Source organism: Micromonospora sp. C31, from assembly GCF_018070575.1.
Taxonomy (GTDB): Bacteria; Actinomycetota; Actinomycetes; order Mycobacteriales; family Micromonosporaceae; genus Micromonospora.
Window position 1 is genome coordinate 226161 of the sequence record NZ_JAGPXN010000006.1, and the last position, 50063, is coordinate 276223.

The 50063-nt window shown below is 74.8% G+C and carries 41 protein-coding genes, 1 pseudogene and 1 riboswitch (1 of these 43 only partly in view); of the genes and pseudogenes, 12 read left to right on the forward strand and 30 right to left on the reverse strand.

All coding sequences use genetic code 11. The features are described 5' to 3' along the window. From KBX06_RS11145 to KBX06_RS11170, 6 genes are all read right to left on the reverse strand, one after another. Positions 1 to 241, reverse strand: the 5' portion of a protein-coding gene (locus tag KBX06_RS11145; protein WP_210834389.1) for a monovalent cation/H+ antiporter complex subunit F. 29 nt of this gene lie to the left of the window's left edge; only the first 241 of its 270 coding nucleotides appear in the window; the start codon lies at positions 239 to 241; its stop codon lies beyond the left edge, outside the window. Beyond that, entirely contained in the window at positions 238 to 813 is a 576-nt protein-coding gene (locus KBX06_RS11150) for a Na+/H+ antiporter subunit E (RefSeq protein WP_210834390.1), read from the reverse strand. Before KBX06_RS11150 ends, KBX06_RS11145 begins: the two co-directional genes overlap by 4 nt. Beyond that, a complete protein-coding gene (locus tag KBX06_RS11155; protein WP_210834391.1) occupies positions 810 to 2315 on the reverse strand; it encodes a Na+/H+ antiporter subunit D in 1506 nt (501 codons plus the stop codon). Before KBX06_RS11155 ends, KBX06_RS11150 begins: the two co-directional genes overlap by 4 nt. Before the next feature lie 25 nt (positions 2316 to 2340). Next, on the reverse strand, positions 2341 to 2820 hold the full coding sequence (locus tag KBX06_RS11160) for a Na(+)/H(+) antiporter subunit C (protein ID WP_210834392.1): 480 nt from the start codon (positions 2818 to 2820) through the stop codon (positions 2341 to 2343). Next, positions 2817 to 5651 carry a Na+/H+ antiporter subunit A gene (locus tag KBX06_RS11165; protein ID WP_210834393.1) on the reverse strand — a complete coding sequence of 945 codons (2835 nt, stop codon included), beginning with the start codon at positions 5649 to 5651 and terminating at the stop codon, positions 2817 to 2819. The genes KBX06_RS11160 and KBX06_RS11165 overlap by 4 nt, the downstream gene beginning before the upstream one ends. A gap of 124 nt (positions 5652 to 5775) precedes the next feature. Then, complete coding sequence (locus tag KBX06_RS11170; protein WP_210834394.1) at positions 5776 to 6162, reverse strand: hypothetical protein; 387 nt, start codon at positions 6160 to 6162, stop codon at positions 5776 to 5778. Positions 6163 to 6334: 172 nt separating this feature from the next. Between KBX06_RS11170 and KBX06_RS11175 the strand changes: the two genes are divergently transcribed. After that, on the forward strand, positions 6335 to 11017 hold the full coding sequence (locus KBX06_RS11175; protein ID WP_210834395.1) for a DEAD/DEAH box helicase: 4683 nt from the start codon (positions 6335 to 6337) through the stop codon (positions 11015 to 11017). A 139-nt stretch (positions 11018 to 11156) separates the two neighbouring features. Here KBX06_RS11175 and KBX06_RS11180 read toward each other — a convergent pair whose 3' ends face one another. Together KBX06_RS11180 and KBX06_RS11185 are read right to left on the reverse strand one after the other, a co-directional pair. Further along, complete coding sequence (locus tag KBX06_RS11180; RefSeq protein ID WP_210834396.1) at positions 11157 to 11756, reverse strand: hypothetical protein; 600 nt, start codon at positions 11754 to 11756, stop codon at positions 11157 to 11159. A 121-nt stretch (positions 11757 to 11877) separates the two neighbouring features. After that, positions 11878 to 12147 (reverse strand): hypothetical protein, encoded by a 270-nt coding sequence (locus tag KBX06_RS11185; RefSeq protein ID WP_247685629.1) that lies wholly within the window; start codon positions 12145 to 12147, stop codon positions 11878 to 11880. Between the two features lie 192 nt (positions 12148 to 12339). On the opposite strand from KBX06_RS11185, the gene KBX06_RS11190 reads away from it, so the two are divergent. Together KBX06_RS11190 and KBX06_RS11195 are read left to right on the forward strand one after the other, a co-directional pair. Next, complete coding sequence (locus KBX06_RS11190; protein ID WP_210834397.1) at positions 12340 to 13164, forward strand: Fpg/Nei family DNA glycosylase; 825 nt, start codon at positions 12340 to 12342, stop codon at positions 13162 to 13164. A gap of 219 nt (positions 13165 to 13383) precedes the next feature. Then, a complete protein-coding gene (locus tag KBX06_RS11195) occupies positions 13384 to 17031 on the forward strand; it encodes a hypothetical protein (RefSeq protein WP_210834398.1) in 3648 nt (1215 codons plus the stop codon). 57 nt (positions 17032 to 17088) lie between these two features. Here the strand turns inward: KBX06_RS11195 and KBX06_RS11200 are convergent, their stop codons facing one another. The 7 genes from KBX06_RS11200 to KBX06_RS11230 all read right to left on the reverse strand — a co-directional run bounded on the left by KBX06_RS11200 (position 17089) and on the right by KBX06_RS11230 (position 23564). After that, positions 17089 to 17868, reverse strand: coding sequence for a hypothetical protein (locus KBX06_RS11200; protein ID WP_210834399.1), 780 nt, complete (start codon positions 17866 to 17868; stop codon positions 17089 to 17091). A gap of 23 nt (positions 17869 to 17891) precedes the next feature. After that, on the reverse strand, positions 17892 to 18764 hold the full coding sequence (locus KBX06_RS11205) for a PspA/IM30 family protein (protein WP_210834400.1): 873 nt from the start codon (positions 18762 to 18764) through the stop codon (positions 17892 to 17894). Positions 18765 to 18973: 209 nt separating this feature from the next. Then, complete coding sequence (locus tag KBX06_RS11210; protein ID WP_210834401.1) at positions 18974 to 19417, reverse strand: helix-turn-helix domain-containing protein; 444 nt, start codon at positions 19415 to 19417, stop codon at positions 18974 to 18976. Positions 19418 to 19562: 145 nt separating this feature from the next. Continuing rightward, entirely contained in the window at positions 19563 to 20150 is a 588-nt protein-coding gene (locus tag KBX06_RS11215) for a CinA family protein (protein WP_210834402.1), read from the reverse strand. 131 nt (positions 20151 to 20281) lie between these two features. Further along, entirely contained in the window at positions 20282 to 20875 is a 594-nt protein-coding gene (gene pgsA / locus KBX06_RS11220) for a CDP-diacylglycerol--glycerol-3-phosphate 3-phosphatidyltransferase (protein ID WP_210834403.1), read from the reverse strand. A 77-nt stretch (positions 20876 to 20952) separates the two neighbouring features. Next, positions 20953 to 22554: a 30S ribosomal protein S12 methylthiotransferase RimO gene (gene rimO, locus KBX06_RS11225; protein WP_247685630.1), complete on the reverse strand. Its 1602-nt coding sequence runs from the start codon at positions 22552 to 22554 to the stop codon at positions 20953 to 20955. Between the two features lie 86 nt (positions 22555 to 22640). After that, complete coding sequence (locus tag KBX06_RS11230; RefSeq protein WP_210834404.1) at positions 22641 to 23564, reverse strand: ornithine cyclodeaminase family protein; 924 nt, start codon at positions 23562 to 23564, stop codon at positions 22641 to 22643. Between the two features lie 89 nt (positions 23565 to 23653). Then, a riboswitch (guanidine-III (ykkC-III) riboswitch) is annotated at positions 23654 to 23718 on the forward strand. 61 nt (positions 23719 to 23779) lie between these two features. On the opposite strand from KBX06_RS11230, the gene KBX06_RS11235 reads away from it, so the two are divergent. Then, positions 23780 to 24094 (forward strand): multidrug efflux SMR transporter, encoded by a 315-nt coding sequence (locus tag KBX06_RS11235; protein ID WP_210834405.1) that lies wholly within the window; start codon positions 23780 to 23782, stop codon positions 24092 to 24094. Positions 24095 to 24181: 87 nt separating this feature from the next. Next, complete coding sequence (locus tag KBX06_RS11240) at positions 24182 to 24427, forward strand: hypothetical protein (protein ID WP_210834406.1); 246 nt, start codon at positions 24182 to 24184, stop codon at positions 24425 to 24427. A gap of 179 nt (positions 24428 to 24606) precedes the next feature. On the opposite strand, the gene KBX06_RS11245 is transcribed toward KBX06_RS11240, so the two are convergent. After that, the gene (locus KBX06_RS11245; protein ID WP_210834407.1) at positions 24607 to 27057 is read right to left on the reverse strand and encodes a DNA translocase FtsK; all 2451 of its coding nucleotides are present in this window, start codon (positions 27055 to 27057) and stop codon (positions 24607 to 24609) included. A 114-nt stretch (positions 27058 to 27171) separates the two neighbouring features. On the opposite strand from KBX06_RS11245, the gene KBX06_RS11250 reads away from it, so the two are divergent. The 3 genes from KBX06_RS11250 to KBX06_RS11260 all read left to right on the forward strand — a co-directional run bounded on the left by KBX06_RS11250 (position 27172) and on the right by KBX06_RS11260 (position 30206). Then, complete coding sequence (locus tag KBX06_RS11250) at positions 27172 to 27651, forward strand: YbjN domain-containing protein (RefSeq protein WP_210834408.1); 480 nt, start codon at positions 27172 to 27174, stop codon at positions 27649 to 27651. Then, entirely contained in the window at positions 27648 to 29300 is a 1653-nt protein-coding gene (locus KBX06_RS11255) for a YbjN domain-containing protein (protein ID WP_307854581.1), read from the forward strand. Before KBX06_RS11250 ends, KBX06_RS11255 begins: the two co-directional genes overlap by 4 nt. Before the next feature lie 72 nt (positions 29301 to 29372). After that, positions 29373 to 30206, forward strand: a complete 834-nt coding sequence (locus tag KBX06_RS11260; protein ID WP_210834409.1) for an isocitrate lyase/phosphoenolpyruvate mutase family protein — start codon at positions 29373 to 29375, stop codon at positions 30204 to 30206. Positions 30207 to 30281: 75 nt separating this feature from the next. Here the strand turns inward: KBX06_RS11260 and KBX06_RS11265 are convergent, their stop codons facing one another. The 5 genes from KBX06_RS11265 to KBX06_RS11285 form a co-directional block, all read right to left on the reverse strand. Continuing rightward, a complete protein-coding gene (locus KBX06_RS11265) occupies positions 30282 to 31970 on the reverse strand; it encodes a ribonuclease J (protein WP_210834410.1) in 1689 nt (562 codons plus the stop codon). Positions 31971 to 32022: 52 nt separating this feature from the next. Further along, positions 32023 to 32949, reverse strand: a complete 927-nt coding sequence (gene dapA, locus KBX06_RS11270; RefSeq protein WP_210834411.1) for a 4-hydroxy-tetrahydrodipicolinate synthase — start codon at positions 32947 to 32949, stop codon at positions 32023 to 32025. A gap of 53 nt (positions 32950 to 33002) precedes the next feature. Beyond that, the gene (gene thyX, locus KBX06_RS11275; protein ID WP_210834439.1) at positions 33003 to 33740 is read right to left on the reverse strand and encodes an FAD-dependent thymidylate synthase; all 738 of its coding nucleotides are present in this window, start codon (positions 33738 to 33740) and stop codon (positions 33003 to 33005) included. A 603-nt stretch (positions 33741 to 34343) separates the two neighbouring features. After that, a complete protein-coding gene (locus KBX06_RS11280) occupies positions 34344 to 35006 on the reverse strand; it encodes a DUF2752 domain-containing protein (protein ID WP_374225614.1) in 663 nt (220 codons plus the stop codon). Beyond that, positions 35003 to 36232, reverse strand: a complete 1230-nt coding sequence (locus KBX06_RS11285) for a winged helix-turn-helix domain-containing protein (protein ID WP_210834412.1) — start codon at positions 36230 to 36232, stop codon at positions 35003 to 35005. The genes KBX06_RS11280 and KBX06_RS11285 overlap by 4 nt, the downstream gene beginning before the upstream one ends. Before the next feature lie 78 nt (positions 36233 to 36310). Between KBX06_RS11285 and KBX06_RS11290 the strand changes: the two genes are divergently transcribed. Continuing rightward, positions 36311 to 36862: a GNAT family N-acetyltransferase gene (locus tag KBX06_RS11290; RefSeq protein WP_210834413.1), complete on the forward strand. Its 552-nt coding sequence runs from the start codon at positions 36311 to 36313 to the stop codon at positions 36860 to 36862. Here the strand turns inward: KBX06_RS11290 and KBX06_RS11295 are convergent. Then, the gene (locus tag KBX06_RS11295) at positions 36761 to 38098 is read right to left on the reverse strand and encodes a glycosyltransferase 87 family protein (protein WP_210834414.1); all 1338 of its coding nucleotides are present in this window, start codon (positions 38096 to 38098) and stop codon (positions 36761 to 36763) included. The genes KBX06_RS11290 and KBX06_RS11295 overlap by 102 nt on opposite strands. A 35-nt stretch (positions 38099 to 38133) precedes the next feature. Between KBX06_RS11295 and KBX06_RS11300 the strand changes: the two are divergent. Then, positions 38134 to 38721: pseudogene (locus KBX06_RS11300) on the forward strand (N-acetyltransferase family protein); the annotation flags it as partial. A gap of 242 nt (positions 38722 to 38963) precedes the next feature. Then, a complete protein-coding gene (locus tag KBX06_RS11305) occupies positions 38964 to 39344 on the forward strand; it encodes a VOC family protein (RefSeq protein ID WP_210834415.1) in 381 nt (126 codons plus the stop codon). Positions 39345 to 39348: 4 nt separating this feature from the next. Here KBX06_RS11305 and KBX06_RS11310 read toward each other — a convergent pair whose 3' ends face one another. From KBX06_RS11310 to truB, 7 genes are all read right to left on the reverse strand, one after another. After that, positions 39349 to 39843, reverse strand: a complete 495-nt coding sequence (locus KBX06_RS11310; protein ID WP_210834416.1) for a GNAT family N-acetyltransferase — start codon at positions 39841 to 39843, stop codon at positions 39349 to 39351. A gap of 47 nt (positions 39844 to 39890) precedes the next feature. Further along, positions 39891 to 40664, reverse strand: coding sequence for a 4-hydroxy-tetrahydrodipicolinate reductase (gene dapB / locus KBX06_RS11315; RefSeq protein WP_210834417.1), 774 nt, complete (start codon positions 40662 to 40664; stop codon positions 39891 to 39893). Between the two features lie 171 nt (positions 40665 to 40835). Then, on the reverse strand, positions 40836 to 42260 hold the full coding sequence (locus KBX06_RS11320; protein WP_210834418.1) for a pitrilysin family protein: 1425 nt from the start codon (positions 42258 to 42260) through the stop codon (positions 40836 to 40838). Between the two features lie 49 nt (positions 42261 to 42309). Then, complete coding sequence (locus KBX06_RS11325; RefSeq protein ID WP_210834419.1) at positions 42310 to 44694, reverse strand: polyribonucleotide nucleotidyltransferase; 2385 nt, start codon at positions 44692 to 44694, stop codon at positions 42310 to 42312. A gap of 226 nt (positions 44695 to 44920) precedes the next feature. Continuing rightward, positions 44921 to 45190, reverse strand: coding sequence for a 30S ribosomal protein S15 (gene rpsO, locus KBX06_RS11330; protein ID WP_043962418.1), 270 nt, complete (start codon positions 45188 to 45190; stop codon positions 44921 to 44923). Positions 45191 to 45415: 225 nt separating this feature from the next. After that, a complete protein-coding gene (locus KBX06_RS11335; RefSeq protein WP_210834420.1) occupies positions 45416 to 46345 on the reverse strand; it encodes a bifunctional riboflavin kinase/FAD synthetase in 930 nt (309 codons plus the stop codon). Between the two features lie 57 nt (positions 46346 to 46402). Next, positions 46403 to 47287 carry a tRNA pseudouridine(55) synthase TruB gene (truB, locus tag KBX06_RS11340; protein ID WP_307854587.1) on the reverse strand — a complete coding sequence of 295 codons (885 nt, stop codon included), beginning with the start codon at positions 47285 to 47287 and terminating at the stop codon, positions 46403 to 46405. Positions 47288 to 47521: 234 nt separating this feature from the next. On the opposite strand from truB, the gene KBX06_RS11345 reads away from it, so the two are divergent. Continuing rightward, positions 47522 to 48517, forward strand: coding sequence for a hypothetical protein (locus KBX06_RS11345; RefSeq protein WP_210834422.1), 996 nt, complete (start codon positions 47522 to 47524; stop codon positions 48515 to 48517). A 31-nt stretch (positions 48518 to 48548) separates the two neighbouring features. Here the strand turns inward: KBX06_RS11345 and KBX06_RS11350 are convergent, their stop codons facing one another. After that, positions 48549 to 49874: an MATE family efflux transporter gene (locus KBX06_RS11350; RefSeq protein ID WP_210834423.1), complete on the reverse strand. Its 1326-nt coding sequence runs from the start codon at positions 49872 to 49874 to the stop codon at positions 48549 to 48551. Positions 49875 to 50063 lie beyond the last annotated feature (189 nt).

Sequence of the window (50063 nt, forward strand, 5' to 3'; positions counted from 1 at the left end):
AGCGGACCAGCGACACCGATCCGACGAAGCCGAGCATGGACAGCGCCACCAGCACCGGCAGGGTGGTGGCGTGGCGGTTCACCGCGGCCTCCGCGCCGACCGCGCCCACCATCGTGGCGAGCAGCATGTCGGCCGCGATCACCCGGTCGATCAGCGACGGCCCCCGAAAGAGCCGGATCAGGGCCAGCAGCGCGGTCACCGAGAACAGGACGGTGAGGGTGACGGCGAGGAACGTGCTCACGGGTCGGTTCCCCTCTCGACGGGATCGGCGTTCACGCGGCGGACCTCGGCGGCGGAGCCGACCGCGCGCACGAGCCGCCGCTCGACGGCGAGGATCCGCCTCCGGCTGCCGCGCAGGTCCTGCGGACCGTGCGTGTCGAACACGTGCACGTAGAGGACTCCGACGTTCCGGTCCACCTCGACGATCAGCGTGCCCGGCACCAGCGAGAGCGCCTCGGCGGTGAGCGCCAGGTTCAGGTCGGTGCGCACCCGCAGGTGGACCGCGATGATCGCCGCCCGGGGCCGGTAGCCGGGCCGCACCGCGACCCGGGCGACGTTCGCGCTGGCGCTGACCAGTTCGCCGACGAAGCGCACCGCGAAGACCAGCAGCGGCCCGGGGCGCAGCCGACCGCCGAAGCTCACCGGCGGCAGCGGGAAGAACAGCAGCACGGCGCCGGCCACCAGCGCCCCGCCCACGAGGTTGCCCCAGGAGAGGTCCCCCCACAGCAGGCTCCAGACCAGCACCAGCCAGCCGAAGGCGATCAGGCGGTCGCGCCGCCGCCCGCGCGGGGGCGCCCCGGCGGCCGGGGTCACGGGGCACCGCCCGGCAGCACGGAACGGATGTACGGGGTGCGCTCGTGCAGGTCCACGGCCGCGCGGGCGGTGACGTCGAACAGCGGACCGGCGACGACGGTCAGCGCCAGCCCCAGCCCGACCAGCGCGATCGTCGCGCCGACCATCAACGCGGGCAGGCGGACGACCGGCTCGGCGGTGGCCAGCCGGGGGGCCCGCCAGAAGGCGATGTTCCACACCCGCGAGGCCACGTAGAGGGTGAGCAGGCTGGTCACCGTCCCCGCCGCCACCAGCACGCCGGGCAGCGGCCCGCCGGCCGCGACGCCGGCCTGGAGCAGGCCGAGCTTGCCGAGGAACCCGGAGAAGGGCGGCACGCCGGCGAGGTTCATGGCCGGGACGAAGAACAGGACGCCGAGCAGCGGCGCCACCCGGGCCAGGCCGCCGAGGCGGCGCAGGTCGGTGCTGCCGGCCCGCTCCTCGACCAGCCCGGCGACCAGGAACAGCGTGGTCTGGATGGTGATGTGGTGCACCACGTAGAAGATCGCGCCGGAGAGTCCGGCCACGGTGCTCAGCCCCACGCCGAAGATCATGTAGCCGATGTGGCTGACCAGGGTGAAGGAGAAGAGCCGCTTCAGGTCGGACTGGGCCACCGCGCCGAGGATGCCGACCAGCATGGTCAGCCCGGCCACCACCATCAGCGGCCCGGCGAGCTGACCGCCGGGGAAGAGCAGCGTCTCGGTGCGGATGATCGCGTAGACGCCGACCTTGGTGAGCAGGCCGGCGAAGACCGCCGTGACGGGGGCCGGGGCGGTCGGGTAGCTGTCCGGCAACCAGGCCGAGAGCGGGAAGACCGCCGCCTTCACCCCGAAGGCGAGCAGCAGCATGAGCTGCAGGGTCAGCCGTACGCCGTCGGGCAGCGCGTCCAGCCGGTACGCCAGCTGGGCCATGTTCAGGGTGCCGGTGGCCGCGTACACCAGGCCCACCGAGGCGAGGAAGATCATCGAGGAGAGGATGCTGACCACCACGTACGTCGAGCCGGTGCGGATCCGTGCCTCGGTGCCGCCGAGGGTGATCAGCACGAAGCTCGCGGCCAGCAGGATCTCGAAGCCGACGAAGAGGTTGAACAGGTCCCCGGCGAGGAACGCGTTGGTCACGCCGGCGGTCAGCACCAGGTAGGTGGGGTGGTAGATGGTCACCGGCACGGTCTCGCCGAAGTCCCCCTGCCCCTGGCCGACGGAGTAGAGCAGCACGCACAGGGTCACCGCCGAGGAGACCACCAGCATCAGCGCGGCGAGCTGGTCCGCGACCAGCACGATGCCCACCGGCGCCGCCCACCCGCCGACGTGGGCCACCACCGGCCCGTGCCGGTACGCCTGCACCAGCAGCACCGCCGCCACCGCCAGCGTGGCCGTCAGGCAGGTCACGCTGACGACCCGTTGCAGCCCGGGCCACCGGGCCAGCAGCAGGGTCAGCGCCGCGCCCAGCAGCGGCACCACCACGGGCAGCGGCACGAGCCGGCTCATCGGGCGCCCCGTGGCGCGTACGCGGTCATCCGGGGCCGTCCCCGCGCCGGAGCCGACGCGGCGGCTCCGGGTCGGCCTGCTCCGGGTCGGCGTCCGGGCCCTCGCCCCCGAGGTCGACGGCGGCCAGCTCGTTGCGCTCGGCCGCCTGGCGGACCTGCCGGTCCTCGATGTCGTCGGGGACCTCGTCGTCGCCGGTGAGATACCAGCTGCGGTAGCTCACCGCCAGCAGGAACGCGGTCAGCCCGAAGGTGATCACGATGGCGGTGAGGACCATGGCCTGCGGCAGCGGGTCGCTCAGCGGGCCGGCGGGCGCCGTGCCGACCACCGGGGCGACGCCCGGGTGCCCGCCCAGCAGGATGAGCACGTTGATCCCGTTGCCGAGCAGGATGACGCCGAGCAGGATCCGGCTCAGGCTGCGTTCCAGCAGCAGGGTGACCCCGCAGCCGGTCAGCACCCCGGCGGCGACGACCAGCACCAGGCTCGGTCCCGCGCCGTCCGACCTCACGTCCGGTCCCCCCGCCGGTCGACCCGCAGCCCGCCCCCGGACTCGCCGGCCGCCTCGATGTGCCGGTCCACCTCGGCGCCGAGGCTGCGCAGGATGTCCAGCACCAACCCGACCACGACCAGGTAGACGCCGACGTCGAAGAAGAGGGACGTCACCAGGTAGAACTCCCCGATCAGCGGCAGCCACAGGTCGATCCGGGCGCTCTCGAGCACCGACGCGCCCGCGAACAGGGCGACGGCTCCGGTGCCGACGGAGACGAGGAGGCCGGCGCCGAGCACCGTGCCGGCGCCCACCGGGGCGGCCTCGGCCAACTCGTAGCGGCCGCCGGCCAGGTAGCGCACGGCCAGCGCCAGGCTCGCCACCAGGCCGCCGGCGAAGCCGCCGCCCGGCGCGTTGTGGCCGGAGAAGAGCAGGAACAGGGAGAAGACCACCACCGTGTGGAAGACCAGTCGGGTCACCACCTCCAGCACGATCGAACGCTGCCGTTCGTGCAGGGTCGCCCCGCCGCGCAGCCAGACCGGGTGCCCCGGCCGCTGCGCCCGCCTCGGCGGGTCCGGGCGGCGGGGGCGGGGCCCGGTCCGGGACCGCTGGAAGACCAGGCTGGCCACGCCGGTCGCGGCCACCACCAGCACCGACAGCTCGCCCATCGTGTCCCAGGCCCGGATGTCGACCAGGGTCACGTTGACCACGTTGCGGCCGTACCCCTGGGTGACCGCCAGGTCTCCGAACGCGTCGGAGATGGTGGTCGCCTGGCGGGCCGAGGCGGCGGTCAGGGCCAGCCCGCCGACCACCACGCCGACGACCAGCCCGATCGACCGGCGCACCCAGCGCCTGCGTCGCGGGCGGGCCGAGAACCGCTCCGGCAGCCGGCGCAGCACCAGCACGAAGACCGCGACGGTGGCGGTCTCGACGAGGAACTGGGTCAGCGCCAGGTCCGGGGCGCCGTAGGCCACGAAGAGCATCGCGGTCCCGTAGCCCGTCATGCCCACCAGCAGCATCGCCGTCAGCCGCCGGCGGGCGCCCACCGCGAGCACCGCCGCGACGGTCACCACCGCCACCACCAGGACCTGCACCGGGCTGTCCCAGAGGGCGATCCGGTCCCGCCACGGGCGGGTGGCCAGCATCGCCCCGCCGGGCACCACGGCGAGCACCAGCAGGATGACGCCGAGGTACTGCGGCAGCGAGCCGCGCTGGGTGGCGCCGGTGACCTCGATGGCCAGCCGGTCGAAGCGGCGGGTGACCCACTCGTACCCCTGGTCGCCGGTGACCGGGACGTGCAGCCGGGCCAGCACCGGGGCGAGCGGGCCGCGCAGCGCGAACAGGGCCGCGCCGCCGGCCACGGCGAGCGCGGAGAAGCCGAGCGCGGGGCTGAGGCCGTGCCACGGTGCCAGGTCCTTGCCGACGACGCCGAACAGCTCGGCGTACGGGCGGAGCAGGCCGTCGAGGATGCCGGCGGCCGGGCCGGCGGCCAGCCCGACGGCGGCCAGCAGGGCCGGCGGGCCGAGCATCGACGCCGGGATCCGCCCGAGGACCGTCCGCCGCACGCCCGCCCGGGTGGCGAACGCGCCCCAGACGAACCGGGCGCTGTAGGCGACGGTGAGCGCGGTGCCGGCCACCAGCACGGCGAGGACGGCGGGCCGGTCGGTGAAGGCGGCCAGCACGGCCTCCTTGGCGACGAAGCCGACCAGTGGCGGCAGCCCGGCCATCGACGCGGCGGCGAGCACCGTCACGGTGGCGAGCAGCGGCGCGCCGCGCCCCAGCCCGGACAGCTCGCGCAGGTCGCGGGTGCCCGCCAGGCGGTCGACGATGCCGACGACGAGGAAGAGCGGCGCCTTGAACAGGGCGTGGGCCAGCAGCATCACCGCCCCCGCCAGCGCGGTGTCCGGGGTGCCCGCCCCGAGCGTCACCGCGATCAGGCCGAGCTGGCTGACCGTGCCGTACGCCAGCAGCAGCTTCAGGTCGGTCTGCCGCAGCGCCGCCCAGCCCCCGGCCAGCATGGTGGCCAGGCCCGCGACCACGACCACCGGCCGCCACGGGCCGACGCTCGCCAGCACCGGTGCGAGCAGCCCGATCAGGTATACGCCCGCCTTCACCATCGCGGCGGCGTGCAGGTACGCGCTCACCGGCGTGGGGGCGGCCATCGCCGTCGGCAGCCACGAGCTGAACGGCAGCAGCGCCGACTTGGACAGCGCCCCGGCGAGGATCAGCAGGACCGCCGTGACGAGGTACGCCCCGGCCGGCAACGTGGCGGCGGTGATCTCCGACCAGCGGTAGGTGCCGGCGTGCCCGCCGAGCATGATGAACCCCACCAGCATCGCCAGCCCGCCGAGCGTGGTCACGGTCAGCGCCTGCGCCGCCGCCCACCGGCTGGAGCGCCGCTCGGGGCTGTGCCCGATCAGCAGGTACGAGAAGATCGTGGTGAGTTCCCAGCACACGTAGAGCAGCAGCAGGTCGTCGGCGAGGACCAGGCCGAGCATCGCCCCCGCGAAGGCCACCATGACGGCCGCGAACCGGGCCACGCCGGGCGACTCCCGGCCGAAGTAGTGGGCGCTGTAGACGAGGACCAGCGCGCCGACGCCGCCCACGAGCAGGACCATCAACCAGGACAGGGTGGTCAGCCGCAGCGTCAGGTCGACGTCGAGTTGGCCGACCCACGGGTACGTCTCGACCACCGCGCCGCCGTCGCGCACGGCGGGGGTGCGGGCCAGCGCCCACCCGAACGCGGCCGCTGGCGCCAGCGCCAGCGGGTAGCAGGCGCGGGGACCCCACCACCGGACGAGCAGGGGTGCGACGAGGGCCGCCACGAGGTGGAGGATCAGCAGTACGAGCACCCGCGCTCCCGGTCGAGGTGGCTGCGGCGCGCCGAGGTGGGACGGCACCTAGGTGCGATCACACGCCAGTTCGTCGCCCGGCGGGGGGTTTTGCGCGAATTCGTCCCGTTCTGCGGCGGGATGCTCAGCCGACGGTGACCTCGGCGACCGGGGCGACGGGATCCAGGGCGGGGCGCTCGCGGCGGGGCTCCACCAGCAGGTCGGGCCGGCCGAGCTGGACCACGATCTTGTTGACCACCCGCTGGGCGGCGGCGAGGGAGCGCACGGACAACAACCGGCCCCGACTCTCCCGCCGCAGCACGAAGTAGTGCACGGCGGCGCGGACCTGGCCCCGGTCGGCCGCACTGGCCTGCGCGGTGGAGACGACCAGCTCCCGCAGGGCGGCGGCGAGCCGCTCGGCCAGCTCCAGCTCCGGGCCGGACAGGCCGGCGCGGACGGCGGCCAGATGACTGTCGACCTTGCGGATGAGCACGTCGGTGCCGGGCTCGAAGCTCCGCTGCTCGACGGTCAAACCGATCCCCTCCACCCCAGGCCGACGCTCCGGGTGAAGTTACTTTATGTTGTGGGGCACAAGCAAGCAGTTAAGTAAGACTTAATGGATTAAACGCACAAACATCGCGCCCGGTCCGGAGCAGGGCTTCGTGCCCCCGCCAAGGGCCGGAATGTCGGTCCACCGGGGCAGGATGGATGGCGTGACGGATGCGATGGCGGGTTTCGGCGCGGCCACCCGGGAATGGTTCGGCGCCGCCTTCGCCGCGCCCACCGCCGCCCAGACCGGCGCGTGGAGCTCCGTCTCCGCGGGGCGCAACGCGCTGGTGGTGGCTCCCACCGGCTCGGGCAAGACGCTGGCCGCGTTCCTCTGGTCGCTCGACCGGCTGGCCCGCGAGCCCGCCCCGGCCGACCCCCGACACCGGTGCCGGGTGCTCTACGTCAGCCCGCTCAAGGCGCTCGCGGTCGACGTCGAGCGCAACCTGCGCACCCCCCTGACGGGCATCCGGCAGGCCGCCACCCGGCTCGGCGTCGCGCCGCCGGAGATCACCGTGGGGATGCGCACCGGCGACACCCCCGCCGACGAGCGACGGGCCTTCGCACGCACCCCGCCCGACATCCTCATCACCACACCCGAGTCCCTGTTCCTGCTGCTCACCTCCGCCGCCCGCGACTCCCTGCGCGGGGTCGAGACGGTGATCGTCGACGAGGTGCACGCGGTCGCCGGCACCAAGCGCGGGGCCCACCTCGCGCTCTCCCTGGAACGCCTCGACGAGCGGCTGCCCGCCCCGGCGCAGCGGATCGGCCTCTCCGCCACCGTCCGGCCGCTCGACGCCTGCGCGCGCTTCCTCGGCGGCGCCCGCGCCGTCGACGTGGTCGCGCCACCCAGCACCAAGACGATCGAGGTCAGCGTCCAGGTCCCGGTGGAGGACATGACCCGCCTCGACGAGCAGGAGCCGCCGGAGGACGAGCTCGGCGGTCCCGGCCCGCGTCGAGCGTCCATCTGGCCGGCGGTGGAGGAACGCGTCTTCTCCCTGGTCCGGGCGCATCGCTCGACCATCGTCTTCACCAACTCCCGGCGTTCCGCCGAGCGCCTCTGCGCCCGGCTGAACGAGCTGGCCGGCGAGGAGCTGGCCGGCGGGCCCGCGCGGCCCGGCGCACCGGGTGCCGGCTCACCCGCCCCGCACGACGGGCCGGGAGCCGTGTCGTCCGCACCGCGCGGCCAGCCGGAGGGCGCGCGGGATCCACGGGCCGACGGGTGGGGCGGTCCCGTGGGGCCGCTGCGCGCCGGTCGTACGCCTGGGGAGCTGATGGCGCAGGCCGGCGCGGCGGCCGGCGCGCCGCCGGTGATCGCCCGCGCCCACCACGGCAGCGTCTCCCGAGAGGAGCGCAAGCACATCGAGGAGGCGCTCAAGTCCGGCCGGCTGCCCGCCGTGGTGGCCACCTCCAGTCTGGAGCTGGGCATCGACATGGGCGCCGTCGACCTGGTGGTGCAGATCGAGGCGCCGCCCAGCGTGGCCGCCGGGCTGCAACGGGTGGGCCGGGCCGGGCACCAGGTCGGCGCGGTCTCCCGCGGCGTGGTCTTCCCCAAGCACCGGGGTGACCTGCTCTCCTGCGCCGTGGTGGCCGAGCGGATGGCCGACGGCGCCATCGAGGAGCTGCACCACCCGCGCAACCCGCTCGACGTGCTGGCCCAGCAGATCGTCGCCATGGTGGCGTTGGAGCCGTGGCGCGTCGGCGACCTGGCCGTGCTGGTGCGCCGGGCGGCGCCCTTCGCCGAGCTGCCCGACTCGGCGCTGCACGCCGTGCTCGACATGCTCTCCGGCCGCTACCCGTCCACCGCGTTCGCCGAGCTGCGGCCCCGGCTGGTCTGGGACCGCGCCACCGACACACTGACCGGCCGCCCCGGCGCGCAGCGGCTCGCGGTGACCAGCGGCGGCACCATCCCCGACCGTGGCCTCTTCGGCGTCTTCCTGGCCGGGGCCGAACGGGCCGCCCGGGTCGGCGAGCTGGACGAGGAGATGGTCTACGAGTCCCGGGTCGGCGACGTCTTCCTGCTCGGCTCGTCGTCCTGGCGCATCGAGGAGATCACCCCCGACCGGGTGCTGGTCTCCCCGGCCCCCGGCCAGGCGGCGAAGATGCCGTTCTGGAAGGGCGACCAGCTCGGCCGGCCCGTCGAGCTGGGCCGGGCCATCGGCGCCCGGGTGCGGGCCCTGCTGCGGCAGGACGACGAGACGGCGGTCGCCGCGCTGCGGGCCGGCGGGCTGGACGACTGGGCCGCGGGCAACCTGATGGCCTACCTGCGCGAGCAGCGCGCCGCCACCCGGTCCCTGCCCGACGACCGCACGGTGGTGGTCGAGCGGTTCCGCGACGAGCTCGGCGACTGGCGGCTGGCCGTGCACAGCGTGCTGGGCGCCCGGGTCAACGGGCCGTGGGCGCTGGCCATCGGCCGCCGGCTCGCCGAGCGTCACGGCGTGGACGCCCAGGTGATGCCGTCCGACGACGGCATCGTGGTCCGCCTGCCGGACACGGCCGACGAGCCGCCCGGCGCCGACGTGGTGGTCTTCGAGCCGGAGGAGATCGCCCAGCTCGTGGAGGAGTCGGTCGGCACGTCCGCGCTCTTCGCGTCCCGGTTCCGCGAGTGCGCCGCCCGTTCGCTGCTGCTGCCCCGGCGCGACCCGCGCCGCCGCCAGCCCCTGTGGCAGCAGCGGCAACGCGCCGCCCAACTGCTCGACGTCGCCCGCGAGTACGCCGACTTCCCGGTCACCCTGGAGGCCGCCCGGGAGTGCCTCCAGGACGCCTTCGACCAGCCCGCCCTGGCCGGGCTGATGCGCGACCTGGCCGCCCGAAAGGTGCGCCTGGTCGAGGTGGAGACCGTCCAGCCGTCGCCGTTCGCCCGCTCACTGCTCTTCGGCTACGTCGGGGCGTTCCTCTACGAGGGCGACGCGCCGCTGGCCGAGCGCCGGGCCGCCGCGCTGGCGCTGGACTCGACCCTGCTCGGCGAGCTGCTCGGCCGGGTCGACCTGCGGGAGCTGCTCGACCCGGCGGTGCTGGCCGAGACCGAGCGGCAGCTGCGCTGGCTGACCGAGCAGCGCCGTCCGCGCGACGCGGAGGACGTGGTCGAGCTGCTCCGCGTGCTCGGCGACCTCTCCGCGGCGGAGCTGGCCGAGCGGGGCGCCTCCCCCGCCTGGCTGACCGACCTGGCGGCGGCCCGCCGGGTGCTGCGCGTACGCATCGCGGGCGAGGAGCGCTGGGTGGGCGTCGAGGACGCCGCCCGGCTGCGCGACGCCCTCGGCGTGGCCCTGCCGGTCGGCGTGGCCGAGGCGTACCTCGCCCCGGTGGCCGATCCGCTCGGCGACCTCGTCGCCCGCTACGCGCGTACGCACGGGCCCTTCGCCGCCGCCACCTGCGCGGCCCGCCTCGGGCTCGGCGTCTTCGTGGTCGAGCAGACACTGCGCCGGCTCGCCGCCATCGGGCGGGTGGTCGCCGGCGAGTTCACCCCCGACACGGCCGGCAGCCAGTGGTGCGACGCGGAGGTGCTGCGGCTGCTGCGCCGCCGTTCGTTGGCCGCGCTGCGCCGGGAGATCGAGCCGGTGCCGCCCCGCGCACTGGCCGCGTTCCTGCCCCGCTGGCAGCAGGTCGGCTCGTCCGCGCGGGGGGTGGAGGCGCTGGCCGCCGCCGTGGAGCAGTTGCAGGGGGTGGCGGTGCCGGCGTCGGCGCTGGAGCGGCTGGTGCTGCCCGGCCGGGTCGCCGACTACTCCCCCGCCCAGCTCGACGAGCTCTGCGCCAGCGGAGAGGTCCTCTGGGCCGGCTCCGGGGCCATCTCCGGCGGGGACGGCTGGGTCACCCTCGCGTACGCGGACGTCGCGCCGCTGCTGCTTCCCCCGCCCGACGAGGCGCTCACCCGCACCCCGCTGCACGACGCGGTCCTGGACGCGCTCGGCGACGGGCAGGCGCTGTTCTTCCGTTCGCTCTCCGACCGCGTCGCCTCGACCGACGATGCCGCGCTGGCCGCCGTGGTCTGGGACCTGGTGTGGGCCGGTCACCTCACGAACGACACCCTGGCGCCGATGCGCGCGGCACTCGGCGGCGGCGGGGCGCACCGGTCCCGGGCCGCCGCGCCGCGCACCCGTTACCGGCGACCCGGCCGGGTGGCCCTGCCGACGCGTGGTGGCCCGCCGACCGTCGCCGGCCGCTGGTCCCGCCTGCCGGAACGCGACAGCGACCCGACCCGCCGCGCCGCGGCCCTGGCCGACGTGCTGCTCGAACGGCACGGCGTGGTGACCCGGGGCGCGGTGCTCGCCGAGCAGGTGCCCGGCGGCTTCGCCGCCGTCTATCCGGTGCTCTCCGCGATGGAGGAGCGCGGCGCTGCCCGGCGGGGTTACTTCGTCGAGGGCCTGGGCGCGGCGCAGTTCGCGGTGCCGGGCGCGGTGGACCGGATCCGGGCGGTGGCCGAGCCGACCGACGGCGGTCGGGGGCGCGGTGGACCGACCCTGGTGCTCGCCGCCACCGATCCGGCCAACCCTTACGGTGCGGCGCTGTCCTGGCCGGAGCGGGTCGTCGACTCGGGCGACGGGGCCGCCCCGGCGACCGGGCACCGGGCGGGCCGCAAGGCGGGTGCCGTGGTGGTGCTGGTCGCCGGTGACCTGGTGCTCTACGTCGAGCGCGGCGGGCGCACCATCCTCTCCTTCACCGACGACACGGGCCTGCTGACGGCGGCCGGGAAGGCGCTCGCCGAAGCGGTGCACTCCGGTGCGCTGGGCGCGATGTCGGTGGAACGTGCCGACGGCGAGGCGGTGCGGTCCTCGCCGCTGCGCGACGCCCTCACCGCGGCCGGCTTCCGCGCGACCCCGCGTGGCCTGCGTCTGCGCGGCTGACCCACACCGACAGGCACGAGAAGCCAGGCCGGCCGGAAAGCCGCGTCGGTGTCGGTCGGTCGGTGGTCTCGTGCACGGGGCAGCTCGACAGCGTCTCCGGAGCACGTCCTGCCACCAGCACCGCATGGTCGCCAGTCGGTCAGCGCAGGCTCGTGAGGACCTTCTCGTACCGGGCGCGGTCGGCGGCGGGGGTCTTCGCCTCCAGGTAGTTGAGCACCACCGTGCCCCGCCGGAACGACTGGCCGCCCCACGTCTCGGCGATGTCGCTGGCGCTGGTCTCGTCGGGGAAGACGTAGACGGTGACGGCGTCGGTGGCGACCAGCTCGGAGCAGCCCAGCCCGAGCCCGTCCGGGCCGCAGTCGACCGACCGGTCCCGGGGGTTCGGCACCTTGAGCCCGGCGGCCTTGAACGCGTCCACGACCTGCCGCGCCCCGGGCGTCCCGGTCGGCCGGACCGGCAGCTTCACGGTCGGCGGGCTGGCGGGACGGCGCTCGGTCGGCCCGCCGGCGCTCGGGCCCGCCGGGCCCGGGCCCTTCGGCGACGTGGTCGGCGGGGCGGCCGGCGTCGCGGTCGGGCCGGTCGGGCCCGACGACAGCGGGTCGGCCGGGGTCGACGCCGGGGCGGCCGGGGTCGACGCCGGGGGCGCGGCGCGCCGGTCCTCCGCGTCGTCGCCGCAGGCGGCGGTGAGTGCGGCGGCGATCACGAGCACCGCGACGGCGGGCAGGCTCCGGTTGGTCACCCCTGGCAGTCTGCCCAACCCGGCCCCGTCCCGGCAGTGGCCGGTCGGCCAGTGCCGCTGTCCCATTTCTGCCACCCCGCCCCGGTCGGCCGCCCGGTCCGGCGGGCGTACGCGCTTGGGGTCAGCAGAGCGGCACGGCGCCGCCGTGGATCGCCGAGACGTACGCGTGGCTGACGTACTGGCCGCTGGCGAGGCGGTTCCACCGGTTGGTGGTCCGGTACGGGCCGGCGACGGTCTGCCCGGTCACCTGGCACTGGATCGGCACGTTGGCGTACCGGGCGGCCAGGCCGCGCACCGCGTAGCCCGTGCTGGCGCCGGCGCGGATGTTGAGCGGGCCGTCGCCCACCACGCCCCGCGGGCCGCTGCCGGTCCACAGGTACGCCACGTCCACCCAGGCGTTGGTGGTCAGCTGCGACCCGTCCCGGAAGGTGCCGTCGGCGAGGTCGACGCCGGCCGGGTTCAGGGCAGAATCATGGCATTCTCCTCAGAACTCCCTGATCGTGCCCTTGTTGACAGATCGACAGGAACCTCCATACAAATAGCGACACATGCGAATTCGACTCGGACGAGGAAGGATGGACGGGTGCCCGAAGGCGACACCGTCTGGAACACCGCCCGCGTACTGCACCGCGCCCTGGCCGGCGCTTGCCTGAGCGGCAGCGACTTCCGGGTGCCGCAGCTCGCCGCCGCGGACCTCACCGGCTGGACCGTGCAGGAGTCGGCCAGCCGGGGCAAGCACCTGCTGCTCCGCCTCACCGCCCCACCACGGGCCGCAGCCCCGGGAGACCACGGCGGGGCGCGTTGGACGCTGCACTCGCACCTGCGCATGGACGGCGCGTGGCGGGCGTACGCGCCGGGGGAACGGTGGACGGCCCGGCCGGCCCACCTGATCCGGGTCGTGCTGCGCAGCGCGCGGGGGGTCGCCGTCGGCTACCACCTGCACGACCTGGCACTGGTGCCGACCGCCGAGGAGGAGGCGCTCGTCGGGCACCTCGGCCCCGACCTGCTCGGTGCGGACTGGGACCCGGCGGAGGCGGTACGCCGGCTGGCCGCCCACCCGGACGCCACCATCTCCGAGGCGCTGCTCGACCAGCGCAACCTGGCCGGCGTCGGCAACCTCTACAAGTGCGAGGTGCTCTTCCTGCGCGGCGTCTCACCGTGGACCCCGGTACGCGCGGTGCCGGACCTCGCCGGCACCGTCGCCCTGGCGCAGAAGCTGCTCGCGGCGAACCGGGGCCGCTGGACGCAGAGCACCACCGGGTCGCTGCACCGGGGGCAGACCAGCTACGTCTACGGCCGGCGCGCCCAACCCTGCCGCCGGTGCGGCACGGCGATCCGCAAGGAGGAACTGGGCGAGCGGGTCACCTACTGGTGCCCGCTCTGCCAGCCGGAACATCCCGCCGGCTGACCGGCACCGCGGGTCACCCGTCGGCCGGCGTGTCGGGCGGGACACTCCGTATCTGCGGCGACGATTCGCCTCGCCGCCGCAGATACGGACGATTGGGTACTTCCTAACCCCACCGTCGAGGTCGCATGCTGCGGTTGACTCCTCACGCATCGTCAACGAAGCGCGACCAGTCCGCCACGCCGCCGTGGCGGTCGCCGCGCCCGGACACCGGGGAGAGCCATGGAGCTGTTCCGCAGACTCCGCATCCCGTGGGCGCAGCGGGCGGCGCCCCGCACCGGCGACGACGTCGGCGACGGGACCGGGGCGGCCGGCGTCCCGGCGGCCCGGCGCGCGGCGGAGCCGGTCGTCGCGCCGGCCAGCCTCGATCCGGCCGCCGCCCCGCGCCACTTCGGCCCGGTGCCCAATTACGCGCACAGCCCGCGGCCGGTCGTCGACGCCGACGGCTCCGTGGTACCCGGCACCGGCATCCGCAAGTTCGTCGACGCGCTGCCACGCCCCGGCACACCCGGCCGCACCGAGCTGGGCGCCCGTCTGCCGGTGGCGGTGCCCGACACCGTCAGCTACCCGGGCTGCGACTACTACGAGATCGGCCTGGAGCAGTACGCGCAGCGGCTGCACCGGGACCTGCCGGCGACCCGGCTGCGCGGCTACCGGCAGCTCAACCTCGGCACGGACGCCCACGGGCACAACACGGTCGTGCCGGCGGGGCGGCCCTGGCACCTCGGCCCGCTCATCCTGGCCCGGCGGGGCCGGCCGGTCCGGGTCAAGTTCATCAACCAGCTCCCCACCGGCCGATCCGGCGACCTCTTCCTGCCGGTCGACCCCACCGTCGACGGCGCCGGAACCGGCCCGCTCGACGGCCCGGCACCCTACCCGCAGAACCGGGCGGTGCCGCGGCTGGCGGGCGCGCACACCGGCTGGACCAGCGCCGGCAACCCCTGGCAGTGGATCACCCCGGCCGGCGAGATCACCCCGTACCCGACGGGGCCCGGCCTGAGCCACGTGCCCGACATGCCGCCGCCCGGCGCGGGCGCCAGCACGCTCTACTACCCGAACGAGCAGAGCGGCCGGCTGTGCTGGTTCCACGACAACACAGTCGGCCTGGCAAGGCTCACCGTCTACTCCGGGCAGCTCGCGCTCTACCTGCTCACCGACCCGGCGGAGGAGCGGCTCGTCGCCGACGGGGTGCTCCCCGCCGACCAGCTGCCTCTGGTGTTCGAGGACAAGACCTTCGTGCCGGGGGACAGCCAGCTCGCCGGGGAGGACCCGACGTGGGACCGGGACCGCTGGGGCTCCCGGGGCAGCCTCTGGCACCCGCACGTCTACCAGCCCCGGCAGAACCCGCACCGGGCCGACGGGGCGAACCCGACCGGCCGGTGGGACTACGGCCCGTGGTCGCGTACGGGCGACGACACCGGGCAGCGGGGGCACGGGGGGACGCCGCAGCGGGCGGGCCCGGTGCCGAACCCGCACCACGACCCGGTCGCCGCACCCGACGAGCCGCCGTTGGCGCCCGGCGTACCGCACCCCTCGGCGGTGCCGGACGCGTTCGGCGACACCGTGCTGGTCAACGGGACCGCGTACCCGTACCTGGCGGTCGAGCCGAGGACGTACCGGTTCCGGATCCTCAACGCCTGCCTGGACCGTGCCCTGAACCTCCAGCTATACCGGGCCCGCTCGGACGGGCCGATGTGGGACGCGGACGGCGGGCTGGCCGACGCCGACGCCGGTGAGGTGCCGATGGTGGAGGCGGTGCGCGCGCCGGACCGACCGGCCGGCTGGCCGACGGACGGGCGCGACGGCGGGGTCCCGGACCCGCGCGCCGCCGGCCCGGAACTCGTCCAGATCGGCAACGAGTGCGGCCTGCTCCCCGCGCCGGTGGTGGTGCCGAACCAGCCGGTCGGCTACCGGTACGACCGGCGCGACCCGACCGTGCTCAACGTCGACGGGCACGCGCTGCTGCTCGCCCCGGGGGAGGCGGCCGACGTGCTGGTGGACTTCTCCGCCGTCCCGCCCGGCGGCACCCTGATCCTCTACAACGACTGCCCGGCCCCGCTGCCCGGCTTCGACCCGCGCGCCGACCACCGCACCGGTGGCCCGGACCGCACCGCCGAGGGCGGGGCGCCACCGACTTACCCCGGGTACGGGCCGAACACCCGCACCCTGCTCCAGTTCCGGGTCGCGGGCACCCCGGCGCCGCCGTACGACCTGGCTGGGCTGCGCGAGCGCCTGCCCGGCGCGTACGCGGCCAGCCAGCGCCCGCCGATCGTGCCGCAGCCGGCGTACGACGCCGCGTTCGGCACCCGGACGGCGCGCGACACGGTGGTCCCGGTGCACGCCGGCACGGTCAGCTTCGTCCCGGCCGGCGCCGCCGCCCCGGTGCTCCTGCCGATCGAGGTCAAGTCGGTGCAGCAGGTCTTCGAACCGGACCACGGCCGGCTCGTCGGCCGGCTCGGCGTCGGGCACCCGCACGCCGGGCCGCTCTCCCCCACCGTCCTGCCCCTCGGGCCGACCGACCCGGCCACCGAGGTGCTGCACGTCAGCGATCCGGCCGTCGCGGTGGGCGGGCCCGCCGACGGCACCCAGCTCTGGCGGATCCGCGGCAGCAGCCGGCAGACCCAGCCGGTGCGGTTCACCGGCTGCGACGTGCAGGTGATCGGCCGGGTCGGCTGGGACGGCGCCACCCGCGCACCGCACCCGGCGGAGCGGGGCTGGAAGCAGGTCGTCCGGGTCGACCCGTGTGAGGACGTGGTCGTCGCGCTCCGTCCGGTCGCGCCGCCCTTGCCGTTCAAGATCGGCGACAGCGTACGGCTGCTCGACCCGAGCCGGCCGGCCGGCGCCCGGACCGGCTCGACCCCGGTCAGCCCGCTGGACGGCCGGCCCGCGACGGTGGTGAACCAGCCCGTCAACCTGGGTTGGGAATACCACTGGCACAGTCAGCTCGGCGGCCACCGGGACCAGGGCATGATCCGGCCGCTGGTGCTGCGGGTGGCACCCCGGGCACCGAGCGGGCTGACCGTGACCCCCGTCCCCGGCTCGGCCACCGCGCTACCGGCGATCGCCCTGACCTGGACGGGCAACGGCAGTCGCCCGCCGGCCACCAGCCATCTGCTCCAGCGGGCCACCGACGCCGCCTTCACGCAGGGGCTCACGGCGATCACCGTGGCGGCCACGGCGACCCGCTACACCGACGCCACCGTCACCCCGGGGGTCACCTACCACTACCGGATCCGGGCGGAGAACGCGGTGAGCTGTTCCACGTGGTCCAACAGCGTGCCGGCCGCGGTGCGGCTCGCCGCACCGGCCGGGCTGACCGCGACGATCCCGCCCGCCGCGCCGCTGCGGATCGCGCTGCGCTGGGCCAACCGTTCGTTCGCCACGGGGATCGACGTGCAGCGGGCCACCAACCCGACGTTCAGCAGCGGGCCGGGCACCACCGCGATCGGGGTCGGCGACAACCACCTCGATGCCGCCGTCGCCCCGGACACCACCTACTACTACCGGGTGCGGACCACCTATCTCGGCGCCGCCTCGGCCTGGTCGACCGTGGCCCGGGCGACCACCCCGCCGATGCCGGGCCCGCCGACGGGCGTGACCGCCACCGCTACCGTCACCGGACCGGACACGGCGACGGTGATCCTCGGCTGGGCGTCCAGTACGCCGGCCTCACCGGGCGCCGGTTTCGTCGTGCAGCGGGCGCTGGACCCGGCGTTCAGCCGGGGGGTGGCGACCTTCACCGTCACGGGCCGGGGCTTCACCAACACCGGGCTGGCGCGCGGCGTCACCTACCACTACCGGATCCGCTCGTTCAACGTCGTCGGCAGCTCCCCGTTCACCGGCCCGGTCCCGATAACCACACCCCGGTGACCCGCGCCGATCAGGCAGTCTGCATGACCACCCGGGCACGAGGGCTCGGCGCCGTGGTCAGGGTGTGCGCAGCGGGGCGCCGACGGTACGCAGCTCGGTCAGGGCCGAGGCGACGCCGTGCAGCAGGTCGGTCGCCTCGGTGAGGCGGGAGGCGGCCGGGTGCGCGGCGTCGGGGTGGGCCTCCCCGGCGACGTAGCCGGCGGCGGCCACGACCAGCCGCTCGTACGCGGTGACGCCCTGCTCCAGCTGGGCGGCCAGGGCGCGGTGCGCCTCGGCCAGCGCCGGCCGGGACTCGGCCGGGGCGAGCCGGAGCGTGCGCTCGACGCTGGCCACCCGGTCGGCGAGGTCGCGCAGCGACCGGTCGGCCTCGGCGGCCTCCAGCACGGCCGGCGAGGCCAGTCCTGTCAGCCGGCCGGTCATCCCGGCGAGCGTGAGGGCGGCCCGGTCCAGCCGGGCCCACGGCTCGGCGGCGCTGGTGCCGCGCAGCGCCACCCGCGAGCGCACCCGCCGGACCTCGGCCAGCACGCCTGGGCCGACGGGAAGCCGTTCCACGGCGGCGACCAACCTGGCGCGCGACCGCGCGGCGGCCTCGGCCGGGGCGAGCGGCGCCGGCGCCGGCTGGGCGGCCAGCGCCCGCAGGTCGATCCAGCGCCAGGCGGCCAGCACCAGCGCACCGCCCGCGCCGGCCGCCCAGGCCGCGTCGGGCAGCCCGAGCCCGGCGTACGGGGTCAGCACGGCGGCGGCGCCGCTCAGGCCACCGGCCGTGACGCTCCACCGACGTGCGGACCCCCGCAACCGGCTCAGCCGCCGGAAGTACCGCGTGCGCTCGTCTGCCACCTCTGCCTCCTCGACCCGGCCGCTCAGCCGGCGGCGGTGGTGTCCCCGGTGCCGCGCTCGCGGCCCATGCTGGCCCGGATCTCGTTCAGGCGGGCAGCGGCCGCCGGGTCGGCGGCCGGTGCGGCGGGCTGAGCCTGCTCCGCACCCGCTCGTTCCTGCTTGGCGCCGAGCTGCTCGCCGGCCATGCTCGAGCGGATCTGCTCCAGCCGGGAGGAGCCGGCCGAGTCGAGGGTCGACTTCTGGATCTCCAGCATGCGGCCCTCGACGGAGTTGCCGGCCAGCTCGGCGCGGCCCATCGCGGTGGCGTAGCGCTGCTCGATGCGGTCGCGCACCTCGTCGAGCGAGGGCGTGTTGGCGGGGGCGGCCAGCGTCGACATCGACTCCAGCGAGCGGGCCACGCTCTCCTGCATCTTGGCCTGCTCCAGCTGGCTGAGCAGCTTGGTGCGCTCGGCGAGCTTCTGCTGCAGGATCATCGAGTTGTTCTCGACCGCCCGGCGGGCCTGGGCGGCGGCGCCGAGCGCCTGGTCGTGCAGGGTCTTGAGGTCCTCCGTGGCCTGCTCCGCCGAGACGAGCTGGGTCGCCAGGGTCTGCGCGGACTGCTCGTAGCGGCCGGCCTCGGTCTCGTCGCCCCGGGCGCGGGCCTGGTCGGCGAGGACCAGTGCCTGGCGGGCGTTGGCCTGCAACCGCTCGACCTCGGTCATCTGACGGGACAGCTTCATCTCCAGCTGCCGCTGGTTGCCGATCACGGCGGCGGCCTGCTGGACCAGCCCCTGGTGCTGGCGCTGAGCCTCCTCGATGGCCTGCTGGATCTGCACCTTCGGATCGGCGTGCTCGTCGATCCTGGCGCCGAAGAGCGCCATCAGGTACTTCCACCCCTTGACGAACGGGTTCGCCATCTTTGCGTTGTCCCCTCAGTAGCGTCGCTCCGCCTCGACCGCGCCGGGTGCTCCCGACCGGCTCCGGCGCGGCAGTGGCTCCATCGTCCCAGCCGGGCGCCACCGGGGCACCCGTACCGGCGAGCGAAGCGAGCGCCGACGCCGTCCGCGATCAAGGGTACGCGGCGGGGTCGAGGCCGACCACGTGGCGCGGCAGGGGAAGGGGTTGGTCAGGCGGCGCAGACCACGTCGCGCTCGCTGCCCCGGACCCGGGAACTGCGCAGGGTGGCCTTGAGCGGGGAGTCCTGACGGACCTGGACGGCGACCGTGCCGTCCGAACTGACCTGGTGCACACCCCGACCCGTGTTCCTGCGCACCGCGACGGCGGCGGCGGGGGCGGCCGGCTCGTCCTGCACCGGCACCAGCACGCCGGGCATCTGCTCGGCGAGGGCGACGGTGTCGCTGACCTCGCGCAGCAGCTCCGACAGACGCGCACCGAGGGCGTCGCAGATCGCCGCCAGCAGTTCGCTGGAGGGCTCCTTCTGGCCGCGCTCGATCTCGGAGAGATAGCCGAGGCTGACGTTGGCGGCGGAGGAGACCTCCCGTAGGGTGCGGTGCTGCCCCTGCCGGCGCGCCCGCAGTGCGTCACCGATCACGCGGCGTAGCAGGACCATTCGCACCTCCCCCTGAGGGACACCACTCTTCCACGCGGCCCGTCCGGCACGTCGAGCCGAACCGGTCGCCGGAGCCTTCCCGCAACCGTACCCGTTGCCGGCCCTCACGACATCCCACCCCGCCCCTCGGATCGCGGGACGACGGTCACCGGCGACCGGCGCCGGCCGCGTCGGTCCGCCCGCCCGCGGTCCCGGCCGCCCGGGGGTCGGCCGCCTCGGACCCGGCCACGTCGGTCTCGTCGATCCGCGCGGCGAGCAGCCGCAGTGCCTCGACGACCGTGGCGGAGCGGATGTGGTCGCGACCGCCGTCCAGGTCGAGCTGCCGGACGTGGGTGCCGGACGGTCCGGCCACCGCGACGTAGACCAGCCCGACCGGCTTGCCGTCCTGCGGTTCCGGGCCGGCCACCCCGGTGGTCGCCAGGCCCCAGTCGGCCCCGCAGCGTCGCCGCCCGCCCTCCGCGAGAGCGACCGCCACGTCCGGGTCGACCGGCCCCCGGTCGGCCAGCAGATCCTCCGGTACGCCGGCGAGCCGCGACTTGAGTTCGGTGGCGTAGACCACCAGGCCACCCCGGAAGATCCCGCTCACCCCGGCGATCTCCACGATCGAGGCCGCCAGCAGCCCGCCCGTGAGCGACTCGACGGTGGCCAGGGTCTCGTGCCGCTCCGAGAGGCGGTGCACCACGCCGGCCGCCGGGCTCCCGACCGGCCGCGCTCCGTCCGCGTCACTGTCCATGTCCCGGGTCCTTTCCCCGCCGCGCCCGCCCTACTCATCCTTCCCGACCGGCACGGGGGCACGCCGGGGAGGTCGTCGCATCCGGGCTCCGCCGGCGTCGGGACCGGCGAAGGCGCCGGACGGGCCACGGGTCAGGCGCGGGGGCGGCGGAGCCGGAGAGCCTGGGCGACGTAGTCGAAGCCGGTGACCACCGTGACGCCGACGGCAGCGGCCATGATCCACGGGCCGACGGCGGCGAGCACGGCCGGCATCGGCCACAGGTACCACGTGATGGCCAGGATCTGGAGCGCGGTCTTGACCTTGCCGCCCCGGCTGGCGGCGATCACGCCGTGCCGGATCACCCAGAAGCGCAGCACGGTGATGCCCAGCTCGCGGACGAGGATCACGGCGGTCACCCACCAGGGCAGCCGGTCGTACCAGGAGAGCAGCAGCAGCGCCGCTCCGGTGAGGGCCTTGTCCGCTATCGGGTCGGCGACCTTGCCCACCGAGGTGACCAGGGCGAACCGGCGGGCGATCCAGCCGTCGACCAGGTCGGTGGCGGAGGCGACGGCGAAGACCAGACAGGCGACCATCCGCCAGCCGGCGTGGGTCATCGCCGAGGCGGCCACGGACGCCGCGAAGACCGGTACCAGGGCCAGCCGCAGCGCGGTGAGCGCGTTGGCGGCGTTCAGCACGGGCACACGGGCCACCACCGGCGCGGGCGTCGAATCCGTCGCCCCGGTCACCGCCGCACCCCGCCGCGGCCTCCGTGGCGCACCTGGCACCCCACCACGCGGTCCCCCCGCTCCGTCCGGGCCCGCCGTCACCGTGTTGCGCCGGGCGCAGCCGAGATCATCTCATCCGGGACCGCGACCAGGTCCACCCCTTCGGTGCCCGTGACCGTCGCCCGCACCAGGTCGCCCGGGCGCAGCGCGGCCAGATCCACCCCGCCGGCGGGCGGGGCGACGAGGGTGGTCGAGCCGTCGACCTCGGGGGCCTGGTGCGCCGCCCGACCCTCGACCACGCCGTCGTCGACCGAGTCGACCAGCACCTCCACCGTGGAGCCCAGCCGTTCCTCGGCGCGCTGCGAGCAGAGCTCGTCGGCGAGCGCACTGAGCCTGTCGTAGCGGCGCTTGACCGTGGCGGCGGAGACCTTGCCCGGCAGCCCGGCGGCCTCGGTGCCGTCCTCGTCGCTGTAGTCGAAGACCCCGATCGCGTCCAGCCTCGCCTCGGTCAGGAACCGGACCAGCTCCTGGTAGTCGGCGCGGGTCTCGCCGGGGAAGCCGACGATGAAGTTGCTCCGCGCGCCCGCGGCCGGGGCCAGCGCGCGGGCACTCGCCAGCAGCTCCAGGAACCGGTCGGTGGAGCCGAAGCGGCGCATCCGGCGCAGCACCGGCTCGCTCGAGTGCTGGAACGACAGGTCGAAGTAGGCCGCCACGCCGGGCGTGGTGGCGATCGCCTCGACCAGGCCGGGCCGGGTCTCGGCCGGCTGGAGGTAGCTCGCCCGCACCCGGACGATGCCGTCGACGGCGGCGAGCTGCGGCAGCAGCTTCTCCAGCGCCCGTGGGTCGCCCAGGTCCTTGCCGTAGGAGGTGGAGTTCTCGCTGACCAGCACCAGCTCGCGTACGCCGGTCCTGGCCAGCCACTCCGCCTCGGCGAGCAGCTCGTCGGGCGTACGGGAGACGAAGGCGCCGCGGAAGGCGGGGATGGCGCAGAACGCGCAGCGCCGGTCGCAGCCGCTGGCGAGCTTGAGCGAGGCGACCGGGCCGGTGTCGAGCCGGTGGCGCAGCACCTGGCGCAGGTGGGCCGGGGTGTGCTCGTCGGTCTCGGTGACGCCCCGGACCGGGGTACCGTGACCGGGCAGCGACACCGCGCTGTCGCGCCGCGAGACGGGGGTCAGCGGCAGCAGCTCACGCCGGTCGCGCGGGGTGTGTGCGCCGATCCGCTCGCCGGCGACCACGGCGTCCAGCCGGGCGGCGATGTCCGGGTAGTCGTCGAAGCTCAGCACCGCCTGCGCCTCGGGGAGGCTGTCGGCCAGCTCGCGGCCGTACCGCTCGGCCATGCAGCCGGCGGCGACCACCTTGGCGCCGGTGTCGGCGGCGGCCAGCAGGGTCTGGATGGAGTCCTGCTTCGCCTTCTCCACGAAGCCGCACGTGTTGACGACCACCACGTCGGCGCCCTCGCCGTCGGTGGTCACCTGCCAGCCGTCGGCGTGCAGCCGGGCGGCCAGCTCCTCCGAGTCGACCTCGTTGCGGGCGCAGCCCAGGGTCAGCAGGGCGACCCGACGGCCGTCGGGCGACTCCACGTCGCGGCGCGGCGCGGCCGGACCCGTCGAGCCGGAGTTGTCGGACGACGACTCCAGGTCGCGGCGCGGTGCCAGACGCGCCGAGCTGGAGTTGTCGGAGGAGGAGGTGGCAGACACCATCCGAGGGTACCGGGCCGGCGGGCGGCGCCCGTCAACGGCGGGCCGCCGCATCGACCGCCTCACACTCCCCCGCCGTCACGGCCGGCTCAGGCCACCGCCGCGCCGACCCGGACCAGCCGGTCGAGCAGGAAGACCTCCGTGCCGGCCAGGCCGGTCGAGCAGAAGACCGAGACCTGGTCCGCGCCGGTCCGGCCGAGCACCGCGCCCGCCAGCACCGCGCCCAGGTCGCGCAACCGCCCGGCGTACGCGGGCAGCGCCGCCAGCATCGGCGGGTCGTACGCGGCCGCCTGCGCCGGCGAGTCGGTGACCAGCAGGTCGGCGGCGTCCAGCAGGTCGGTGCCGAACTCGTGCCGGTCGACCTGCTTGAAGCCGACCGCGTTGACGTGCGTGCCGGGGGCCAGGTCGGTGGCGTCGAGCACCGGGGTGACGGCGGTGGTGGCGAGCACCACGACGTCACGGTCGCGCACGGCGGCGCGCGCCGAGTCCACCGCCCGCGCCGGCACGCCCAGCTCGGCGCGGACCCGGGCGGCGAACGCCTCCCGCCGGGCGGCGGAGCGGCTGTGCACGGTGACCTCGCGCAGCGGGCGGACGGCGGCGGCGGCCCAGACCTGCGTCCAGGCCTGCCCGCCCGAGCCGATCACGCCCAGGGTGGCGGCGTCCGGCCGGGCCAGGGCGTCCACGGCGATCCCGCCGAGCCCGCCGGTGCGCCGGGAGCCCAACTCCTCCCCCACCGCCACCGCCCGGACCGCCCCGGTGCGCCCGTCGTGCAGCACCACCACCTGTTCGCTCTGCGGGTGCCCGAACGTGTCGTACGAGCGGAAGCCGTACCACTCCCCGGCGAGGTGCCCGGCGGTGAGCACCATCCGTCCCCCGCCCAGCGGCGCGGCAGCCCGGGGCGGGGCGACCAGGCGGCCCGCGTACGCGGCGAGCAGGGCGTCGCGCATCGCGGCCACCGTGGTGGGGGCGTCCAGCGCGGCGGCGACATCGGGATCGGCGAAGAGCAGCGGCATGACCCGATACTGCAAGTTGAAGCAAGGTTCACGTCAAGCCGTGGTGGCCCGGCCCACCCCGCCCGCCACCAGGCCGGTGCTACGGTCGGTCGTGGCGGCCCCGGTCGCCCCGGACGAGTGGTGGGCGTACCCGGTGAGGCCAAGACGCCCCGTGTGTACCGAGCCCACCCGTCCCGGCCCCGACGGTCCGGGCGCCGACGCAGAGGTGATCCGCCATGGCCTGGATCGTGCTGGTGATCTCCGGACTTCTCGAGACCGCGTGGGCGATCGCCCTCGACCGCAGCGCCGGCTTCACCCGGCTCGTCCCGTCGCTGGTCTTCGGGGTGACCCTGGTGCTCAGCATGGCCGGGCTGGCGTACGCGCTGCGCGAGATCCCGGTCGGCACCGGCTACGCCGTCTGGGTCGGCATCGGGGCGGTCGGCACCGCCCTGGTCGGCATGCTGGCGCTGAACGAGCCGGCCAGTCTGCCGCGGATCGCCTGCCTGCTGCTGGTGGTCGCCGGCGTCGTCGGTCTGAAGGTCTTCCACTGACCGGTGCCTCCGGGCGAGGCGTGGCCGAGGACCACAGTGGGTAGACCTGTGCCTGGCACCGAACGGCTCTCAACCACGGAGGCAGACATGGCCGACATGCACTCGACCGCCCGCCCGCGCACCAACGCCGCCCGCATCTGCACGATCCTGGCCTTCGTGTTCGCGGTCCTCGCGCTCCTGCTCAGCCCACTCGTCTTCGGCGTGATCGGGATCGTCCTGGGCATCGTCGGCGCCGTGCTGGGCGACAAGCCGCTCGGCTGGTACGCCGCCGCCGCCAACGTCGCCGCCATCATCCTCAGCCTGCTGATCGTCAGCGCGATCATCAACAACTGACCCCCGCTCCCCCGGCGGAGACCGGGCCCGCCGGCGTGCCGGCGGGCCCGTCGCCTGTGCGCCCCCTGCCGGACGGTCGCCTGAGCCCAGCCCTCGCCTGGCGACGATCGGCCACGGCCGCCGCGCGTCCGCGGCGGTGGCCCGGGGCCCGCTCGCGCCGAGTCACGCGACGGCCGGTGTCACTCCTCGCCGCCGCGCAGGCCCAGCAGGACCTCCTCCAGCTCGTCCGGCTTGACCAGCACGTCACGGGCCTTGGAGCCCTCCGACGGCCCGACGACCCCCCGGGTCTCCATGAGGTCCATCAGCCGCCCCGCCTTGGCGAAGCCGACCCGCAGCTTGCGCTGGAGCATCGAGGTCGAGCCGAACTGCGAGGTGACGACCAGCTCGACCGCCTGGACCAGCAGGTCGAGGTCGTCGCCGATCTCCTCGTCGATCTTCTTCTTGCCGGCGTCCGGCGCGACGAGCACGTCCGGGCGGAACTCCGGCTCGCGCTGGTCCTTGCAGAACTTCACCACGTCGGCGATCTCTCGCTCGGTCACCCAGGCGCCCTGGATGCGGATCGGCTTCGAGGCGCCCATCGGCAGGAACAGGCCGTCGCCGCGGCCCAGCAGCTTCTCCGCGCCCGGCTGGTCGAGGATGACCCGGGAGTCGGCGAGCGAGGAGGTGGCGAACGCCAGCCGCGACGGCACGTTGGCCTTGATCAGGCCGGTGACCACGTCGACCGACGGGCGCTGGGTGGCCAGCACCAGGTGGATGCCGGCCGCGCGGGCGAGCTGGGTGATCCGGACGACCGAGTCCTCCACGTCGCGGGGGGCGACCATCATCAGGTCCGCCAACTCGTCCACGATCACCAGCAGGTACGGGTACGGGCGCATCTCCCGCTCGCTGCCCGGCGGCGCCTTGATCTCGCCGTTGCGGACCTTGCGGTTGAAGTCGTCGATGTGCCGGACCCCGTTGGCGGCGAGGTCGTCGTAGCGCATGTCCATCTCGCGCACGACCCACTCCAGCGAGTCCGCCGCCTTCTTGGCGTTGGTCACGATGGGGGTGACCAGGTGCGGGATGCCCTCGTAGCCGGTCATCTCGACCCGCTTCGGGTCGATCAGCAGCAGCCGCACCTCGTCCGGGGTGGCCCGGGTGAGGATGGACACCAGCAGCGAGTTCAGGCAGGACGACTTGCCGGCGCCGGTCGCGCCGGCGATCAGGATGTGCGGCATCTTGGCGAGGTTGGCCACCACGTAGCCGCCCTCGATGTCCTTGCCGAGCGCCACCACCATCGGATGGTGGTCGCTGGTCGCGGCCCGCGAGCGCAGCACGTCGCCGAGCGCCACGTTCTCCGGATCGGTGTTCGGGATCTCCACCCCGACCGCGCTCTTGCCCGGAATCGGGCTGAGGATCCGCACGTCCGGCGACTTCACCGCGTACGCGATGTTGCGGGAGAGCTGGGTGATCCGCTCGACCTTGACGCCCGGGCCGAGTTCCACCTCGTAGCGGGTGACGGTCGGCCCGCGGGTGAAGCCGGTGACGGCGGCGTCCACGTTGAACTGCTCGAAGACGCCGGTGAGCGCGACGATCACCTCGTCGTTGGCCTTGCTCCGGGTCTTCGGGGCCGCGCCGCTGCCGAGTATGTTCGCCGGCGGCAACGTGTAGTCGCCCGACATCCCGGTCAGCGCGAGCTGCTCGGCCCGGGTCGGGGCGGGCGAGTGCTCCGGCGGCTCGGCCGGCTTGCGGCTGGCCGGGACCCGGCCCGGGGGCTTGCGGGGCAGCACGAGGGTGTCCTGAAGGTCCACCCCCTCGAGGTCCTCGTCGAACTCCTCCGGGTCGAGCGGCGGCGGGGCGGCCCGCTTCGCCGGGCGCCTACGGGGTGCCGGCTTGGCGGGCGCCTCGTCGGCCTCCTCCTCGCCGTCCGGCGGGGCGGTCCGGGTGCCGAACAGCAGACCGAGTCGCTCCGGGACCTTCATGATCGGGGTCGCGGTGACCACCAGCAGGCCGAAGACCAGCAGCAGGATCAGCAACGGCACGGCCACCCAGGCGGTGACCGCCCGCTCCATGAGGCTGCCGACGCCGGCGCCCATCAGGCCGCCGGCGAAGTCGCGCTGGCCGGCATCGGCCGGGGCCTGTCCGATGTGCAGCATCGCGGCGGTGGCGACCAGCATGGACGTCCAGCCGACCAGCCCACGGCCGCGATGCTCGGGGTCGACGGGCTCACGCATCAGCCGCCAGGCGCCGATCATCAGCAGCACCGGCACCACGACCGAGATCGCCCCGAGGAAGAGTCGGAAGGTGTCGGCCAGCCGCGCGCCCACCGGGCCGGCGCCGGAGAACCAGACGGCCACCGCGCTGAGCAGGGCGAGGCCGAACACCAGCAGGCCCGCACCGTCGCGGCGCTGCTCCGGGTCGAGCCCCCGGGCGGATCCAGCCTGCCGGAACGCCCAGCCGACGCCGTGCGCCATCCCCATCCACAGCGCGCGGGCCGCCTGCCCGACGATCATCCCCGGACCCGGCCGGGCCGCCGGCCGCCGCCGGGGCGCGGCACGGCCGGTCTTCTTCGCCGGCTGACGGGCACGACTGTTCGTGGTGCCACGCGGCGACGCGCCGCGCCGCCGGCTCGCCTGAGAGGTACGGCCCGCCATAGCATCAACCTAATGGCGTGACCCGGCAGATCGCCGCCTTTCCGGGTCGTGTCCGCGTGTCGCAGCGCGGGCCCCGCCGCGTCACGTGATATCTGCCTCAGAAGGGATGCCCCCATGGCGTCGCCGGGAACCGAGGACGGCCGGCACGGCCCCCTGGCCGGACACCCGGGGGCGCTGGAGCCGCTGACCGGCGAGCTGATCGCCGCCGTACTGCACAGCCGGGGATACCGCGTCGAAGTCGACGGCGACGGCGACCTGGTCGGCCGCTGGGCCGACAGCCTGATCTGGTTCCTGCGCCCCGGCGCCGCCGGGGAGCTGCTCCAGGTCCGCACCCTGACCGCGCCGACGTTCCCCATCGAGTACGTGCCGGCGCTGCACGCCTTCTGCAACGCGTGGAACCACGACCGGCTCTGGCCGAAGGCCTTCGTGCACGTCGAGGACGACGGGCGGGCCCGGGTCTGCGGCGAGGTCATCACCGATCTGGAACACGGCGTCACCGCGCACCAGCTCGACCAGCTGCTCGACTGCGGCATCGCCACCGGCTGCCAGCTCGCCACCGAGGTGGCCCGGCTGCCCGGCGGGGTGGTGACGTGACGGGTCAGGGCGGGGGTCTGGCCGGCCGCGGCCTCGACCCGTTCGGGCTGCCCGGCTGGTGGAGCGGGCTGCGGCGCGGGGGCCGGCAGCCCGACGCCGCGCTGGCCGGCGCGCTCGCCGACGCCCGCGACACCCCCGACGGCGAGGCCCGCAGCACCGAGCTGGAACGGATCGCGGCGCACGCCGACGCCACCGGCGACGACCGGACGGCGCTGGCGGCGCGGCTCGCGCTGATCGAGGCGTACCTCCTGCACGGGGAACGGTGGCGGCTGGTCGAGCCGCTGCGCCGCTGCCTCGCCACCGCCCAGCGCCGCCCCGAGCTGCTGGCGGGAGACCAGGCCGAGCTGCTGCGGCGCCACCGGCGGTACGCGGTCGAAGCTCTGCTCGGCTCGCCACGGGTCGGACTGGACCAGGCCCGCGCCATGCTGGACGATCTCGCCGCGCGCGCCGTCGACGATCCGGCGGTCCTCGCCGAGCTGCGCTGCCGCATCGCCGACCACCTCGGCGACGAGCCCACCGCCCGACGGTGGTACGACCGCTGGTCGACGGCCGAGCCGGGGCCGGTCGGCGGCTGCCCGGACTGCGCGGCGGCCCGACGGGCGGAACTGCTCGCCGGATGGGGCGAGCACCGGACCGCGCTGGCCGTCCTGCCGGACGACAGCGCCGGCAGCGCCGTCGACTGCACCGAGCAGCCGGAGCGGGCGCTGGCCGCCGGGCTGCTGTCCTGGCTGCGGGCCGGGGAGCCGGAACGGGCGGCCGAGGCCCACGTGCGGGCGTACCGGCGGCACCGGCGGGAGCGGGCCGCCTTCCCGCTGCTCGCCGCGCACCTGCGGTGGTGTGCGCTGGCCGGGCACCCCGCCCGGGGCCTCGACGTCCTCGCCGAGCAACTGCCCAGGCTGGACCGGCCGCACGACGACCTGTCGGCGATGGAGTTCGCCGCCGCCGGGGCGCTGGTCTGCGCCCGCGCCGTCCAGGCGGGGCTCGGCGGCCGGACGCTGCACCGCCCGGCGTACGGGGTGCGCCCGGCCGCCGACCTCGACGTGGCCACGCTGGGGGCCACCCTGCTCGGGGTGGCGACCGCGCTGGCCGGCAGCTTCGACGCCCGCAACGGCACCGGCCACCAGTCCGGCCGGATCGCGTCCTGGCTGGCCGAGCGGCCGACCGCCGCGCCGGTGCCCCTGCCGCCCGACGACGACCCCGACGACGTCGACGAGCCGGGCGAGGAGGCCCCGCCGCCGGATGACGAACCCCGCCCGCTGAGCCTGGCGATGGTCACCGCCGCCCTCGACCGACGCGGGGACCGCTACGAAGTGGACGACCGCGGCGCCGTGACGGGCCGGTGGGGCGAGGCGCTGATCCAGTTCCGGCGGGTCGGCGAGCGGGGCGAGATCCTCCAGGCCCGGTCCGTGGCGAGCCGCCGGCTGCCGGCCGACCGGCTGACGGAGGCGTACGCCTTCTGCAACGCCTGGAACCACGACCGGCTGCTGCCGAAGGCGTACGTGCACGAGCAGGACGGCGAACTGGTGCTGGCCGGTCACGTCGCCACGGACCTGGCGCACGGGGTGGCCCCGGCCCAGCTCGCGGTCCTGCTCGACGCGGCGGTGCAGACCGGTGTCGCGTACGCCGACGCGGTGGCCGCCCTGCCCTGACCGGGCGGCGGCCCACGGATGGTGTCCGAAACCCGCCGGACGATCTCCTCGCGCCCTGGTGGACTGGTGCTCATGACGACGACGCACCAGCAGCACGCCGCCCAGCTCCTGCGCTCCCTGCACCGCCCTGGCACACCGCTCGTCCTGCCCAACGCCTGGGACGTGGCCAGCGCCCGGATCGTGGCCGACTGCGGCGCGGCGGCCGTCGCCACGACCAGCGCCGGCGTCGCGTGGAGCCTGGGCGCTCCCGACGGCGACGAACTGGACCGGGAGCACGCCCTGGCGGTGGTGGCCCGCGTTGCCGCCGCCGTGACCGTCCCCGTCACGGCGGACATCGAGAGCGGGTACGCCGCCGACCCGGCCGGGGTGGCCCGCACCGTGGCCGGCGTGCTGGCCGCCGGCGCGGTCGGTGTGAACATCGAGGACGCCCCCGCGGCGGGGACGTCGGCGCTGCGGCCGGTCGACGAGCAGTGCGCCCGGATCCGGGCGGCCCGGGAGGCCGCCGACGAGGCGGGGGTGCGGCTCTTCGTCAACGCCCGCACCGACGTCTACCTGCGGGCGGTCGGCGACCCGGCGGACCGGTTGACGGAGACGCTGCGCCGGGCGGAGGCGTACCGGGCGGCGGGCGCGGACGGGATCTTCGTGCCGGGCGTCGGCGACGCCGAGACCATCGGCGCGCTGGTCGCCGGGATCGACGGGCCGGTCAACGTGCTCGCCGGGCCGGGTGGGCTGCCCGTCGCCACGCTGGCCGCGCTGGGGGTGGCCCGGGTCAGCCTCGGCTCGGCCGTCGCCGGCGCCGCGTACGGGCTGGTCCGGCGGGCCGCCGAGGAGGCGCTGCGCTCCGGGTCGTACGACTCGCTGGCCGGCGCGATCAGCTACGCCGAGCTGAACGCGCTGCTGGCCTGATCAGCGGAGGCCGGTCCGGTGCCCACGACGACGCCCGCCGGCACACGGGGTGCGGGCGGGCGTCATCGGTGCGGGTCAGACCTCGACGACGGTGGGGACGATCATGGGCCGACGCCGGTACGCGTCGTTCACCCACCGTCCCACGGTGCGCCGGACGATCTGCTGGAGCTGGTGCGGGTCGGTGATGCCGTCGGAGGCGGCCCGATTCAGGGCCTCGGTGACCAGCGGGATCACCGGGTTGAACGCCTCCGGGTCCTCGGAGAAGCCCTTCGCCGACAGGGTCGGGCCGGCCACCACCTTGCCGGTCACCGAGTCGACCACCACGGTGGTGGCGATGAACCCGCCGTCGCCGAGGATGCGGCGCTCGGTGAGCAGCGACTCGCTGACGTCGCCGACGGCGAGGCCGTCGACGTAGACGTAGCGGCTCTTCACGTGCCCGACCAGGCTGGCCCGGCCCTCGACGAGGTCGACGACGTCGCCGTCCTCGCAGAGCACCACCCGGTCGGGGGCGACGCCGGACTCGATGCCGAGCCGGGCGTGCGCGCGCAGGTGCCGCCACTCGCCGTGCACCGGCATCAGGTTGCTGGGACGGACCACGTTGAGCAGGTAGAGCAGCTCACCGGCGGGGGCGTGACCGGAGACGTGCACCTTGGCCACGTCCTTGTGCACCACGACGGCGCCGGCCCGGGCGAGCCGGTTGATCACCCGGTAGACCGAGGTCTCGTTGCCGGGCACCAGCGACGAGGCGAGCACCACCGTGTCGCCGGGGGCGATGGTGATGTGCCGGTGGTCGCCGCTGGCCATCCGGCCGAGGGCGCTCATCGGCTCGCCCTGCGAGCCGGTGGACATCAGCACGATCTGCTCGGGCGGCATGTTCGTCGCCTCTTCCAGCCCGACGACCAGCCCGGCCGGGATGTTGAGCAGCCCCAGGTCACGGGCGATGCCCATGTTGCGGACCATGGAACGGCCGATGAGGGCGACCTTGCGGCCGTGCTCGGCGGCGGAGTCGAAGACCTGCTGCACGCGGTGCACGTGCGAGGCGAACGACGCGACGATGATCCGCCCCTTGGCCTTCGCGAAGATCGAGTCGAGCACCGGCCCGATCTCCCGCTCGGGGGTGACGAAGCCGGGGATCTCCGCGTTGGTGGAGTCCGAGAGCAGCAGGTCCACGCCCTCGGCGCCGAGCCGGGCGAACCCGGCCAGGTCGGTGATCCGGCCGTCCAGCGGCAACTGGTCCATCTTGAAGTCGCCGGTGTGCAGCACCAGGCCGGCGGGCGTGCGGATGGCCACCGCGAGCGCGTCGGGGATCGAGTGGTTGACCGCGAAGAACTCGCACTCGAACGGGCCGAGCCGCTCCCGGCCCCCCTCCCGTACGGTCAGCGTGTAGGGCTGGATCCGCCGCTCGGCCAGCTTCGCCTCGACCAGGGCGAGGGTGAACTGGGAGCCGACCAGCGGGATGTCGGGCTTGTGCGCGAGCAGGTAGGGCACCGCGCCGATGTGGTCCTCGTGGCCGTGGGTCAGCACGATCGCCTGGACGTCGTCGAGCCGGTCCAGGATCGGACCGAAGTCGGGCAGGATCAGGTCGACCCCGGGCTGCTCCACGTCGGGGAAGAGCACCCCGCAGTCGACCACCAGCAGCTTGCCGTCGTACTCGAAGACGGTCATGTTGCGACCGATGGCACCGAGCCCGCCGAGCGGGATGATCCGCAGCCCACCCTCCGGCAGCGGCGGGGGCAGTTCCGTCTCGAAGTGCGCCTCGGTCACGCGTCCACCTCATTCTGCGACGCCGTCACTCGGCGTCCGTCGTGTCGTTCGGTCATTCGGGCAGTTCCAGGCCCGCCGCCGCGCTGTCGGCGCGGAGCTGGGCGATCTCGTCGTCGGTCGCGTCGACCAGCGGCGAACGCACCGGTCCGGCGGGCTTCCCGGCGGCCGCCAGGCCCGCCTTCACCAGGATCACGCCCTGGGTACGGAAGATGCCGGTGTACAGCGGCAGCAGCCGCCGGTGCAGGCTCAGCGCGGTGGCGGTGTCCCCCGCGTCGTACGCCTCGATCATCTGTCTGGTGAGCGCGCCGGTGAAGTGGGTCGAGGTGCCGACCACACCGACGCCGCCCACGGCCAGCGCGGGCAGGGTGAGTGAATCCTCGCCACTGTAGAAGGCGAGGTTCGTCCGGCTGGTGACCCAACTCGTGGCGGTCAGGTCGCCCTTGGCGTCCTTCACCGCGACGATCCGGCCGTGCTCGGCCAGGCGCACCATCGTCTCGGTGGCGATCGGCACGCCCGCCCGGTGCGGGATGTCGTAGAGCATCACCGGCAGGCCGGTGGCGTCCGCGACGGCGGTGAAGTGCCGCAGCAGGCCGCTCTGCGGCGGCCTGTTGTAGTAGGGGGTGACCACGAGCAGGCCGTGGGCGCCCGCCTTCTCGGCGGCCGTGCAGAGCTCGATGGTGTGCCGGGTGTCGTTGGTGCCGACCCCGGCCACGACCTTGGCGCGCTCACCGACGGCCTCCACCACGGCCCGGATCAGCTGTTCCTTCTCCGCGTCGGTGGTGGTCGGCGACTCGCCGGTGGTGCCGTTGACCACCAGCGCGTCGTTGCCCTGCTCGTCCACCAGGTAGCTGGCGAGCTGCGCGGCGCCGTCGAGGTCGAGCGACCCGTCGGCGGTGAACGGGGTCACCATGGCCGTGAGCACTCGCCCGAAGGGGCGGGACACCGCCCGGGCGGGCGTGTCAGGGTGGTCGTGCGTCATGCCACCAACCTAGCGGACGACCACCGGCGCCCCGTCGGGGAAGCCCTCAGGACTCACTCGGCGTGCGGGCTGGCCGCGACCTCGGTGCCGTCGGTCAGGGTCGAGATGGCGAAGTCGGCGAAGACGTTCGGGGCGACCCGTTGGAGCTGCCGCAGACACTCCACCGCCAGCTCACGGATCTCCACGTCGGCGTGCTCCGTCGCGCGCATGGCGATGAAGTGCCGCCAGGCCCGGTAGTTGCCGGTCACCACGATGCGGGTCTCGGTGGCGTTGGGCAGGACGGCACGGGCCGCCTGGCGGGCCTGCTTGCGCCGCAGCGTGGCGTTCTCCACGTCGGCGAAGCGCCGCTCCAGCCCCTCCAGCAACTCGTTGTACGCGCGCACGCTCGCCTCGGCGGCCGCCACGAACTTCTTGTGCAGCTCCGGGTCGTCGGCGATCACCGAGGGCTCGACCATGGCGGCGTCACGCTCGGGCACGTACCGCTGGGAGAGCTGGGAGTACGAGAAGTGCCGGTGCCGGATCAGCTCGTGGGTGAAGGAGCGCGACACCCCGCTGAAGTAGAAGCTGACCGAGCCGTGCTCCAGCACGCTCAGGTGGCCGACCTCCAGGATGTGCGCGAGATAGCCCGCGTTGGTGGCGGTGGCCGGGTTCGGCTTCTTCCAGCTCTGGTAGCAGGCCCGGCCGGCGAACTCCGCGAGCGCCTGGCCGCCCTCGGCGTCGGTCGACCACGGCACCTCGTCGGGTGCCTCGAAGTGGGTCCACGCGACGAGCTTGACCTGGGGCTGCACCATCTCCGGCATTCCTGGGACTGTAGCGGCCCGGCGGTCGCGGGAGAACGTTGGGCTCACGGGCCGAACGGTCGTTGAGCTGCGACTTCTGGCCGTGCGCGGGTTCATCTGGTCGGCGGGTGTCCAAGATCTCGGTGCAGCTCGCACCCCGCCGCCCTCGCCGTCCGGATACCGGCGGGCGGGCGCCACCGGCCGGCATGCGGCGGGCGGACGCCACCAGCCGGCATGCGGCCCGGTGTCGCTGTCGAGCTGCCCCGTGCATGAGGGCAACCACGATCCAGCGCCCCGGACCGGCGGCGCCACCTGGCTCGGGTCCCGACGGGGCAGCTCGAGACCCGGCAAACCACCACTGGCAACGCCCGCGGTCCGCACACGGGGCAGCTCGACACCCGGCAAGCCCACCCACACCACCCGCGGTCCCACACACGGGGCAGCTCGACAGCGGCGGAGCTGGCGACCCGCGCGGCGGGGGACCACGGCCGCGAGACGCGGTGCTCGACCGACTCGCTCGGCATCTCGACGTGGCGGCCGTCCGGGGCCGCAGGCGGAGGCGCCGAACCGCCGGAGGGGTCAGACCGGCCGGCGGGGTCAGACCGGCCGGCGGGGTCAGACGTAGAGGGAGGTGAAGGGTGCCCAGGGCAGGTTGCGCAGGATCGAGAAGGCCAGCCAGGCGGCCAGGAAGACGCCGATCGCCCGGGAGCTGATCCGCAGCTCGGGCAGCCGCCAGCCGAACGCCTGCCGGCCCGCCCAGGCGACGAAGAGGTAAGCCAGGAAGGGCAGCGCGAAGACGAAGAGAAAGTGGTGCCGGGCGGCGGCGGGCAGGTCGGCGTGCAGCACGTACCAGAGCGCGCGGGTGCCGCCACAGCCCGGACAGTCCAGCCCGGTGGTCAGCTTGAGCAGGCAGGTCGGCGCGGCGTCCGGCGCCGAGCGGGTGGGATCGCTGATCAGCGCGTAGCCGATGCCGGCGGCGACGCAGCCGAGCGCGGCCAACGGCACGGCCCAGCGCGGTGAGCGCTCGTAGAGGCGGACGACGAACCGGGTGAGCCGATCCGGCTCGGCCACCGGGTAGGGCGGACCCGGATAGGGCGGACCCGGATGGGGCGCCCCGGGGTGGGACGACTCCAGATGGGGCGACCCGGGGTGGGACGCAGCCTGGTCCGTGGGCCATCCGCCGGCCGGTGCTGCCGGACCCGCCTGGGGTGGGGCGTCGAGCCCGCCCCTCGGATGCGGCGGGGAGGCCGGTCCGTCAACGCTCGTCACGTCGCTCACCGTACACCGGCCACGCCCGCCAGCGCGGCGGCCAGCGGGACGGCCAGGTCACCGGCGGCGGGCGGCGCCACCGCGTCCAGCCCCAGCCAGCCGGCGAGGCGGTGCAGCTCGGCGGCGAGCGCCAACGCGGTCTCCCCCCGGTCGACGCCGGGCTCGCCCCACGCGGCCGGCACCAGCAGCACGCCCGCCTTCCGGTCGGCCTTGAGGTCGACCCGGGCGGTGAACCGCTCACCCTGGAGGAAGGGCAGCACGTAGTAGCCGTGCACCCGCTGCGGCGCCGGCACGTAGATCTCGATGCGGTAGCTGAAGTCGAAGAGCCGCTCGGTGCGGGCCCGCTCCCAGACCAGCGGGTCGAACGGGCTGACCAGGGTGTTGCCGCGCACCCAGCGGGGCAGTCGCGCCCCGGCGTGCAACCAGGCGGGCCGTCGCCAGCCCTGCACGGCGACCGGCAGCAGCTCACCCGCCTCGACCAGTTCGGCGATGGCCTGCCGGGCACCAGCCACCGGCAGCCGGAAGTAGTCGCGCAGTTCCGGCTCGGCGGCCACCCCGAGCGAGCGCGCGGCGATGCCCACCAGCGCGCGGTGGGCCTCCGCGTCGGTCGGCGTGGGCGCGTCGAGCACCGCGGCCGGCAGCACCCGCTCCGGCAGGTCGTAGCGGCGGGCGAACGACGTGGTGCGGTCGGCGGCCGTCACCTCGCCCGCCCAGAACAGGAACTCCAGCGCCCGCTTCACCGCCGACCAGTTCCACCCCCAGTTGCCGGTCTCCCGGGGCGCGTCGTGCTCGATGTCGGCGGCCGTGAGCGGCCCCCGGGCGGCCACCTCGTCGCGGACCCAGGCGACCAGGCCGGGCTGTTCCTCGACGATGCGCCGCATCCCGCCCCAGGCCTCCGAGCGCGCCCGGGCCATCCGCCAGCGCAGCGCGGGGTGTAGACCGACGGGCACCAGCGACGCCTCGTGCCCCCAGTATTCGAACAGCTCCCGGGGGCGGCGGTAGGCGGCGACGTCGAGCAGCGACGTCGGGTAGGGCCCGAGGCGGCTGTAGAGCGGCAGGTAGTGCGCCCGTTGCAGCACGTTGACCGAGTCCATCTGGATCAGCCCGACCCGGTCGAGCACCCGACGCAGGTGCCGGCGGGTGGGCGCCCCGGTGGGCGCGGGGTCGGCGAAGCCCTGGGCGGCGAGCGCCACCCGGCGGGCCTGGGCGAGCGAGAGCGATTCCGGTGCGGCCATCGTCGGGGACCCTAATCCAGACGTACGACACCGGTGCGGACGCTGGACCGATCACCCGTCGGGGCATAGAACGGACGCATGCTCACGATCCGCCGCGAGGAGCCCGACGACGCCGAGGCGGTCGCCCGGGTGCACATCCACGGCTGGCAGGCCGGCTATGCCGGGATCATGCCCGAGGAGGTGCTGCGGCGGCTCAACGTCACGGCCTGGGCCCAGCGCCGCCGCGACCTCGGCACCGCCGACCCGGAGCACCCGTTCACCACCCTGCTCGCCGAGGTCGACGGGGCGCTGGCCGGGTTCACCACGTTCGGCCCGTACCGCAACGACCAGGACCGGGGCGACCTCGACGCCGCGCACGGCGAGGTGCTGGCGATGTACGTCGAGCCGACCCGTTGGGGCGACGGCACGGCGCGGGCGCTGTTGGCCGCCGCACGGGCCGGGCTGGTCGCGCGGGGCTGGTCGGACTACCGGCTCTGGGTGCTGGAGGCCAACCACCGGGCCCGCCGGTTCTACGCGCGGGCCGGGCTGTCACCGGACGGTGAACGCTCGACCTATCCGGTTCCGTTGGCCGGTGGCCGCCCCCCGGTCGGGCTGGTCGAGCTGCGGTACGCCGGGCGCCTCGACGGCTGACCCGGCCGGCACCGCCCAGCGGCGGCTGACCGGACCGGCGTCGCCCCGGCGGTGGCTGACCCGGCCGGCGTCGCCCCGGCGACGGATGGGCAGGAACGCCAGCAGCGCCAGACTGATCCAGACGTAGGTGTTGCTGCCGAGGAAGCCGTCGAGCCCGGTGAAGTCCTTCTCCCAGGCCCAGACGATCCGGCTGATCAGGAAGCCGTACCCGACGATCGCGGCGCCCAGCAGGACGCGGCGCCGACGGCTGTCGACGGGCGCGGCCATTGCGTTGTCCACCAGCAGGATCAGCGCGGGCAGCAGCCAGACCAGGTGGTGCACCCAGGTGACCGGGCTGACCAGGCACATCACCGCGCCGGTCAGCGCGAGGCCGGTCGCCTCGTCGCCGGCGGCCACGGCCGCGCGGGAACGCCAGCCCCACAGCGCCAGGGTGGCGAGCACCAGCGCCAGCCAGGCCAGGGTGCTCGGGTGTTCCGGATTCAGCCGGGCGACCACGCCGCGCAGCGACTGGTTGGAGACGAACGCCAGTTCACCCACGCGGCCGGTGTTCCACAGCGCCTCGGTCCAGAACTCCCGCGAGGCGTCGGGGAAGAGCGCGGCGGCCAGCAGCGTCGTGCCGGCCGCGGCGGCCATCGAGGTGACCGCGGCCCGCCGGCGGCCGGTGACCAGCAGATAGACGATGAAGATGCCCGGGGTCAGCTTGATCGCGGTGGCCAGTCCGATGCCCACGCCGGCCCACCGGCTGCCCGCCGGCAGCAGCCGGAGCAGGTCGATCGCGACCAGGAAGAGCAGCAGCATGTTGACCTGGCCGAAGTTGACCGTCTCGCGCATCGGTTCGTAGGCGGCGGCCAGGCAGAGCGCCACGGCGAGGGCGAACCAGCGGGTCCAGCCCGACCGGCGGGAGATCGGGTCGACCAGCCACCAGAACAGCACGACGGTGACCACCACGCTGGCGGCCACGCTGACCGCGATCGCCGCCGACCACGGCAGGTAGGCCATCGGCAGCATGACCAGCGCGGCGAACGGCGGGTAGGTGAAGCCGTACTGGGTGCCGGGCTTCAGGAAGTCGTAGATCTCCCCGCCGTCGTGCACCCACCAGGTCAGCGCGCCGTAGTAGACCTTGAGGTCGAAGAAGCCGTGCCGGACGGCCGCGACGGAGAGGAAGGCGGTCACCGCGACGGCCAGCGCGACGACGGCGACGACCTGCCGGATCGTCCGTCGGGGACCCTGCGCCACCATCGCCTCCATCGCCCTGCGTAGGCTTGCGTCCCATGGCTCTCGGGTACGTCCGCCCGGCGCGTCCGGAAGACGCCGGCGAGATCGCACGCATCCAACTCGCGACCTGGCGGGTCGCCTACCGCCGGATCCTGCCCCGGCACGTGCTCGACAACCTGGACGAGGCGTGGCTCGCCCGGCGGTGGAGCGCTGCCGTGCAGGAGCCGCCCTCCGGCGCCCATCGGGTGCTGGTCGCCGTCGAACAGGCCGAGCAATCGTATCTGGTGGGGTTCGCCGCCTCCGGTCCGGCCGACGCCGAGGCACTCGCGCCGGGCGAGCCGGCGGAGGTCCTCGGGCCGGACGTCGCCGCCGTGACGGACCTGCTCGTGGAGCCGCGCTGGGGCCGGCGGGGGCACGGCAGCCGACTGCTCGCCGCGACCGTCGACCTGTGGCGCGCCGACGGGTTCACCCGCGCGCTGGCGTGGGCCTTCGACGGCGACGCGGCGACCCGCAAGTTCCTCACCAGCACCGGCTGGGAGCCCGACGGCGCGGCCCGCGCGCTGGACGTGGAGGACATGCTCGTCGGGCAGGTGCGCCTGCACGTGGCGGTGCCGGTGGACGCGGACCCGGCGGACGCGACGCCCGCCGAGGCGACCCTGCCGGACCTGCCGCCGGGTGGGTCGCCGCCGTCGCCGGCGACCTCCGGGGACTGACCGGGCCGGGTGTCACGGGCCCGCAGCGCACCGGGCCGGGCGTTGCGGGGGCGGTCGCACCTACCCGTGCCTCCCGACCCGACGGTGCCGGCGTTCCGCCGGACACCGTCAGGGGCGTCGCCTACGGTGACCCCATGGTCGCGGTGACGGCGTCCACGACAGGGAGGCACCACATGTTCACGGACACGATGGCGTGGAGCAGTTTCGCGGTGGACGACCCCGGGCGGGCCGAGCGGTTCTACAACGACACGCTGGGTCTGCGGGTGTCGCGGGACGACGCCATGGGCGGCCTGCTGACGCTGCACCTCGCCGGTGGCCGGGACGTCATGGTCTATCCGAAGGCAGACCACACCCCGGCGGCCTACACGGTGCTCAACTTCCCTGTCGACGACGTCGACCGGGCCGTCGACGAGCTGACGGCGCGCGGGGTCCGGTTCGCGCGTTACCCCGGGATGCCCCAGGACGAGCGGGGCGTCATGCGCGGCAACGGGCCGACCATCGCGTGGTTCACCGACCCGGCCGGCAACATCCTGTCGGTGATCGAGGAAGACTGACCCGTCAGGCGCGCGGCGGGCCCTGGGTGGGCGCAAGGAGTTCGACGACCACCTCGTCGTCCTCCATCGCCCCGGTGGGCACGAAGCCGAGGCTCGTGTAGAGGCGGGCGGCCTGGGCGTTGTCGGGGTGGTAGGAGAGCCGGACGGGGTGGCCGCCGTCCTGGCCGCCCAGCCACCCGGCCAGGGTGCGCACGGCCGCCCGGCCGACGCCGCGGTCCTGCTCGGCCGCGTCGATCACCATGCCACCGATCCAGCGGGAACCGTCGTCGTCGACGCCCCACATCAGGTGCCCCGCGACGGTCTCGTCCGCGTACACCGCCAGCGAGGTCCACACGTCGGAGCGCATGGTCAGCAGCAGGTAGCGGGCGGCCAGCGCCGCGACCCACCTGCGCTGCTCGTCGCGCGGCGCGACGTCGGCCACCGCCCGCCAGTTGTCGTCGTCGACCGGGCGCAGGGTGACCCGGCGTCCGGCGCGGTCGGCGAGTCCAGAATCGATCACCCGGGCAGCCTAGGGCCGCCTGGGTGCCGCCGCGACGGGTTTGCCCGTCAGTCGAGCAGGGCGTCCAGGCCGACGGTCAGGCCGGGCCGGGTGCGGACCGCGCGGACGGCCAGCAGCACGCCGGGCATGAACGAGACCCGGTCGTACGAGTCGTGCCGGATGGTCAACGTCTCCCCCAGGGTGCCGAAGAGCACCTCCTGGTGGGCGACGAGACCGGTGGCGCGCACGGCGTGCACGCGCACCCCGTCGATGTCGGCACCCCGGGCGCCCGCTACCTCGTCCTTCGTGGCATCCGGCGCCGGGCCGAGCCCCGCCTCGGCGCGGGCCGCCGCGACCAGCCGCGCGGTGTGCGTGGCGGTGCCGCTGGGGGCGTCCAGCTTGCGGGGGTGGTGCTGCTCGACGATCTCGACCGACTCGAAGTGCCGGGCGGCGCGGGCGGCGAACTGCATCATCAGCACCGCGCCGATGCCGAAGTTGGGGGCGATCACCACGCCCACCTCGGGCTTGTGGGCCAGCCAGCCGCGCACCCGCTCCAGCCGCTGCTCGGTGAAGCCGGTGGTGCCGACGACGGCGTTGATGCCCTGGTCGATGCACCAGTGCAGGTGGTCCATGACGACGTCCGGGGTGGTGAAGTCGACGACCACCTCGGCCCCGGCGTCGGACGCGGCGAAGAGGCCGTCGCCCTGGTCGACCATGGCCACGAGTTCCATGTCGGCGGCGGCGTCCACGGCCCGGCACACCTCGACGCCCATGCGCCCCCGGGCGCCCAGCACGCCGACCCGGATCAGCTCGTCCGGGCTCTTCTCCTGCTCGTCAGTCACGGGGCACAACCTATCCCAATCGGGACGCGCGCATCCGAGCGGACCGTCAGCCGCCGGGAGACACCCTTCGTGCCAACCGCCAGCCGCCGGCACCCGCCCACCCGGACCGACCGTCAGCCGCCGGTACGCACCATCCGGGCCGACCGGTGCCCGGCAGGAGTGCGGGACGGGTCAGCGGGTGGCGAAGTCGCCCGCGCCGAACGGGCCGACCACGGCCAGCGACATCGGCCGGCTCAGCAGCTCGGCGGCCAGGGTGTTGACGTCGGCCACGGTGACCGCGTCGACCCGGCCGAGCAGCTCGTCGACCGGCATCAGGTGGCCGTAGAGCAGCTCGCCCTTGGCCAGCCGGCTCATCCGCGAGCCCGTGTCCTCCAGGCCCAGCACGAACGAGCCCTTGCTCATCCCCTTGCCGCGGGCCACCTCGGCCTCGGTCAGGCCGTCGGCGGCCACCCGGGCCAGCTCCGCCCGGGTCAGCTCCAGCACCTCGTCGACCTTGCCCGGGGCGCAGCCGGCGTAGACGGCGAAGAGGCCGCTGTCGGCGTACTGGCTGGCGTAGGAGTAGACCGAGTAGGCGAGGCCCCGCCGCTCGCGGATCTCCTGGAACAGCCGGCTCGACATGCCGCCGCCGAGGATGTTGTTGAGCACGCCCAGGGCGAAGCGCCGCTCGTCGAGCCGGTCGATGCCGGGGCAGCCGAGGATGACGTGCGCCTGCTCGGTCTCCTTCGGCTCCACCAGGGTGGTGGCGGGCTTGGTGCGTACGGCCGGGGTGGCCGACCGGTGCGGGGCGGGCGTCGCCGGGTCGGTGTCCAGCGGGGTGCCGCGCAGCGCCTGGCGGACCAGCTTGACCACCGTGGCGTGGTCGAGGTTGCCGGCGGCGGCGACGACGATCCGCGGCGGGGTGTAGTGGCGGCGGTAGAAGCCCTGGATCTGCCGCCGGGTCATCGGCGTGACGGTCTCCTCGGTGCCGGAGATCAGCCGGCCCAGCGGGTGGTCGCCGTAGGCGGCCCGGGCGAAGAGGTCGTGCACCTCGTCGCCGGGCTCGTCGTCGTGCATGGCGATCTCCTCGAGGATCACGCCCCGCTCGGTCTCCACGTCGGCCGGCTCCAGCAGCGAGTCGGCGACCGCGTCGCACATGACGTCGATGGCCAGCGGCAGGTCCTCGTCCAGCACGCGGGCGTAGTAGCAGGTGTATTCCTTGGTGGTGAAGGCGTTGGTCTCGCCGCCCACCGCCTCGATCTCCGCGGAGATCTCCAGCGCGCTGCGCTTGTTGGTGCCCTTGAAGAGCAGGTGCTCCAGGAAGTGCGCCGCGCCGGCCTGCGGCCCGGTCTCGTCCCGGGAGCCGACCGCGACCCAGACGCCGAACGAGACGCTGCGCATCGCCGGGATCGCCTCGGTGAGCACGCGCAGCCCGCTGGGCAGCACGGTACGGCGTACCGTGCCGCCCAGCGGGTCGTCGCTGATGGTGCGGGTCACCGCCCGGACGGCGCCGCCGGAGCGGGCCGCCCCGGTATTCCCGTGGGAGGCCCCTGCGGGGCCCGGAACGGACGCCACCCCCCGTCGATCCGGCGGAAACGGCACGCTGACGGCCCGGCTCACGTGTTGCTCCCAGATCGACGAGGGGTGGGTGATGCGATGGTGCGAAGGGTCAGCTGCGTCGGGTGCGGCGGCGCGGACGCTCGCCGCCCTCGCCACCCTCGCCGCCACCCTCGCCGCGCTCGCCGCCACCCGGGCCACGACCGCCCCGGTCGCCGCCACGCTCACGGTCGCCCCGGTCGCGCGGGCCCCGGTCGTCCCGGTCCCGGCCGGCCGGCCGCTCGCCACCGGCGGCCTCGCCGGCGGCCGGCGCCTCGGCGCCCTCCGGGCGGACCTTGTCCAGGTAGATCTTGCCGCGGGCGTCGATGTCCGCGATCTCGACCTCGACCCGGTCGCCGACGTTGAGGAAGTCCTCGACCCGCTCGACCCGCTTGCCGTCGCCCACCTTGGAGATGTGCAGCAGGCCGTCGCGGCCCGGCAGCAGCGAGACGAACGCGCCGAACGCGGCGGTCTTGACCACCGTGCCGAGGAACCGCTCCCCGGCCTTCGGCAGGGTCGGGTTGGCGATGCCGTTGATCCGGTCCACCGCCGCCTGGGCCGACGGGCCGTTGGTGGCGCCGACGTAGATCGTGCCGTCGTCCTCGATGGAGATCTCGGCGCCGGTCTCGTCCTGGATCGCGTTGATGGTCTGCCCCTTCGGGCCGATGACCATGCCGATCTTGTCGACCGGGATCTTGACGGTGGTGACCCGCGGGGCGTACTCCGACATCTCGGCCGGGCTCTCGATCGCCGCCTGCATCACGCCGAGGATGGTCTGCCGGGCCTCGTACGCCTGCTGCAGCGCGGCGGCCAGCACGTCCGACGGGATGCCGTTGAGCTTGGTGTCGAGCTGGAGCGCGGTGACGAACTCCGGCGTGCCGGCGACCTTGAAGTCCATGTCACCGAACGCGTCCTCGGCACCGAGGATGTCGGTCAGCGTCACGTACTGGGTCTTGCCGTCGACCTCGTCGGAGATGAGGCCCATGGCGATGCCGGCCACCGGCGCCTTCAGCGGCACACCGGCGGAGAGCAGGCCCAGCGTCGAGGCGCAGACCGAGCCCATCGAGGTGGAGCCGTTGGAGCCGAGCGCCTCGGAGACCTGCCGGATGGCGTACGGGAACTCCTCGCGCGACGGCAGCACCGGGATCAGCGCCCGCTCGGCGAGTGCGCCGTGGCCGATCTCGCGCCGCTTCGGCGAGCCGACCCGGCCGGTCTCACCGGTCGAGTACGGCGGGAAGTTGTAGTTGTGCATGTAGCGCTTGCGGTTCTCCGGGGACAGCGTGTCCACCATCTGCTCCATGCGGAGCATGTTCAGCGTGGTGACGCCCAGGATCTGGGTCTCGCCACGCTCGAACAGCGCCGAACCGTGCACCCGGGGCAGCACGCCGACCTCGGCGGTCAGCGGGCGGATGTCACGCGGGCCGCGGCCGTCGATGCGGACCTGCTCGCGCAGCACCCGGTTGCGCACCTCGGACTTGGTGAGCGACCGGAAGGCGGCGCTGAGCTCCTTCTCCCGGCCCTCGAAGCGACCGCCGAGCTCCTCGGCGACCTTGGCCTTGATCCGGTCGAGGGCCTCCTCGCGGTCGGCCTTGCCGGCGATCTGGAGAGCCTCGGTGACCTCGGCGCGGGCCACGTCGGCCACCGCCGCGTAGACGTCGTCCTGATAGTCCAGGAAGACCGGGAACTCCGTGACCGGCTTGGCGGCCACCTCGGCCAGCTCGGCCTGCGCGCGGCACAGCTCGCGGATCGCCGGCTTCGCGGCCTCCAGGCCGCTGGCCACGATCTCCTCGGTCGGCGCGGTCGCGCCGCCCGCGATCAGGGTCACGGCGTTCGGCGTCGCCTCGGCCTCGACCATCATGATCGCGACGTCGCCGTCCGGCAGCGAGCGGCCGGCCACGACCATGTCGAAGGTGGCCCGGGCCAGCTCCTCCAGCGTCGGGAAGGCGACCCACTGGCCGTCGACGTGCGCGACCCGGGTCGCCCCGATCGGGCCGGAGAACGGCAGGCCGGAGAGCTTGGTCGACATCGAGGCGGCGTTGATCGCCACGACGTCGTAGGGGTGCTGCGGGTCGAGCGCGAGGATGGTCTCCACGACCTGGACCTCGTTGCGCAGGCCCTTGACGAACGACGGGCGCAGCGGGCGGTCGATCAGCCGGCAGGTGAGGATCGCGTCCTCGCTGGGGCGGCCCTCGCGGCGGAAGAACGAGCCGGGGATACGGCCCGCGGCGTACATCCGCTCCTCGACGTCGACGGTCAGCGGGAAGAAGTCGAACTGCTCCTTCGGCTGCTTGCCGGCGGTGGTGGCGGACAGGACGACCGTCTCGCCGAGCTGGGCGACGACGGAGCCGGCGGCCTGACGGGCCAGCCGGCCGGTGGAGAAGGTGATCTCACGGGTGCCGAAGGACCCGTTGTCGATCACGGCGGTGCGGGATTCGGTGCCGAGGTTGGTCTCGGTCATGGTGCTGTCGTGCTCCTTCGCATCGGGGGCCCACGACGCGGGGAGCTGCTCAGACGGCCGGTCTTCGATCGAAGCGCCCGGGTGGCCGGCGCGATGCCGGGGTGCCCGGGGGCCACTACCGGAGACCGGTACGCTGACCGGCTCCCTTTTCGGGTGGTCGCGCGGCCCGGTTTTCGTGTGGTGGCGGAGCGGGGGAGCGACCCGGTCGGGCCACTCCCCCGTCACGTCACCGGCGCAGACCGAGCCGCTCGATGAGCGACCGGTAGCGGTTGATGTCCTTCTTCTGGACGTAGTTGAGCAGCCGCCGGCGACGGCCGACCAGCAGCAGCAGCCCACGGCGGCTGTGGTGGTCGTGCTTGTGCACCTTGAGGTGCTCGGTCAGCTCGGCGATCCGCTTGGTGAGGACAGCGACCTGCACCTCCGGCGAACCGGTGTCGCCCTCGGCGGTCGCGTACTCCGCGCGGATCTTGGCCTTGGCTTCCTGGTCGAGCGCCATGTTCTCCCTGTTTCGTGGGTTGTTCGATGATGTCCGTCGGCTCGGTCAGTGGACCGGAAACGGACCGGTACCTCGCACCCGCGGCGTCGTGCAGGCACGCGAGGCCCCACGTCGGTCAGCCGACGTCCCCGCCAGACTACCAGCCCGGCCGGGCCGCGGCCTGTCAAGGGCCGCGACGCGGTCAGTCGAGGGCCGCGACGCGGTCAGTCGAGGGCCGCGACGCGGTCAGTCGAGGGCGCGCCGGGTCCGTTCGACGTCCTGCCCCATCTGGGCGATCAGCGGCTCGATCGCGTCGTAGCGGACCTGCCCGCGCAGGTGCGCCACGAAGTCCAGCGCCAGCCGCTCGCCGTACAGGTCGCCGGTGAAGTCGAGCACGTACGCCTCCACCCGCCGCTCCCGCCCGGAGAACGTCGGGTTGGTGCCCACCGACACCGCCGCCGCCAGGGGCTCGGGGTGGCCCCGGCGCACCAGCCGGGCGGCGTAGACGCCGTCGGCGGGGATCGCCGCGTACCGGTGGCAGAGCAGGTTGGCGGTGGGGAAACCCAGCTCGCGGCCCCGCTGGTCGCCGCGGACCACCACGCCCTCCACCCGGTGCGGGCGGCCGAGCGCGGCGGCGGCGGCCGTCACGTCCCCGGCGTCGACGCAGGAGCGGATGTACGTGGAGGAGTAGACCGTGCCCGCCTCGGCGACCAGCGGGGGCGCCTCCACGGCGAAGCCGAAGGTGCGCCCGAGCCGCTCCAGCAGCGCCACGTCACCGGCGGCCTTGTGCCCGAAGCGGAAGTTCTCCCCCACCACCACCAGGGCGGCGTGCAGGTGCTCGACCAGGATGTCGTGCACGAACGCCTCGGCGGGCAGCCGGGAGAACTCCGGGGTGAACGGCACCACGCAGAGCACGTCCACCCCGAGCGCCTCGATCAGCTCCGCCTTGCGGGCGGTCTCGGTGAGCACCGCCGGGTGCGAGCCGGGGCGCACCACCTCGGCCGGGTGCGGGTCGAAGGTGACCACCACCGACTGCACGCCCAGCTCGCGCGCCCGGGAAACGGCGTGCCCGATGGTCGCCTGGTGCCCCTTGTGCACGCCGTCGAAGACGCCAATGGTGACGACCGACCGCCCCCAGCCACCGGGCGTCGCGTCGTACCCCCGCCACCGCTGCATGCCGCTCCTCCCCTGCCTCTGCGGCGGCCCGCGCCGACCGCCGCTCCTTCGCCCCCGTCAGGCGGGGGCGAGCACGATCTCCGCGCGGGCCCGGCCGTCCCGCTCGCTGACGATAGCGATCAACCCGCCGTCGGGGCCGAAGACCGCGTAGGGGCCGGCGATCCCCGCCGGGTCGAGCGGCCCGCCGTGGGAGAGCACCTTCGCCTCGTCGGCGCCGGCGTCGCGGCGCGGGAAGAACCGGTCGGCCGCCGCGGCCAGCGGCAGGTTCACCACCTCGGGGGCGCGCTGCTCCAGCTCGTCGAGGGTGGCGGCCTCCGCGAGGGCGAAGTTCCCGACGGCGGTACGGCGCAGCGCCGTCAGGTGCCCGCCCACCCCGAGCGCCAGGCCCGCGTCCCGGGCGATCGCCCGGATGTACGTCCCGGAGGAGCAGGTCACGTCGATGTCCACGTCCACGACGTCCGGCGCGTCGCGGCGCACCGCCAGCAGCTCCAGCCGGGACACGGTGACCCGGCGGGCGGGCAGCTCGACGCTCTCCCCATCGCGTACCCGCTTGTACGCCCGCTGCCCGTCGACCTTGATGGCGCTGACCGCGCTCGGCACCTGGTCGATCTCCCCGGTCAGCACGGCGAGCGCGGACCGGATCGCCTCGTCGGTGACCTGCCCGGCCGGGGTGGTGGCGAGCACGTCGCCCTCGGCGTCGTCGGTGACGGTGGCCTGGCCGAGCCGGACGGTGGCGGCGTAGCTCTTGTGCGCGCCGATCACGTAGGTGAGCAGGCGGGTGGCCCGCCCGACCCCGATCACCAGGACGCCGGTCGCCATCGGGTCGAGGGTGCCGCCGTGCCCCACCCGGCGGGTCCGCGCCAACCGGCGGATGCGCGCCACCACGTCGTGCGACGTCATGCCGCCGGGCTTGTCGACCACGATCAGACCGTCTGTGCTCACGACACCCAAGCCTGCCAGACGGGGCCGGAGCGCCCGCCGCCACCGTGCGTCCTGCGCCGCACCGGAGTCGCGTTCCGCCCGCGCGGCGGCGGGAGTCCACCTCCGATGGTCGGCCGATGCGCCGTCAGCCACTCGGGCGGGACTACGGCGGGCGGGGTACGCGGGACCACGTTCCGGGCGACCGGATGCGAAGATCATGCGCCCTCGCCGGACCGCGCACCCAAGGACACGACGATGACCAGTCACCAGCCGGTGGACGAGCCGTCCCCGCCGGGCCGGCCGGCCCCCGACGACGAACCGGTACGGGTCCCGCAGTGGCTGCGCCAGCCCGAACAGACGCATCCCGTCGGCGGGCTGGCACGACTGCGCCTGTTCTGGCAGGACCACACCCGGGCGGTCTCCGCCGTGGTCGGCGCCGGGCTGGTCCTCGTCCTCCTGCTGGGCGTGGGGTGGCTCGACCTGTGGCGGCGGGCGGGGGAGGCGCCGCGCAGCTACCCGACGACCAGCCCGCCGCCGGGCGTCTCCGCCCTGACCGACGCGAGGCCGGCGCCGCCGGCCGACATCTTCGCGGGCACCCCGGCGGCAGCCTTCGCCGAGGGGGCGGCCGGGATCACGCTGCCGCCCGCCCGGCGGACGGGCGTGTTCAGCGCCGCCGAGGTGACGGCGGCCCTCGCCGACGTCCGCGCGGCGATGCTGCTCGCCCGGCTGGACCGCAAGTTCATGGCCGGCGACGAGCTGGACCGGTTCGTGGGGATGTTCGCCCCGGACACCCGGTCGGAGATGCGGGCGGACTTCCGCGACGGCTCCTTCGCCTCCTACGCCACGCGGCTGGCTCCGGGTGCCCGGCTGACCGACGACCAGCCCCGGGTCAAGGGGCGGGTCACCTACCGGGCGACCCGGGACAGCGAAGGCATCCGGGTGCTGGAGGTCACCACCAACTTCGTCTGGGCGTACGCGTTCCGCACCCGCGACCTGACTCCGGGCGCCGGAGTGGTGGTCGTCCACGACACCGTGCGTTGGCACGTGCCGCATCCCGACGACGTCGAGCAGGGATCCGTCGGGCTCTGGCTCCTCGAGGCCGACTCGTACGCCTCGAACATGGACTGCGTGTCGTTCGACAAGGGTCTGCTGGGGCTCGGCGCCCCGGATCTGGGCCTGCCGGTCGAGACGGAGGACCCGGACGCGATGTTCGACCCCGATCGTTCGCTGGACGTCGAAGACACCTGCTGAGCCGGATCGGGGCGCCGGACGGCGCCGAGGCTCACCGCACGGCGCCGACCACGGCCCAGGCCCCCGAGCGCAGCCGCAGCAGCAGGGCGGCCAGCCGGATCACCACGAACAGCGTGAGCCCCGCCCAGATGCCGCCGAGGCCGAGGCCGAGCCCGTACGCCACCCAGATGGCCGGCAGGAAGCCGCCGAGCGCGGCCACGATCGTGAGGTTGCGCAGGTAGCGGACGTCCCCGGCACCGATCAGCACGCCGTCGAGGGCGAACACCACACCGGCCAGCGGCTGCATCGCCACGAACCACGGCCAGGCGAGCATGGCCTGGTCGCGTACCTGCGGATCGGAGCTGAACCAGCCGGGCACCACGCCGGCGCCGGCGGCGATGAGCACGGCGAACGCCACGCCGCAGACACCGCCGAGCAGCCCGATCCGGCGTGCCAGATCCCGTGCGGCGGCGTCCTCGCCGGCGCCGAGGGCGGCGCCGACCAGCGACTGGGCGGCGATGGCGAGCGCGTCGAGCACCATGGCGGTGAAGAACCACAGTTGCAGGGCGATCTGGTGCGCGCCCACGGCGGCGGCCCCGAAGCGGGCGGCGACGGCGGTGGCGGAGAGGAAGCTGGCCTGGAACGCGACGCCCCGGATCAGCAGGTCGCGGCTCAGCGCCAACTGCTGCCCGATGAGCCGGGGCCGGGGCCGCAGCGACACCCGTTCGGCGATCAACGCCCCGGCGAAGAGCGCCCCGCAGATGGTCTGGGCGACCACGTTGGCCACGGCGGAGCCGACCAGGCCCAGCCCGACCGGGTAGACCAGCAGCGGGCAGAGCACGGCGGAGAGCAGGTTCGGCCCGAGCACGTACACGAGCGGGCGGCGCATGTCCTGCACGCCACGCAGCCAGCCGTTGCCGGCGGCGGCGAGCAGCAGGCCGGGCGCGCCGAGCGCCGCGACCCGCAGCCACTGCGCGGCGGCGTCGGCCACCTCGCCGGGGCCGCCGGCGAGGGTACGCGCCAGCGCCCCGCCACCGACCTGCATGCCGAGCGCGACCAGCACCCCCACCCCGAGGGCGAGCCACGACGACTGGACGCCCTCGGCGACGGCGGACGCCCTGTCACCCGCCCCGAAGCGGCGGGCCGAGCGCCCCGTGGTGCCGTACGCGACGACGGCGCCGAGCCAGGCGATGAGCGTCAGCACCGTCCCGCCGACGGCGAGGGCGGCCAGCGGCACCCGACCGAGATGCCCGACCACCGCCGTGTCCACGAGCACGTAGAGCGGTTCGGCGGCCAGCACCACCAGCGCCGGCAGGGCCAGCGCGGCGATCCGGCGGGGCGCGGCGGCCCTGGGTCCGAGGACGACGGATTGGCTCATCGCCGCCGATCCTGGCACGGCCGAAGTAAGGGCCGCAAGCTGGCCGATCGCTTACCTAACGCCAGCCCGTCCAGGTCCAGCGTTCTCGACCGGGTCAGCGGACAGCGGGCGGAGATTCCACCCGGCCGGCGGGTGGGCAGCAGGTGACGGGCGGGGGGGGGGGGGGGGGGGGGCGGGGGGGGGGGGGGG

Bases quoted from the DNA above. Each gene is read 5' to 3' on its own strand.
- KBX06_RS11230 (WP_210834404.1), bottom strand. From the start codon at position 23,564: ATGCCGCTGCTCTTCGCCGATCCCGATGTCGCCGCCGCGCTGGACGCC.
- KBX06_RS11240 (WP_210834406.1), top strand. From the start codon at position 24,182: ATGGCCGACATGCACTCGACCGCCCGCCCGCGCACCAACGCCGCCCGC.
- KBX06_RS11195 (WP_210834398.1), top strand. From the start codon at position 13,384: ATGGAGCTGTTCCGCAGACTCCGCATCCCGTGGGCGCAGCGGGCGGCG.
- KBX06_RS11215 (WP_210834402.1), bottom strand. From the start codon at position 20,150: ATGGACAGTGACGCGGACGGAGCGCGGCCGGTCGGGAGCCCGGCGGCC.
- KBX06_RS11305 (WP_210834415.1), top strand. From the start codon at position 38,964: ATGTTCACGGACACGATGGCGTGGAGCAGTTTCGCGGTGGACGACCCC.
- KBX06_RS11155 (WP_210834391.1), bottom strand. From the start codon at position 2,315: ATGAGCCGGCTCGTGCCGCTGCCCGTGGTGGTGCCGCTGCTGGGCGCG.
- KBX06_RS11285 (WP_210834412.1), bottom strand. From the start codon at position 36,232: ATGGCCGCACCGGAATCGCTCTCGCTCGCCCAGGCCCGCCGGGTGGCG.
- KBX06_RS11325 (WP_210834419.1), bottom strand. From the start codon at position 44,694: ATGACCGAGACCAACCTCGGCACCGAATCCCGCACCGCCGTGATCGAC.
- KBX06_RS11235 (WP_210834405.1), top strand. From the start codon at position 23,780: ATGGCCTGGATCGTGCTGGTGATCTCCGGACTTCTCGAGACCGCGTGG.
- KBX06_RS11250 (WP_210834408.1), top strand. From the start codon at position 27,172: ATGGCGTCGCCGGGAACCGAGGACGGCCGGCACGGCCCCCTGGCCGGA.
- thyX (WP_210834439.1), bottom strand. From the start codon at position 33,740: ATGGTGCAGCCCCAGGTCAAGCTCGTCGCGTGGACCCACTTCGAGGCA.
- KBX06_RS11175 (WP_210834395.1), top strand. From the start codon at position 6,335: ATGGATGGCGTGACGGATGCGATGGCGGGTTTCGGCGCGGCCACCCGG.
- rimO (WP_247685630.1), bottom strand. From the start codon at position 22,554: ATGGTGTCTGCCACCTCCTCCTCCGACAACTCCAGCTCGGCGCGTCTG.
- KBX06_RS11210 (WP_210834401.1), bottom strand. From the start codon at position 19,417: ATGGTCCTGCTACGCCGCGTGATCGGTGACGCACTGCGGGCGCGCCGG.
- KBX06_RS11205 (WP_210834400.1), bottom strand. From the start codon at position 18,764: ATGGCGAACCCGTTCGTCAAGGGGTGGAAGTACCTGATGGCGCTCTTC.
- KBX06_RS11335 (WP_210834420.1), bottom strand. From the start codon at position 46,345: ATGCAGCGGTGGCGGGGGTACGACGCGACGCCCGGTGGCTGGGGGCGG.
- KBX06_RS11290 (WP_210834413.1), top strand. From the start codon at position 36,311: ATGCTCACGATCCGCCGCGAGGAGCCCGACGACGCCGAGGCGGTCGCC.
- dapA (WP_210834411.1), bottom strand. From the start codon at position 32,949: ATGACGCACGACCACCCTGACACGCCCGCCCGGGCGGTGTCCCGCCCC.
- KBX06_RS11260 (WP_210834409.1), top strand. From the start codon at position 29,373: ATGACGACGACGCACCAGCAGCACGCCGCCCAGCTCCTGCGCTCCCTG.
- rpsO (WP_043962418.1), bottom strand. From the start codon at position 45,190: ATGGCGCTCGACCAGGAAGCCAAGGCCAAGATCCGCGCGGAGTACGCG.
- KBX06_RS11350 (WP_210834423.1), bottom strand. From the start codon at position 49,874: ATGAGCCAATCCGTCGTCCTCGGACCCAGGGCCGCCGCGCCCCGCCGG.
- KBX06_RS11245 (WP_210834407.1), bottom strand. From the start codon at position 27,057: ATGGCGGGCCGTACCTCTCAGGCGAGCCGGCGGCGCGGCGCGTCGCCG.
- KBX06_RS11345 (WP_210834422.1), top strand. From the start codon at position 47,522: ATGACCAGTCACCAGCCGGTGGACGAGCCGTCCCCGCCGGGCCGGCCG.